Below are 56,623 nucleotides of genomic sequence, written 5' to 3'. Positions count from 1 at the left end.
TCGTAGAAAACGGAATCAGTGTTTTAGGTAAAATTTTCGGCTTCTAATTTGAAATTTTAATTATCATGGACCAGGGCAAGCGCTCTGGTCTTTTTTAATTTATAAATATATTTCTGTTAAAATAGATTTTAGAAAATAAACGTTAAGGATGAAAATATGAAATATAATACAATATTATTAGACTTCGATGATACATTAGTTGATTTTTATGATGCTGAAGATAAAGCTTTTCACAATATGGCCAAACATTATCATCATTACCCAACAGCAGAAGACTTTCAATTTTTTAAACAAATTAATCAGGCACATTGGGAGGCTTTTCAAAAGAATAAACTAACTAAAGAAGAAGTTCTTTCACACAGATTCATTGAATATTTTAATCATTATGGGATTGAAGTGGATGGTAAACAAGCAGATGTTACTTTTAGGGATGAATTAGCTAAAGCACCCATTAAGCATTTTGATTCCACTCTAGAAACGATAGATCGATTAGCTCAAAACAATGAGCTTTATATTGTTACTAATGGTGTTACAGATACTCAAAAAAGACGTATCGCACAATTACAATTTAAAGACACATTTGATGATGTATTTATATCAGAGGAAACGGGTTATCAAAAGCCAATGATTGAGTTTTTTGATTATGTGTTTGAAAAAATTGGTGAGGACAAACGAAAATCTACCATTATTGTTGGTGATTCATTAACTTCAGATGTATTAGGTGGAAAAAATGCGGGAATAGCTACATGCTGGTTTAATGTAAGAAATAAAAAGAATAATTCTGATATAAATCCAGATTACGAAATTAAATCATTGAGTGAATTAGTTGATTTAATTGAAAATGAGTAAAAACATTTTATGCAAAAAAGTTGGAGTGGTAAAGATTCTGATAGAACTTTTATCACTCCGTAGTTTTTCCATATTATAATTAATTATTTAGGAGACCATACGAGTACATCATGACCTTCAGGATTTTTAGCGTGTACATCCTCAAAATCTTGATTCATTAAAAAATCTTTAGAATTTTGACGTGCAATGGCTTTGATAGGCATATGATAAGATTTTGCATAATCAATGAGTGACTGACCATACCCTTTATTTTTATAGTTATTTAAAACTTCTAATTTCCAAAGTAGTAAATAATCATCGAATTCTGGAAAGTAAATTTCCTCAACGTCACCCTTTTTTAGTAAAGCCATTCGGGCAACAAGGTTTTCACCGTGAAAGATGCCATAGAATGGTGATTCAGAACTGGCATCGATCATTTGGCCTTGTAGTTCTTCAACCATGTATAAATCTTTGTTACCGAATTCTCTAAAAGCCTCAAACAATTCGTCTGTTTTATAATTAATTTCAAGATGTTTTACTTCACTCATTTGCGTTATCCCCCTTATTTCTTTTGTTATATTATAACTTAAATAATATGTAAATTTCATTCAATTGTATTTTCAGGACGAAAGGGTAAATTTCACTTCAAAAATTATAAATTTTTAAGCCGTTAAATTGTCATATAATGCTATAATCTTTATACTATATGAGTAATAGCTATGTTGAAGGAGTATAGATATGGATTGTCGAGTAACTCATTTTAAAGAAAAAGATTCATTTATTTCAAAATTAAAAGAAAGTGATAAAAGTTTATTAGAATTTTATCAATATAACCCAGTTGAGACAGCTAGTTTCACGACTAGAATGAAACGTGCTAATAATGGTAGAGAAAAACAATTAGCACAAATCATTAAAGACTATATGGCGGATTTGAAATTAACTACTTCTCAGCTAGAGCATATTGAGGCGCTTGAACAAGGAGCTAAAGTAGTTATTGGAGGTCAACAATCAGGATTGTTTGGGGGACCTTTATACACTTTCCATAAAATTCTTTCGATAGTAACGTTAAGTAGTCAACTAACTAAAGAATACGGTGAAACGGTTGTTCCTGTGTTTTGGATTGCTGGAGAGGATCATGATTTTGATGAAGTGAATCATACGTATGTTTATAATGTGAAAGAGGCGCAATTAAAGAAAGTGAAGTACCATACAATGACGCCTCCAGAAACAAATATTTCAAGATATACTCCTGATAAGGAAGCTATGCTTAATGCATTAAATCTTTTCTTCGAAGAATTAAAAGAAACTAAACATTCTAAACCCTTATATAGATTATGCGTGGATATTATTAATGAGTTTGATACTTGGACTGATATATTTAAGGCTTTATTGCATACGGTCTTTAAAGAACACGGTGTGCTACTCATCGATGCACAGAACGATAAGCTTAGACAACTTGAAAAACCATTACTCAAAGAAATAGTAAATAATCATTCTAAAATTAATCAAGTATTCAGACAAACACAAGAGCAAACCATTGCATCGGGATTAACACAAATGATACAGACAGATACTAATGTACATTTGTTCCTTCATGAGGATGGTATGCGTCAATTAATATCAAAAGAAGATAATCATTTTAAATTAAGTAAATCTGATATTACCTACTCTGAAGATGAATTAATTGAATTAATAGAGACAGAGCCGGAGCGTTTCTCAAACAACGTCGTTACGAGACCAGTCATGGAAGAATGGCTATTTAATACAGTAGCATTCATAGGTGGTCCAAGTGAAATTAAATATTGGGCAGAACTAAATAATGTATTCAAATTACTTAATGTAGAAATGCCAATAGTTCTTCCACGTATGAAGATGACATATATGATGGAAAGAACACAAAAACTACTTAAACAATATAGCCTTAATGTTGAAAAAGTTATTCAAGATGGTATCGATGATGACAAAAATGAATTTGTACGTGAAAAAGCTTCCGATATGTTTATACAACAAGTAGAAGAATTGAAAGCAAAACATGAAAATGTGTATCAACAATTATTAAATGAAGTTAAGGAAAATCAAGATAATTACAATTTAGTAATTAAAAATGAAGAAATTCATAATAAACAATTTGATTATTTACTGAAACGCTATTTGTTAAATATTGAACGTGAGAATGATATTAGTATGAGACAATTTAGAGAATTGGATTTAGTATTACATCCTCACCACGGATTACAAGAAAGAATCTGGAATCCACTACAAATTATGAATGATTTTGGGATTGATGTGTTTAGTCCCTCCACTTTCCCACCACTTGAATACACATTTGATCAAATCATCATTAAACCTTAATAAATCAAGCTTTAAACCTATTTTATCGAAATGATAAAATAGGTTTTTTTGTATAAAAAAAGAATTTTAAGATATTTTACAGAATTAGTGGAGGATAGTGGGGATATGTGGTAAATTATAAATAAGGTGAGGTGATAATAATGTTCATGGGAGAATACGAACATCAACTTGATGCTAAAGGACGTATGATAATTCCATCTAAGTTTAGATATGACTTAAACGAACGTTTTATTATCACGCGAGGCCTTGATAAATGTTTATTCGGTTACACACTTGAAGAGTGGCAACAAATAGAAGAAAAAATGAAAACCTTACCTATGACAAAGAAAGACGCACGTAAGTTTATGCGTATGTTCTTCTCAGGTGCCATCGAAGTGGAATTGGATAAGCAAGGGCGTATTAACATTCCTCAAAATTTGAGAAAGTACGCTAGTTTAACTAAAGAATGTACAGTAATAGGTGTTTCAAATCGAATTGAAATTTGGGATAGAGAAACTTGGAATGATTTTTATGATGAATCTGAAGAGAGTTTCGAAGATATTGCTGAAGATTTAATAGATTTTGATTTTTAATGGAGGAATAAGTCGTGTTTCATCATATTAGCGTCATGCTTAACGAAACAATTGATTATTTAGACATCAAAGAAGATGGTATTTATGTAGACTGTACGCTTGGTGGCGCGGGTCATGCACTCTATTTATTAAATCAATTAAACGATGACGGTAGATTAATTGCGATTGATCAAGACACTACAGCATTAGATAATGCTAAAGAGGTATTGAAAGATCATCTACATAAAGTCACGTTCGTACATAGTAACTTTAGAGAATTAACTGACATTTTAAAAAACTTAAACATTGAAAAGGTAGACGGAATTTATTATGACTTAGGCGTTTCTAGCCCACAGTTGGATGTTCCAGAGCGAGGATTTAGTTATCATCATGATGCTAAACTTGATATGAGAATGGATCAAACGCAGCAACTTAGCGCATACGAAGTAGTCAATCAATGGCCATATGAAGCACTTGTTAAGATTTTTTATCGCTATGGTGAAGAGAAATTTTCTAAACAAATAGCGAGACGAATTGAAGCACATCGTGAACATCAGCCTATCGAAACTACATTAGAGCTAGTTGACATCATTAAAGAAGGCATTCCTGCTAAAGCTCGAAGAAAAGGTGGTCATCCTGCAAAACGTGTATTTCAAGCTATACGTATTGCCGTTAATGACGAATTATCTGCATTCGAAGATTCGATTGAGCAGGCAATCGAGCTTGTAAAAATTGGAGGCAGAATTTCAGTAATCACTTTCCACTCTTTAGAAGACAGATTATGCAAACAAATGTTTCAAGAGTATGAAAAGGGTCCTGATGTGCCTAGAGGGTTACCAATTATTCCTGAAGCTTACACACCTAAACTCAAGAGAGTAAATCGCAAACCAATTACCGCAACGGATACAGATTTGGATGAAAATAACAGAGCGCGCAGTGCTAAATTACGTGTTGCAGAAATTTTAAAATAAGGAGTAATTGACGATGGCTGTAGAAGAAATATATGAACCATATGAAGACGTCCAGCACAATAGTATACCGAAACAACAACCTCAATCGGAACCACAAACAAGAACAGTTACTAAGAAGGTTGTAGTTCAACTCACAAGATTTGAGAAATACTTATACATAACACTTGTTACTGCAATTGCAGTTATTGCTATTTATATGCTATCTTTAAAAATGGATGCGTATGATACGAATGGAAAGATTGCAGATTTAGACTCCAAAATTGAACAACAATCAAGTGAAAATAGCGCAATTCAATCTGAAATTAAAAAAAGTTCTTCTTACCAACGCATATACGACAAGGCTAAAGCACAAGGTATGAGCCTAAATAACGACAATGTAAAGGTAGTGCGTACAAATGGCGAAGCGAAAAATTAGAAAAAATAAATTAGGAGCAGTCCTCCTTGTTGGTATATTCGGACTGCTCTTTTTTATATTGGTTTTAAGATATTCATATATTATGATCACAGGGCATTCTGATGGACAAGATTTAGTAATGCGAGCGAATGAAAAATATTTAGTTCAAAACAATGAACAAGCTGAACGAGGCAAGATTTATGATAGAAATGGTAAAATTCTTGCCGAAGATGTCGAAAGATATAAAGTTGTAGCGGTAGTCGATAAGAGCGCAGGTAAAAGTGGAGACAAACCTCGCTATGTAGAGGATAAAAAGAAGACAGCTAAAGAACTTTCTAAAATTATAGACATGAAACCGGAAGAAATTGAAAAACGACTTAATCAGAAAAAAGCATTCCAAGTGGAATTTGGTCAAAAAGGAACTAATTTAACTTATCAAGATAAACAGAAACTGGAAAAAATGGACTTACCAGGTATTACATTATATCCAGAAACTGAACGTTTTTATCCAAATGGTAATTTTGCGTCTCACTTAATAGGAATGGCACAAAAAAATCCAGATACAGGCGAATTAAAAGGTGCACTTGGTGTTGAAAAAATCTTTGATAGTTATTTAAGTGGAACTAAAGGTGCATTATCTTATATACAAGATATTTGGGGATATATTGCTCCAAATACTAAAAATGAAAAATCACCTAAACGTGGTGATGATGTCCATTTAACAATTGATTCAAATATACAAGTATTCGTTGAGGAAGCATTGGATGATATGGTTAAGAGATATCAACCAAAAGATTTATTTGCTGTTGTCATGGATGCTAAAACAGGTGAAATCTTAGCATTCAGTCAACGTCCTACGTTTAATCCTGAGACAGGTGAAGATTTCGGGAAAAAATGGGCGAATGATTTATATCAAAATACGTATGAACCAGGTTCTACTTTTAAATCATTTGGTTTAGCGGCAGCTATACAGGAAGGTAAGTTTGATCCTAAGAAAAAATATGAGTCTGGACATCGGGATATCATGGGTTCTAGAATCTCCGACTGGAATAAAACTGGTTGGGGCGAAATTCCAATGTCATTAGGCTTTACTTATTCTTCAAATACACTGATGATGCACTTACAAGACTTAGTAGGTGCTGACAAAATGAAATCATGGTACGAAAGATTTGGTTTTAGCAAACCAACTGGTGGTCTGTTTGATGGTGAAGCAGAGGGTAATATTGCTTGGTCGAATGAATTACAACAAAAAACGTCAGCATTCGGGCAATCTACAACTGTTACGCCGGTACAAATGATTCAGGCGCAATCTGCTTTCTTTAATAAAGGGAATATGCTTAAACCATGGTTTGTGGATAGTATTAAAAATCCAATTTCCCAAAAGACATTATATCAAGGCAAAAAAGAAATTGCTGGCAAACCAATTACTGCTTCTACCGCAAGTAAAGTGGAAACAGAATTAGATAAAGTAGTTAATAGTAAGAAGAGTCATGCGATGAATTATAGAGTAGATGGTTATGATATTGAAGGTAAGACAGGTACTGCCCAAGTGGCGGATGAAAAGAACGGCGGATATGTTAAGGGTGAAAATCCATACTTTGTAAGTTTCATTGGTGATGCGCCTAAGAAAAATCCCAAAGTTATTGTTTATGCCGGTATGAGCTTAGCTCAAAAGAATGATCAAGAAGCTTATGAAATGGGTGTAAGTAAGGCTTTCAAACCAATTATGGAAAATACACTTAAATATTTAAATGTAGGTTCTAAAAAAGATGAAACTAAATCTGCACAATATTCAAAAGTACCAAATGTAACTGGACAATCTACTGATAAAGCAAAAGAAAGTTTGAAATCTGAAGATTTACAAGCAACCGTTATTGGTAATGGAGATTACGTCAAATCTCAATCAATTAAAACCAATAAAAAATTATTGCCTAATAGTAAGGTGCTCTTGTTAACTGATGGTGATATTACAATGCCAAATATGAAAGGTTGGACAAAAGATGATGTACTTGCCTTTCAAGAATTAACTGGCATTAACGTTACAACTAAAGGTAGTGGCTATGTAACAAAACAATCGGTTAACAATGGAACCACATTAAAAGACAATAGTAAGGTTGAAATTGAATTATCTCCAGAAGATCCTGACGATACATCGACGAATACAAATGACAATGAGACAGCATCAAATGACTCTTCTAATAAAGATAAAGCTAGTTCTTCAGAGGATAAGGGAAAAAACAATAAGAATGATACTTCGAGCTCTTCTGAACAAGAACAACAGACAAACAATAGTAAAGATTCTAACGATTGATTATAATTTGACTTGAAAAAGTATATGATAAGTTATGAGAATTGAATGAACGTCTAAAAGTTGTGACAAGCATATTGAGCATAGGTTACAAAATAGAATTTTAGTAGCAAATATAAGTGAGGGGGGTGGTTATATCATTCCCTTCTCAGCTCGTGTTACTTCAAAGGGCGTCATACGATTTCATACAAATTTTAAATGAATTTACTTTAAAATATTGATAAAATGAACGAGATATTATCAATTAATAAACTCAGAAGACAAAACTAAAAATTAAATATATAAAGGAGACAATTATGCTTTTTATACTTGCGGTTATCGCACTATTAATTACTTTTATCTTAGTACCTATTTTAATTCCAACGCTTAAGCGAATGAAATTTGGACAAAGCATTCGTGAAGAAGGTCCACAAAGCCATATGAAAAAAACAGGCACACCGACAATGGGTGGTTTGACTTTTCTAATTAGTATTATCATTACCTCAATTATTGCAATTTTCTTTGTAGATAATTCAAATCCAATCATTTTATTATTATTTGTGACAATTGGTTTTGGCTTAATAGGTTTTATTGATGATTACATCATCGTAGTTAAGAAAAACAACCAAGGTTTAACAAGTAAGCAGAAATTTTTAGCACAAATTGCAATTGCAGTAGTATTCTTTTTACTAAGTGATGTCTTCCATCTTGTAGAATTTTCAACTAATCTAAACATACCTTTTACAAATATTAGTATTCCATTATCTTTTGCATATGTGATTTTTATTGTTTTTTGGCAAGTTGGGTTCTCAAATGCTGTGAATTTAACAGATGGTTTAGATGGCTTAGCAACAGGATTATCAATCATTGGTTTTACAATGTATGCCATTATGAGCTTTGTTTTAGATTCACCAGCAATTGGAGCATTTTGTATTATAATGATTTTTGCATTATTAGGATTTCTACCGTATAACCTCAATCCCGCAAAGGTATTTATGGGAGACACTGGTAGCTTGGCTTTAGGTGGAATTTTCGCAACAATTTCAATTATGTTAAATCAAGAATTATCATTGTTACTAATCGGGCTAGTATTTGTAATTGAAACTGCTTCAGTTATGTTACAAGTAGCTTCATATAAACTTACAAAAAAACGTATCTTTAAGATGAGCCCGATCCATCATCACTTTGAATTAAGTGGTTGGGGAGAATGGAAAGTAGTGACAGTGTTCTGGACAGCAGGTTTAATTTCAGGATTAATCGGATTATGGATAGGAGTGCATTAGCATGCTCAATTATACAGGATTAGAAAATAAAGATGTTCTTGTAGTAGGACTAGCCAAAAGCGGATATGAAGCAGCTAAGTTATTAATCAAATTAGGTGCCAATGTGACTGTAAATGATGGTAAAGACTTGTCACAAGATCCTCATGCCAAGGATTTAGAGGCGCTAGGAGTTAAAATAGTTGATGGTGGACATCCTTTATCACTATTAGATAATGAGCCAATTATAGTAAAAAATCCTGGTATTCCTTATACAGTTTCTATAATTCAAGAAGCATATCAGCGACATTTAAAAATATTAACTGAAGTAGAATTAAGTTATTTAATATCAGAAGCACCGATTATAGCTGTAACTGGAACTAATGGTAAAACAACTACGACTTCTTTAATTGGCGATATGTTTAAGAAAAGTAGATTGACTGGTAGACTCTCTGGAAATATAGGCTATGTAGCATCTAAAGTAGCACAAGAAACATCACCTAATGAATATCTAATAACTGAATTATCTTCATTCCAATTATTAGGTGTAGAGCAATATCGTCCGCATATTGCGATTATCACAAATATATATTCTGCTCATCTAGATTATCACGAAACGCTTGAAAACTATCAAAACGCCAAGAAACAGATTTACAAAAATCAAACAGAAAATGATTACCTAATATGTAATTATCATCAAAGACATTTAATTGAGTCTGAAAATTTGAAAGCTAAAACATTATATTTCTCTACTCAACAAGAAGTAGACGGTATATATATTAAAGATGGGTTTATTGTTTACAAAGGAATAAGAATTATTAATATAGATGATTTAGTATTACCTGGGGAACATAATTTAGAAAATATTCTAGCTGCAGTGTTAGCTTCAATCTTAGCTGGTGTACCAATAAAAGCAATTATAGATAGTTTAACAACATTTTCTGGTATAGACCACAGATTACAATATATAGGTACAAATCGCACTAACAAGTATTACAATGACTCTAAAGCTACAAACACACTTGCTACACAATTTGCATTAAATTCATTCAAGCAACCAATCGTTTGGTTATGTGGTGGTTTAGATCGTGGTAATGATTTCGATGAATTAATACCTTATATGAACAATGTACGTGTCATGGTTGTTTTTGGTCAAACTCAAGAAAAATTTGCAAAGCTTGGCAATAGTCAAGGTAAGTTAGTGGTGAAAGCTACTGATATTGAAGACGCTGTTAAAAAGGTACAAGATGTAGTCGAACCGAATGACGTTGTCTTACTATCACCTGCATGTGCAAGTTGGGATCAATATAAAACATTTGAAGAACGTGGAGAAAGATTTATAGAAAGTTTCCGTGCCCACTTACCATCTTATTAAAGGTTGTGAAATCAAGTGAAAGATAAACGACGTAAAGATAATAAGGTGAGCTCGATTCAAAGTCTTATTGAAAAAAGAAATCGAGAATTAAACAATGAAGAACACCTTTCAAATCAAGATGCTAATCATAAGGATAAGAATAAAATTTCCACAGATGACGCTCAATTGTATAAAATTAATAAACTTAATGAGACTTCTAAACAACAAGATCAAAATCAATCAATAGATGAAGATAACTTTAATAATCAATCCAATGAATCCGAACAATTGGAACAAAATGAAGCAATTGAACAATTTAACGAAACATCTGATGAAAATGCTCAAAGCGTTGAAAGTACCAAAACGAATGATAGTCACAGACTCTCCACTAATTCTAGTGAAAACACATATAAGCTATCTATTAGAGATAGAGTTAAAGAGTTCAATGACAATCGTAAAAGAAAAAAACGTGCCAAGAGTACACAATTTGATCATTTATCACCACAAGAGAGAAAAGAACAATTAAGAATTCAGCGAAGGAAGCGTCAAAAAAGAATTCAGTACATTATCATTACATTTTTAGTATTATTAATAATTTTATTTTTACTCTACATGTTTACACCACTAAGTAGAATTTCTAATATTAAAATTAGTGGAAATAACAATGTGAGTAACAGTCAAGTTGAAAAAGCTTTGGATGTGAAAGGTAATTCAAGAATGTATACCTATAGTAAACGTAAAGGTGTTCAAAATCTGAAGAAGAATGATTTAATAAAAGACGTAAAAATTAAAAAGCAATTACCGAATACGTTAAAAGTGCAAATAACTGAAAATCAAGTTGTAGGTGTTGTTAAAGAAAAGAATAAATATGTGCCAATTATAGAAGGAAATCAAGAATTGAAAAACTTTGATGGTAATATTGCCGGAAGTGGACCTATTTTAGAAGAATTTAAAGGTGAAGAAAAAAGCAACATGATTAAATCTTTATCTAAGATGTCTCCAGACATTAGAGATATGATTTCAGAAATTAAGTACGCACCTAAGCAAAATAGCCAAAATAGAATTCTTTTATATATGCAAGATGATATGCAAGTAGTTGGCAACATAAAAACGATTGCTAATAAAATTAAATATTATCCTCAAATGTCACAATCTTTATCAAAAGACGACTCTGGTAACTTGAAAACCCAAGGTTATATAGATTTATCTGTAGGTGCATCATTTATACCGTATAATGAAAACAGTAGCGGAGATTCAAAATCCGATCAAAATGTTCGTCAAAAATCACAACAAGAAACTGATGCAAAAGATGAGTTACAAAGCGCTTTAAATAAAATTAACGAACAATCAGATTCAAATAATTAAAAAATTTCGATATTAATATGTGTTTATAGTTCACAAGCCTTACGACGTATTGTAAACTAAACATAGTGTATTTTAATAGTAATTTGTCAGGAGGTGCCTATCTATGGAGGAACATTACTATGTAAGCATAGATATTGGTTCATCAAGTGTAAAAACAATAGTAGGCGAAAAATTTCACAATGGAATAAATGTGATAGGTACAGGACAAACCTACACTAGCGGTATCAAGAACGGATTAATTGATGATTTCGACATTGCTAAACAAGCAGTTAAAGATACAATTAAAAAAGCTTCTATCGCATCAGGTGTAGACATTAAAGAAGTTTTCTTAAAATTACCTATCATAGGTACTGAAGTATATGATGAAGCAAATGAAATTGATTTTTATGAAGATACTGAAATAAACGGCACACACATTGAAGAAGTGCTAGAAGGTATTCGTCAAAAAAATGATGTAGCGGATACTGATGTAATTGATGTATTCCCTATTCGTTTTATTGTGGATGGGGATAATGAAGTATCAGACCCTAAAGAATTGATTGCTAGACACTCATTAAGAGTTGAAGCAGGAGTTATTGCAATTCATAAATCTATCTTAATCAACATGATTAAATGTGTAGAATCATGTGGCGTAGATGTTTTAGATGTTTATTCAGATGCTTATAATTATGGATCAATTCTTACAGCTACTGAAAAAGAATTAGGAGCATGTGTAATAGATATTGGTGAAGATTTAACTCAAATTGCCTTTTATGAGCGTGGAGAATTAGTAGACGCTGATTCAATTGAATTAGCGGGACGCGATATTACAGATGATATTGCTGAAGAACTAAATACTACATATGAAACGGCTGAAAAGATTAAACATCAATATGGTCATGCTTATGCTAATTCTGCATCAGATCAAGATGTATTTAGTGTAGATCAAGTAGACAGTGATGAATTAGTTGAATATACTCAAAAAGATTTAAGTGCTGTAATTGAGAGAACAATGCAAGATATCTTTGATGAGGTGTTTGATGTATTAGTTGACTTAGGGTTAACTAGAGTGAACGGTGGTTTCATTGTAACTGGCGGTTCTTCAAACTTATTAGGAGTTAAAGAATTACTTAATACGATGGTAAATGAAAAGATTAGAGTTCATACACCGTCACAAATGGGTATCAGAAAGCCAGAATTCACATCAGCTATTTCTACTATATCTAGTAGCATCACTTTTGATGAGTTGCTCGATTATGTTACAATGAGTTATCAAGATAATGATGAGTTTGAAGAAGAAGTTATTGAAGATAACGAGAGAGAACATACTTCTAAATCAGGTGGATTTGACTGGTTTAAACGTAAGTCAAATAGACATGAAGATACTTATGAAGAAGACTACAACGAACCACATGAAAGAACAGATAAAGTAGACGACTATGATAAGTATGATAGCAATGAAAGTCATCGCGATACGACAGAACATTATGATGATCAAGAGCAACCTCAAAAAGAAGAGGGCAAATTAAAAAAACTTATGAAATCTTTATTTGAATGATGGGCCAAAAAGACTAGGAGGAAATATAAATGTTAGAATTTGAACAAGGATTTAATCATTTAGCGACATTAAAAGTCATCGGTGTAGGTGGCGGTGGTAACAACGCTGTTAACCGTATGATTGACCATGGCATGAACAATGTAGAATTTATTGCAATTAATACAGACGGACAAGCTTTAAACTTATCTAAAGCAGAATCTAAAATCCAAATTGGTGAGAAATTAACACGCGGACTTGGTGCTGGTGCAAATCCAGAAATTGGTAAAAAAGCAGCTGAAGAGTCACGTGAACAAATTGAAGATGCAATCCAAGGTGCAGATATGGTATTCGTAACTGCTGGTATGGGTGGCGGCACTGGTACAGGTGCTGCACCAGTAGTAGCTAAGATTGCTAAAGAAATGGGAGCATTAACTGTTGGTGTAGTTACACGTCCATTCGGTTTTGAAGGACGTAAACGTTCAACTCAAGCAGCAGCTGGTGTTGAATCTATGAAAGCAGCAGTTGATACACTAATTGTTATCCCTAACGATCGCTTATTAGATATCGTTGATAAATCAACTCCAATGATGGAAGCATTTAAAGAAGCAGATAATGTATTACGTCAAGGTGTTCAAGGTATCTCTGACTTAATCGCTGTATCAGGTGAAGTAAACTTAGACTTTGCTGACGTTAAAACAATTATGTCTAACCAAGGTTCTGCTTTAATGGGTATTGGTGTCTCTTCTGGAGAGAACAGAGCAGTTGAAGCAGCTAAAAAAGCAATTTCATCACCATTACTTGAAACTTCAATCGTTGGTGCTCAAGGTGTGTTAATGAACATCACTGGTGGGGAATCACTTTCATTATTTGAAGCTCAAGAAGCGGCTGACATCGTGCAAGATGCTGCAGATGAAGATGTAAATATGATTTTTGGTACAGTTATCAATCCTGAACTACAAGATGAAATTGTAGTAACTGTAATTGCTACTGGTTTTGAAGATAAACCAACTTCACAAGGACGTAAAGCTTCAAGTACTGGTTTCGGAACAAGTGCAACTTCAAGCACTTCAACACAAGCAAGTACGCCAAGAGAAGAATCATTCTCACAAAGCTCATCAAGCTCTCGTTCTTCTGAAAGTGTATCAGAAAGAAATCATACTACTAAAGATGACGATATTCCTAGCTTTATCAGAAATAGAGAAGAAAGACGTTCTAGAAGAACTAGACGTTAATTGAAAATAAGTTTTGTCTATATTTCGTTGTATGGTTAAGTGTATATATCGTCTTAATCATTCCTATATTGGGAGTAGAACGGCGAATTCACTTGTGGATTCATGTTCGCTCCCTTTTTATTTACTTTCAAGCAAAGTGAAGATTGTTATATAATATATCTATATTCAATTTTAGAGTAAGCTTTTTAGAAATCGACAAAAATAAAACTTTTAATTAAGGTGGTTTGATCTCGTGTCAGAGAAATTTGTAAAGTATCCCCATCACTTGAAATATGAATCTCAAGACTTGAAGTATGTCAAATTAGGATTTACTACAAGAGAAGGTGGCTATAGTCTATATCCAGAATCATCATTCAATATGGCAAGATATGTGGATGATAATCCTGAAAATATTACTAAACACCAAGAAATGTTGGCGGACGCGATTGGGTTTGAAAGAGCACAATGGGTATTTCCAATTCAAACTCATGAAAATCGAGTAATGGAAATTTCGCAAAGTCATCGTGGAACTAACATCGATACATTAACAGATGATATGTATGGTATTGATGGGATTTATACATATGAACCTGATACGTTATTAACGATGTGCTACGCTGATTGTGTACCAGTTTATTTCTATAGTGAAAAACATCACTATGTAGGATTAGCACATGCTGGCTGGCGAGGTACATATGGTCAAATTGTTAGTGAAATGTTAAAGCAAATTGATTTTGATTATAATGATTTAAAGATTGTAATTGGACCATCTACATCAACTACATATGAAATTAATGATGATATTAAAGCGAAGTTTGAAACATTACCGATTAATGTAAAAGATTATATTGAAACTCGTGGAGAGAATCGACATGGTATTGATTTAAAACGTGCTAATGCACTATTACTTAATCATTATGGTGTACCATTCGACAATATATATATAACTGATTATGCTACATCAGAGGATTTATCCCTTTTCTTTTCATATCGAGTTGAAAAAGGTCAAACAGGTAGAATGTTGGCTTTTATAGGCCAAAAATAATCTCATTAGATTAGTTATATAAATAATAAATATTTAAATACATATGTATTTATTAGTGATAACTAAACTTAACAAATGGTGAAGAGGTTGAGTAGAAAATGGATGTAAAACAAAATTTAAGAAATATTGAAAGTGAAATACAATCACACTTTAAAAATAGTGAAGCGTCTACCTTGCCAAACGTGATTGCAGTAACAAAATATGTTACAATAGACCGTGCTAAAGAAGCTTATGATGCTGGACTTAGACATTTTGGTGAAAATAGATTAGAAGGCTTTTTAGAGAAGAAATCTGCTTTGCCTAACGATGTTACTATGCACTTTATAGGTTCTTTACAATCTAGAAAAGTAAAAGAAGTCATAAACGAAATTGATTACCTACATGCACTAGATAGACTTAGTTTAGCTAAGGAAATTAATAAAAGAGCGGATCATGAGATTGCCTGCTTCATACAAGTCAATGTCTCAGGAGAAGAATCTAAACATGGTATTGCTTTGAATGAAGTTAATCACTTTATAGAACAAATTGAACAATATGATAAAATAAAAATTGTCGGATTAATGACAATGGCACCTTATACAGAAGACACTACATATATTCGACAGTTATTTAAACAATTACGAGTAAAACGAGATGAAATCAAAAACCTTAATTTAGATTATGCACCGTGTAACTATTTATCTATGGGAATGAGTAATGATTATGCAATTGCTGTAGAAGAAGGTGCTTCATTTATAAGAATTGGGAGTAAACTTGTAGGAGAATAGGAGTGAGCCCCGTGGCTATTAAAGATTTATTTAATAATTTTTTTCTAATGGATGATGAAGAAGAAGTTGAAAGCCCTGAAGAGCGACAACGTCGTGTGGTTCAGAATGAAGATAATGAAACAAACAATGTTCAACAGAATCAACCGCAACAATCAGAACGTTCATATAATAATCAAAGTAAATTGAAAACAGTACCACAAAAGAAATCAACAAGAAATTATAACTCAGAAGAAAGGAATGTGCGTATGAATCAACCGCCATCAAAGTCAAACGGCAAAAATGTTGTTACAATGAATCAAACGTCGCAAAGTTATAGTGGTTATGAAAGTTCAAAAATGTGCTTATTCGAACCACGAGTATTTTCAGATACACAAGATATCGCGGATGAATTAAAAAACCGCCGTGCTACTTTAGTGAATTTACAACGTATTGATAAAATTTCAGCTAAACGCATTATTGATTTTTTAAGTGGAACAGTTTATGCAATTGGTGGAGATATTCAACGTGTAGGTACTGACATATTCCTTTGTACACCTGATAATGTAGAAGTTGCGGGAAGTATTACAGATCATATTGAACAAATGGAATCGCAACACTACGAATAAGGAGAACGTTATATGGATGTAGGTTTACTAGCTACCATTTTTGATTTTATAATTTTTCTAGTTCAAATATATTACTTTGGAATGATTATTTATTTCTTTACATCTTGGGTACCTAATATTAGAGAATCTAAGTTCGGTGAAATACTAGGTAAATTATATGAACCATTTTTAGAACCATTTAGAAAGATTATTCCACCAATAGGAATGATTGATATTTCTTCACTTGTAGCTTTGTTTGTACTTGTATTATTCCAAGCTGGGTTAAGAAGTATCTTTAATATGGTAATAGTTCATTTAATGTAATAATATATGGCTTTTAAGAGGCTGAGACAATACATGAGGTTGTTTCAACCTCTTTTATCATTTAATTTAGAATCAGAGAGGTGTAAGATAATCGATATTTATCAGCATTTTAGAGACGAAGAGCAAGGGTTAATAGATCAATTAATAGATAAGTGTGATCAAGTTGAACAGCAGTATGCGCCAATTTTGACAAACTTTCTCGATCCGAGAGGACAATATATACTTGAAGTCATAACAGTCAGTTATGAAGATATGGAAGTGACTTTTTTTGGTGGAGATAACGCAGAGAGAAAAAGAGGTATCATTGCTCCTAATTATTTTGAACCTGGGGAAGCTGACTTTGAAGAAGTATTAATTCAAATCAACTATCCAGAGAAGTTTGTTAATATACAACATCAACATGTCCTAGGAACACTTATGTCATTAGGAATAGAAAGGGAACAAGTTGGTGATATTATTGTCGGTGACAGTATTCAATTTGTTTTGACAAAGCAATTAGAATCGTATATTATGTTGGAATTAACAAAGATAAAAGGTGCTACAGTTAAACTTAATTCTATTCCATTTAAAGATATGATACAATCAGTAGAGAATTGGAAAATTCAAGGTAGTACTGTAAGTGCATTGAGATTAGACGTCGTTTTAAAAGAAATGATTCATAAATCTCGAACAATAGCGAAACAATTAATTGAAAAGAAGCGCGTGAAAGTTAATCACACAATTATTGATTCACCAGATTTTCAAGTTCAAACTAATGATTTATTATCTATTCAAGGATTTGGAAGAGCTCAAATCATTGATATAGGTGGTAGGACTAAAAAAGACAAAATACACATAAATTATCGAACGCTATTTAAGTAATAAATATAAGTCAATTTAATGTTGATTTAAGGAGGATGTAGGATGCCTTTTACACCTAGTGAAATTAAAAATAAAGAATTTACAAAAGTGAAAAATGGTTTAGAACCAGCTGAAGTAAGTGATTATTTAAATCAATTAAGTAATGAAATTGAACGTTTAAAAGAAGAAAAAAAACAGCTTGAAAAAGTAATTGAAGAGAGAGATACTAATATTAAATCTTATCAACAAGTTCATCAATCAGTAAGTGATGCCCTTGTTCAAGCTCAACAAGCTGGAGAAGAGACTAAATTGGCTGCTAATAAAGAAGCTGAAGCTGTTATCAGTAAAGCTCAAGCACAAGCAGATTTAATTGTTAATGACGCTATCGAAAAAGCACGTCATTTATCATTCCAAACTGAAGATATGAAACGTCAATCTAAAATATTCAGATCACGTTTCCGCATGCTAGTTGAAGCTCAATTAGATTTACTTAAAAATGATGATTGGGATTATTTATTAAACTATGATATCGATGCAGAAAAAGTCACACAAGAAAATTTCCAACATTTAAATAGCCAAGATATTACACCTGAAGAGCAACTTAGCGCTCAATCTCAACAATCTGAAAGTGTGCTTGCAAGCGAAAGTAATAACAGTACAACAGATTCACTAAGTACAAGTGACGCAACTAGTACAAGTGAGAACGTTACTTCACAATCAAGCATGAGTCAAAGTGAATCAACATCAAATAAATAATTGTTATAAAATAAGTCAGACAAGTAGGAGATAATAAACTTTTTACAGCGAATTAGGGTTGGTGAAAGCCTAATAAAAGTCTATCTCTTATATCACTGATTTTTACAAAGTTATATTATATATGAGAGAACTCTAAGTTGAGTTAACAAGGGTGGTACCGCGGTAATTCCGTCCCTTTTTAATTGAACTTAGAGTTCTTTTTACATTTAAGGAGTGAAATCAATTATGAACTATAAAGATACTTTATTAATGCCAAAGACTGACTTTCCGATGCGTGGTGGATTGCCAAATAAAGAACCACAAATCCAAGAACAATGGGAAGCTAACAATCAATACCAAAAAGCATTAGAAAAAAATAGAGGTAACCAATCTTACATCTTACATGATGGACCACCGTATGCTAATGGTAATTTGCATATGGGGCATGCGTTAAACAAAATTATTAAGGATATTATTGTACGTTATAAAACGATGCAAGGTTTTTACGCACCATACGTTCCAGGTTGGGATACACATGGCTTACCAATTGAACAAGCTTTGACTAAAAAGGGCGTAGATCGCAAAAAAATGTCAATTGCTGAATTTAGAGAAAAATGTAAGGAATTTGCGTTAGAACAAATCGAATTACAAAAGAAAGATTTCAAACGTCTTGGTGTACGAGGAGACTTTAATGATCCTTATATCACGCTTAAACCTGAATATGAAGCTGCTCAAATTCGTTTGTTTGGTGAGATGGCGGATAAAGGATTAATTTATAAAGGTAAGAAACCAGTTTATTGGTCACCGTCAAGTGAATCATCTTTAGCTGAAGCTGAAATTGAATATCATGATAAGCGTTCAGCATCTATCTATGTAGCATTTAACGTGAAAGATACTAAAGGTGTAGTAGATGAGGATGCTCAATTCATTATTTGGACAACTACTCCATGGACTATTCCATCTAACGTAGCGATTACAGTTCATCCTGATTTAAAATATGGTCAATATAATGTGAATGGCAAGAAATATATTATCGCACAAGCATTATCTGAAGATGTAGCAGAAGCTTTAGAATGGGATAAAGATGCCATTCAATTAGAAAAAGAATTTACAGGTAAAGAGTTAGAGTATGTTGAAGCACAACATCCTTTCTTAGATAGAATCTCACTTGTAATTAATGGTAATCATGTTACAACTGATGCTGGTACAGGTTGTGTTCATACCGCTCCTGGTCATGGTGAAGATGACTATATCGTTGGTCAAAAATATGATTTACCAGTTGTTAGTCCTTTAGATGATAAAGGTGTGTTTACTGAAGAAGGTGGACAATTTGAAGGTATGTTTTATGATAAAGCTAACAAAGCAGTTACTGATTTATTAACTGAAAAAGACGCTTTATTAAAACTAAACTTTATTACACATAGTTACCCTCATGATTGGCGTACTAAGAAACCAGTTATCTTCCGTGCTACACCACAATGGTTTGCCTCTATTAATAAAGTAAGACAAGATATTCTAGATGCTATTGAAGAAACAGATTTCAAAGTGGATTGGGGTAAAACACGTATTTACAATATGATCCGTGATCGTGGAGAATGGGTTATTTCTCGTCAACGTGTTTGGGGAGTTCCATTACCTGTATTCTATGCCGAGAATGGCGATATCATTATGACGAAAGAAACAGTTAACCACGTAGCTGATTTGTTTGAAGAGTATGGTTCAAATATTTGGTTTGAAAGAGAAGCAAAAGACTTATTACCTGAAGGATTTACACACCCTGGTAGTCCAAATGGTACCTTTACAAAAGAAATGGACATTATGGATGTTTGGTTTGACTCTGGTTCATCACATCGTGGTGTATTAGAAAATCGTCCAGAATTAAGTTTCCCAGCTGATCTATACTTTGAAGGTAGTGACCAATATCGTGGTTGGTTTAATTCTTCAATTACAACTGCTGTAGCAACTAGAGGTCAAGCGCCTTATAAATTCTTATTATCACACGGCTTTGTAATGGACGGTGAAGGTAAGAAAATGAGTAAATCACTAGGTAATGTTATTGTTCCTGACCAAGTTGTAAAACAAAAAGGTGCTGACATTGCACGTTTATGGGTAAGCAGTACTGATTATTTAGCAGACGTTCGTATTTCGGATGAAATCTTAAAACAAACTTCTGATGTATATCGTAAAATTAGAAATACTTTAAGATTTATGCTTGGTAATATTAACGATTTTAATCCTGATACTGATGCAATTCCTGAAACAGAATTACTTGAAGTCGATCGTTATTTACTAAATCGTTTACGTGAGTTTACTGCTAGCACAATTGAACATTATGATAACTTTGATTATTTAAATATTTATCAAGAAGTACAAAACTTTATTAATGTTGAATTGAGTAATTTCTACTTAGATTACGGTAAAGATATTCTTTATATTGAAGAGAAAAATGCGCATAAACGTCGTAGTATGCAAACTGTTCTATACCAAATCTTAGTTGATATGACTAAATTATTAGCACCTATTTTAGTTCACACAGCTGAAGAAGTTTGGACACACACACCACATGTAAAAGAAGAAAGTGTTCATTTAGCTGACATGCCTAAGGTAGTTGAAGTTGATCAAGCATTGCTTGACAAGTGGAATCAATTCATGGCATTACGTGATGATGTAAACCGTGCGTTAGAAGTTGCACGTAATAATAAAGTTATTGGTAAGTCTCTTGAAGCTAAAGTTGTAATTGGTAATAACGACAACTTTAAAGCTGCAGAGTTCTTACAACAATTTGAAGATTTACAACAATTATTCATTGTTTCACAAGTTGAAGTTTCAGATTCTGTAGACAATGCAGAGGCTTATCAACATGGTGATATTAGAATTGACCATGCAGTGGGTGAAAAATGTGAAAGATGTTGGAACTATACTGAAGAATTAGGTTCAGTAGGTGAATTAGAACACTTATGTCCACGATGCCAAGAAGTAGTTAAAACTTTAGTTTAATAAATATATTATTGAAAACACATAGGACATAAATAATATAATAATCCTATTTTGCAATTTATTGTAGCTGACTGAACAGACAAGACGCTTAAATCAAAATTTTCTCAGTTCTAGTCATCCTTGAGGGCAGGCCCCTACAAAGAAAATTTCATAAAGAAATTCTACAAGCAAAGCAAGTTGGGAGTTGGACAACGAATTTGAGAAGAATTCAGTCCGACTCCCTTTTTGTATTTACATTTATAATTTATAAGTAAAAATAATGACGATATGTAATGTTTCACTTTTTAATAAAAGGCTATTTAAATAGATATATTTATTAAATCAAGATTATTCGACTATTTAATAATTAGGGGTGAAATCATTAGTAAAATCTTATTAACAGGTGCATCTGGTTATATTGGTGGACAATTAAAAGATCAATTAAAAATGCATCATGATATTATAGCAATTTCAAGAAATACTAGTAACAAAGAAAATGAAGAGAATGTTACATGGAAAGCTGCTGATTTATTTGATTTAGATGAGATAACAGAAGTAATGGAAGGGGTAGATACTGCAATTTACCTTGTCCATTCTATGATGCCAAACGCCAAGTTAACGCAAGCAAACTTTGAAGATATGGGTGCTTTATTAGCAGATAATTTTGCGAGAGCTGCAAAGAAACAAGGCGTTAAACATATTGTATTTATGAGTGGTTTAATTCCAAATGAAGATAAACTATCTGCTCATTTACGTAGTCGTTTGGAATGTGAAAAAATTCTAGGTTCTTATGGTATACCTGTAAGTATATTAAGAGCTGGATTAATTATAGGGGCTAAGGGAAGTTCTTATCCTATTTTAAAACGTTTAGTTGAACGATTGCCTGGTATGGTATTACCTAGTTGGGCATACAATATGATAGCACCAGTTTCAATTAATGATATAATTAATAAACTGGCATTACTAGTAGAGCGAACACCACAACATAATGAGGTATTTGACATTACAGGACCTGAAATTATGAATTATAAAGAATTAATACAACGTACTGCAGTAGTGCTAAATAAGCGTTTACCAATCGTTGATTTACCAATTATACCTATTTGGGTAAGTAGATATTGGGTACAACTCATTTCACAAGTACCTAAACAAATGGTCTACCCACTTATGAATAGTTTAGTTCATGATATGATTCCACAACCAGAGCGCACGCATCCTGATATTTCTATTGGAGAGATGACTTATGAAGAAAGTGTGCAACAAGCGCTAGATGAAGAAAATGAAATGAATGAAAATCAAAACAAATCAAAAAAATCATCTAGTTCTAATAGTAAAGAACAAATTAAAGATGTTAGAGCAATATCACGCTTTAGAATTCCAGAAAATTATTCAATGGAAGATGTCTCAAAAACATATGCGAAGTTTATAAATAATATTACGTTACATTTAATTAATGGAACTATAAATGAAACTGAATTTAATATTAGTTTGCCATTTACTAATCAATTTATTTTAAAAATGGAACGTGACATGCAAGATTCTTCAAAAGATATGATTGTTTATAAAATCATAGGTGGTAATTTAGCATTATCTAATAATGGTGGTAATGCTAGATTTGAATTTAGACGCATCTTGGATTCAAATGAAGCTATTATTGCACTACAAGAATATGAACCGACGTTACCTTGGTCTGTTTATAAGTTTACACAGGCTAATATCCATAAATCTGTAATGGAATTATTTGTTAATCATATGAATAATCTTGCAGATAAAGATAAAGAAGCGACAACACAAAGTGAACAACTGTTTAGTACAATAGCGATGACTGCTGGAACAGTTATAGGTGCATATGTTGGATCAAAAATTTATCATTTGATTAAAGCCTAAATGACGAAAAATTAGTATTAATTTTAAGCTGAATATAATCCACGATTAATAACTTCATAAATAGTGAGAGAAAGACAATTTCTATGAATATATTATAGAAATTGCCTTTTCTTTTTTTGTTTGAATTTAGATGTATAGTTTTATTAAAATTAAGTGCAACTGCACTTGTGTAAGGCGTTCTAAAATAAATAACAAAACATAGTTGTGAAAATTTTAAGAAAGCATCTCGACTTAAGTGAAATAATGAACCCAATTTCTAAGACATTGCTTTAAAGCACTACTTTAGAAGTTAATAAATTGCAATATACATACAAAGACTGATAAAATTTTATATATTTTAAGATAAAATAGTAGGTATTATTTTCATTGAATTGTATTTTTCATCTAGTAAAAGAAGTAAGTTATATTTAGTAATGCAGTTTTAGGAGGCCATAATGTTTCATTCAAAACATTCACATTTTGTAAATGGTATAACTATAAATGTTAGAAATTTAGCAGACTTAAGACCATTTTATGAAACTATATTGGGATTTGAAGTTATTACAGAAACAAATCATTCTGTTCAGTACGAGATAGGTCAGTCAAATCATTTTTTAACATTAAATGAAGTTATAAATGGTAGGGAACCACTTTTATCTGAAGCAGGATTATTTTATGTAGGTATAATGCTTCCTAATATTACAGATTTAGCCGATTTACTTGTACAAATGACAGACTTTGAAATTCCGGTAAATGGTGGAGAACAAAGTGTTTGTACGTCCCTATTTTTTGAAGATCCAGAGGGGAATGCATACAAGTTTTATGTCGACCATGGTATGGATTACTGGGGCTACGATAATGAAAATGTAAAGTTAGATATTGAAGCAATCAATGTTCCACGTTTACTAACAAATGTATCAAAACAAACTTGGCAAGGGATTCCTAAAGGCACTAAAATAGGAAATTTATCACTTAAAACGATACGTATGTCAGAGGTTGAATCTTATTATTTAAGATATTTTGGACTTGAACCATCTGCGTATTTAGATCAGTTTTCACTCTATATGTCTTCAAATCAATACTATCATCATTTAGCTGTTAATCAATGGTTATCAAGTACTAAACGTGTGATGAATAACGTAACATATGGTCTTGCTTTAATTGATTATTATTATCCCGAAACAACGCATATTAATGTTAAAGGTCCAGACGGACTTTATTTTAGATTTAATTTTATAGAAGTAGTGTGATTTAATGAAGAAATTTATACTTATAATGGTTTTAGGAAGTGTACTTTTCACTGGTGGAGCGATATATGATGGAATTGATAATCAAGATATGACGCAACCTACAATTCATTTTTGGGAAAAGAACCCAATGAAATTAAACTTATATGCTAAAGGCCAATGTACGTATTATGTGTTTGATAGAATTAGACAAGATGGCAATATGATTAGTAATAGATGGGGAGATGCCAAATATTGGGCTAATGAAGCAAGCAAAGAAGGATATAAAGTTAATGATAATCCAAGTGTTGGTTCAATCCTTCAATATCCAAAAGGTCAACATGGTCATGTTGCATATGTAGACAAAGTTAATCATGATGGCTCGTTAACCGTTTTTGATATGAATTATCGTAAACCATATGAAGTTACTAAGCGCACAGTTTACGAATACCAACTAGATGAATTTAATTATATTCATCCTAAGAAAAATCAAAGTGAAAACGCATAATGAACTACAGTTACTAATATCATCATCTATTTGTAACTGTAGCTTTTTTTATATAGAGGAGTAAGCTATAATGTAGAGTGTTGTCAAAGTGTAGTGTGTGAATGGAGGCACGTGAATGAAAAAGAAATATTATATAACCATATCTTTAATAGTAGCAATCGCTATATTAATTATTGACCAAGTCACAAAACGGATTATTGCTACAACAATGAATATTGGTGATTCATATGAAGTTATTCCTAATTTTTTAAACATAACATCACATAGAAACAATGGTGCGGCATGGGGAATTCTTAGTGGTAAAATGGGATTCTTTTATATTATTACGATATTTATTCTCATCGTACTTGTACTATTTTATATTAAAGAAGCGAAGTATAATCTATTTATGCAAGTTGCAATAAGTTTACTATTTGCAGGTGCATTAGGTAACTTTATTGATCGATTAGTTAATGGTGAAGTAGTTGATTTTGTTGATACTAATATTTTTGGATATGATTTCCCAATATTTAATGTTGCGGATTCAAGTTTAACAATAGGTGTATTGTTCATAATCATTGCCTTACTTAAAGATTCGAATTCAAAAGAATAGGAGACTATAATTTGAAAACACATGAATTTAAAATTGAAAACCAAGAGCTTGTTGGACAGCGTATTGATAAATTATTACCTGAATTCAATAATGAATGGTCTAGAAGTCAAATTCAAGATTTGATTAAAGAAGATTTAGTTACAGTTAACGAAAAAGTGATTAAGTCTAATTATAAAGTTAAATTAAATGATCTTATTATTGTTACAGAGAAGGAAGTTGTCGAAGCCGATATTCAGCCAGAGAACCTAAATTTAGATATTTATTATGAAGATGAAGATGTAGCGATAGTTTATAAACCCAAAGGTATGGTAGTACATCCATCCCCAGGTCATTATTCTGGTACATTAGTTAATGGCTTAATGTACCAAATTAAAGATTTATCTGGAATTAATGGTGAAATTCGCCCAGGTATAGTTCATCGTATTGATAAAGATACTTCAGGGTTATTAATGGTTGCCAAAAATGATATTGCTCATAGAGGGTTAGTGGAACAATTAATGGATAAATCCGTTAAAAGAAAATATACCGCTTTAGTACATGGAAATATTCCACATGATTATGGCACGATTGATGCGCCTATCGGACGTAACGAGAAAGATCGACAATCAATGGATGTCGTTGATAACGGTAAAGAAGCGGTTACACACTTTAATGTTTTAGAACATTTTAATGATTACACATTAATTGAATGTCAATTAGAGACGGGGCGTACACACCAAATTCGTGTACATATGAAATATATTGGTTACCCTCTTGTTGGAGATCCAAAGTACGGTCCACGAAAAACACTTGATATTGGTGGACAAGCATTACATGCAGGTGTTATAGGATTTGAACACCCTGTTACTCATGAATACATTGAACGTCAAGCAGAATTACCTAAAGAATTTGAAACACTTTTAGAAGATATTCGCTTAAGAGATGCATAAGAAAAGAATAGTTTGGTAGCCCGCAAAGTTTCAACGCTTTGTGGGTATTTTTTCTAATTTCACATTTAATCAATGATTCTTTAATATGTATTTTTGAAAAAGTTTGTCTAATTTTTTAGTATTTCACAAATTCGATTAACTACAGTAAAAGTATTATTTATTTACAATTGATAATTTTAAAAAATTACATTGACTTATAGCTCAAAAAGTTTTAAGCTAGTAACAGTTCAAAAAAGAAATCGGTGTCTTTAAAAGAGAGTCCAGAGAGGCTTCAAAGACAATGAGTATAATTCTATATACTTTCTTAAAATAATTCAGCGAAATATATGAATTGTTTTATTAGAATGGCTTTATCATGTAATGTCTAACATTACATGTGCGTATATATTAATTTGCCCTCATGTCTTTGAAAAAGGCATGAGGGTTTTTAATTTTAAGAGGTGAGATAATGTCTGAGCGAATCATCATGGATGAAGCTGCAATACAACGTACTGTAACGCGTATGGCACATGAAATTCTTGAATATAACAAAGGTACAGAAAATCTTGTGTTACTCGGAATTAAAACGAGAGGCGAATTTTTAGCAAGACGTATACAAGACAAAATCAATCAAATTGAACAAAAAATAGTTCCAACAGGTACAATTGATATTACACATTTTCGAGATGATATTGAAATTGCTAACAAGCAAATCACTCAAGATGCAATAGAAATTGATGCTGATATTAATGATAAGGTAGTCATCATCATTGATGATGTACTTTATACAGGAAGAACTGTTAGAGCTTCACTAGATGCAATCTTGCTTCATTCTCGACCGATTAAAATTGGCTTAGCAGCACTTGTAGATCGAGGACATCGAGAATTACCAATAAGAGCAGATTTTGTAGGGAAAAACATACCAACTTCTAAAGAAGAATCTGTTTTAGTGTATTTAAACGAAAAAGATTCACAGAATGCAGTAATAATTGAATAAAGACCTTTTAAATCAGTACGAGAGACTGAAAAAGGTAAAGTATTCAAAAGTGAGTGTGGATTACAATGATAGAATGGTCAGTATTAATAACCATCTCACTATAATTGAATGCTTTGTCACGTAGATACGGATAACGATAAGTATGAGTGCTTATCTGTATGTTTACTACGATTTTTTAGTCTCTTTACATTTAAATGTAAAAGAGACTTTTTTTATGAAAGGAAGAAAAAAGATGGAAAATGAACAAATGTTTGAACGAACCGTCAAACCGGTGTTAGACGTACAAGACAAACCTAAACCAACACAATGGGCGCTACTGAGTTTGCAACATTTATTTGCAATGTTTGGTTCTACAGTATTAGTGCCATTCCTAACTGGCTTGCCAATATCAGCTGCTTTACTTGCATCCGGGATAGGAACATTGCTTTATATATTAATTACTAAGGCAAAGATTCCAGCATATTTAGGATCAAGTTTCGCATTTATCACACCAATTATTACTGGATTAAGCACACATAGCTTAGGAGACATGTTAGTAGCACTATTCGCAAGTGGAGTAATGTATGTCATCATCGGTATCCTAATCAAAATCAGTGGTACAGGATGGTTAATGCATTTACTTCCACCGGTAGTTGTAGGACCAGTAATCATGGTAATTGGATTAAGTTTAGCACCAACAGCAGTTAATATGGCAATGTACGAGAACTCAGGAGATATGAAAGGGTACAATTTAAGCTATCTGGTTGTCGCGCTTATTACATTACTTGTAACAATAATTGTGCAAGGGTTCTTCAAAGGTTTCTTATCACTTATACCGGTACTTATTGGTATCATTGTTGGCTATATTGTTTCAATCTTTATGGGGTTAGTTAACTTTTCGAATATTGCTAAAGCAAACTGGATTGACTTCCCACATATCTATTTACCATTTAAAGATTATGTGCCATCGATTCACCTTGGTTTAATACTCGTTATGTTACCAATCGTTTTCGTAACCGTAAGTGAGCATATCGGTCACCAAATGGTTATCAACAAAATCGTAGGTAGAAACTTCTTCGAGGATCCAGGTTTACATCGCTCAATAATCGGAGATGGTGTTTCAACAATGTTCGCTAGTATTATTGGTGGTCCACCAAGCACAACATACGGCGAAAACATCGGTGTACTAGCAATAACAAAGATTTACAGTATCTATGTTATTGGCGGTGCAGCGGTTATAGCGATTGTCTTATCATTTATTGGTAAGTTCTCAGCGTTGATTTCTTCAATACCGACACCGGTAATGGGCGGCGTGTCAATCTTATTGTTCGGTATTATAGCAGCAAGTGGACTAAGAATGTTAGTTGAAAGTAACATTGATTTTGCAAGCAACCGCAACCTAGTAATCGCATCAGTCATCTTAGTTGTAGGTATAGGTAACTTACTCATCAATTTAAAAGGTTTAGGTGTAAACCTTCAAATCGAAGGTATGGCACTAGCAGCACTTTCAGGTATTATCTTAAATTTAATTTTGCCAAAAGAAAAACAGGATTCAAAAAACTAATTTAACAAGGATTATTTATCAGGAGGCGCTTTATGAATAACTTATTATCTATGGAACATTTATCTAACGAGGACATTTACGATTTAATTCAAACAGCTTGTGATTACAAATCAGGAAAGCAAACCTTACCACAATTCGAAGGGAAGTTTGTTTCTAATTTATTCTTTGAAAATTCAACTCGAACTAAGTGTAGCTTTGAAGTAGCAGAACAAAAATTAGGTCTGAAAGAGGTAAATTTTGAAACAAGTACATCATCAGTACAAAAAGGTGAATCACTATATGATACCTGTAAAACACTTGAAAGCATTGGTGTTGATTTACTAGTAATCAGACATTCTCAAAATGCATACTATGAAGAATTAGAAAATCTTAATATTCCAATTGCTAATGCTGGAGATGGTAGTGGCCAACACCCTACACAAAGTCTTTTAGATATTATGACAATCTATGAGGAATACGGTTCATTTGAAGGATTAAACATTTTAATATGTGGTGATATTAAAAATTCACGTGTAGCTCGAAGTAATTTCATAAGTCTAACTTTATTAGGCGCAAATGTAATGTTCTCAAGTCCAGATGAATGGGTGGACGACTCATTAGATGCACCATATGTTCAAATTGATGATGTCATCGACCAAGTAGATATTGTTATGTTATTACGTGTTCAACATGAACGTCATGGTATTACTGGAGAAGCTAATTTCGAGGCAAATGAATACCATGAACAATATGGTTTAACAATGAATAGATACAATAAGTTAAAAGATAAAGCAATCGTAATGCACCCTGCACCAGTTAACAGAGGAGTAGAAATCGATAGTGAATTAGTTGAAGCACCAAAGGCACGAATTTTTAAACAAATGACTAATGGCATGTATTTAAGAATGTCAGTAATCAATAAACTATTATCAGGAAAAGAGGCGTAAACATTGAAATTAATTAAAAATGCTCAAATTTTAGATAACGGTGAACTTAAACAAGCATCCATTTTAATAGATGGTCAGCACATCAAAGAAATTAACAATAACATTGAAGTAGATGAAAATGTTGAAGTAATTGATGCACAAGGTCATTTTGTAGCACCAGGTTTAATCGATGTTCATGTACATTTACGTGAGCCTGGTGGGGAACATAAGGAGACAATTGAAACAGGTACAAAAGCTGCAGCACGTGGAGGATTCACAACTGTATGTCCAATGCCTAATACACGCCCAGTACCAGACTCAGTTGAACATATGGATCGATTACAACAATTAATTCAAGATAATGCGCAAGTCCGTGTATTACCATATGCTTCAATAACTGTGCGTCAAGCTGGAAAAGAACATGTTGACTTTGATGCATTAGCAAAGCAAGGTGCGTTTGCTTTCACTGACGACGGTGTTGGTGTGCAGGAATCAGCAATGATGTATGAAGCAATGCAACAAGCTGCAAAGGTCAACAAAGCAGTTGTAGCACATTGTGAAGATAATAGTTTAATTTATGGCGGTGCTATGCACCAAGGTAAACGCAGTGAAGAACTTGGTATACCTGGTATTCCAAATATTTGTGAAGCGGTACAAATAGCGAGAGATGTATTATTAGCTGAAGCAGCTAACTGTCATTATCATGTATGTCACGTATCGACAAAAGAGAGTGTCAGAGCTATTCGTGATGCTAAAGCAGCAGGTATTCATGTGACGGCTGAAGTTACACCACATCATTTACTGTTAACTGAAGATGATGTTCCAGGGGATAATGCAATCTATAAAATGAATCCTCCTTTAAGAAGTAAAGAAGATAGAGACTCATTATTAGAAGGGTTATTAGATGGCACAATTGATTGTATCGCAACAGACCATGCACCACATGCTAAAGAAGAGAAAGCACAGCCAATGACTAAAGCACCATTTGGCATAGTAGGAAGTGAAACAGCTTTCCCATTACTTTACACGCATTTTGTAAAAAATGGTGACTGGTCATTACAACAATTAGTTGACTACCTAACAATTAAACCAGCACAAACATTTGATTTACCTTATGGCAAATTGGAAGAAGGTTGCTTTGCTGACTTAACGATTATCAATTTAGATGAAGAACGTGAAATCAAAGGTGAAGATTTCTTATCTAAAGCAGACAACACACCATTCATTGGTTACAAAGTTTATGGTAATCCAATTTTAACAATGGTAGAAGGCGAAGTAAAATTTAAGGAGGATAAATAAATGCTTGAGCGACGTTATCTTGTATTAGAGGATGGGACTTATTATGAAGGGTATCAATTAGGATCTAATGATTTATCTGTGGGAGAAATCGTATTTAACACAGCGATGACTGGATATCAAGAGACGATATCAGACCCTTCATATACTGGTCAAATCATTACATTCACATACCCATTAATCGGTAATTACGGTATCAATAGAGATGACTTCGAAGCACTAACACCAACTTTGAATGGTGTAGTAGTGAAAGAAGCAAGCACACATCCTAGTAATTTTAGAAACCAAAAGACGTTACATGATGTGCTTGTTCAATACAAGATACCTGGCATTTCAGGTGTAGATACACGTAGCATCACACGTAAAATTAGACAACACGGTGTTTTAAAAGCTGGGTTTACTGATAATCGAGATGGCATTGATTCATTAATTAACACATTAAAAAGTACTGAATTACCTCGTGATGAAGTAGAAACAGTATCTACTAAAACACCTTATGTTTCAACAGGTTCAGATTTGAGTGTGGTCTTATTAGACTTTGGTAAAAAACAAAATATTGTTAGAGAATTAAATATGCGTGGCTGTAACGTAACTGTAGTACCATATAACACCACTGCTGAAGAAATATTAGCCATGTCACCAGATGGTGTTATGTTATCAAATGGTCCTGGTGATCCAGATGTTGTAGAGGTTGCAATAGAAATGATTAAAGGTATTTTAGGTAAAATTCCATTCTTTGGAATTTGCTTAGGACACCAATTATTTGCATTATCACAAGGTGCAACATCATTTAAAATGAAATTCGGTCATCGTGGCGCTAATCATCCCGTAAAAGACTTACGTAGTGGGAAAGTAGATATTACAAGTCAAAACCATGGTTATGCTATCGATAAAAATTCATTGGTAAATACTGACTTAGAAGTAACTCATATTGCACTTAATGATGGTACAGTTGAAGGATTAAGACATAAAACCTTGCCAGCATTCTCTGTACAATACCATCCTGAAGCAAGACCAGGTCCAAGTGACTCAAATTATTTATTCGATGAATTTATGACTATGATGAAAGAATTTAAAGAAAAGGAGCAAACAGCAAATGCCTAAACGTGACGATATACAAACGATTCTAGTGATTGGATCAGGTCCAATTATCATCGGACAAGCTGCAGAATTTGATTACGCAGGTACACAAGCGTGTCTTGCCTTAAAAGAAGAAGGCTACCGTGTCATATTAGTAAATTCTAATCCAGCAACAATTATGACGGATAAAGAAATTGCAGATAAAGTTTATATCGAACCGTTAACACACGACTTTATTGCACGTATCATACGTAAAGAACAACCTGATGCATTGCTACCAACTTTAGGTGGTCAAACAGGATTAAATATGGCTATTCAATTACATGATAGTGGTGTATTAGAGGCTAATAATGTGAAATTACTTGGTACAGAATTAAAGTCAATTCAACAAGCAGAAGATAGAGAACTATTTAGATCACTAATGAATGATTTGAATGTACCTGTTCCTGAAAGTGATATTGTGAATACTGTTGAACAAGCATTTGCATTCAAAGATGAAGTAGGTTATCCACTCATCGTTCGTCCAGCATTTACTATGGGCGGTACAGGTGGTGGCATATGCTACAATGATGAAGAATTAAAAGAAGTAGTGAGTAATGGATTGCATTACAGCCCGGCTACACAATGCTTAATTGAAAAGTCAATTGCTGGTTTCAAAGAAATCGAGTATGAAGTAATGCGCGATAAAAATGACAATGCTATTGTGGTTTGTAATATGGAGAATATAGATCCTGTAGGTATTCATACAGGTGACTCTATCGTAGTTGCACCAAGTCAAACATTATCAGATGTTGAATATCAAATGTTACGTGATGTATCTTTAAAAGTTATTAGAGCATTAGGTATTGAAGGAGGATGTAATGTTCAACTTGCATTAGATCCACATTCATTTAATTACTACATTATTGAAGTGAATCCACGTGTATCTCGTTCATCAGCGCTTGCATCTAAAGCAACTGGATATCCGATAGCGAAATTAGCAGCGAAGATTGCAGTGGGCTTAACGTTGGATGAAATGCTAAACCCAGTTACAGGTACATCATATGCAGCCTTTGAACCAACACTAGATTATGTTATTTCCAAAATTCCAAGATTCCCATTTGATAAATTTGAAAAAGGTGAACGTGAATTAGGTACTCAAATGAAAGCCACTGGTGAAGTAATGGCTATAGGACGTACATATGAAGAATCTTTATTAAAAGCGATACGTTCACTTGAATACGGTGTACATCATTTAGGTTTACCAAATGGAGAGAGTTTTGACTTAGATTATATTAAAGAACGCATCAGTCATCAAGATGATGAAAGACTCTTCTTTATAGGTGAAGCAATTAGACGTGGTACAACACTTGAAGAGATACACAATATGACGCAAATCGATTATTTCTTCTTAAATAAATTTCAAAATATCATTAATATTGAACATGAATTAAAAAATCACCCAGGAGATTTGGAATATCTTAAATATGCTAAAGATTATGGATTTAGTGATAGAGTAATTGCACATCGATTCGGCATGACAGAATCAGAAGTATATCAATTACGCCAAGATAATAATATTAAACCAGTATACAAAATGGTTGACACTTGTGCTGCAGAGTTTGAATCAACAACGCCATACTACTATGGCACATATGAAACTGAAAATGAGTCAATTGTAACTGATAAAGAGAAAATATTAGTGCTTGGTTCAGGTCCTATTCGTATTGGACAAGGGGTAGAATTTGACTATGCTACTGTACACGCTGTATGGGCAATTCAAAATGCTGGATATGAGGCAATTATCGTGAATAATAACCCTGAAACAGTATCTACTGACTTTTCAATTTCAGATAAGTTATACTTTGAACCGCTAACTGAAGAAGATGTGATGAACATTATTAATTTAGAACAACCTAAAGGTGTTGTAGTTCAATTTGGTGGTCAAACAGCAATTAACTTAGCAGATAAACTAGCTAAACATGGTGTCAAAATATTAGGTACGTCTTTAGAAGATTTAAATCGTGCTGAGGATAGAAAAGAATTCGAAGCGCTATTGCATACGATTGATGTACCTCAACCTAAAGGTAAGACTGCAACTTCTCCAAGGGAGGCACTAACGAATGCACGTGAAATTGGTTATCCTGTAGTTGTAAGACCATCTTATGTGCTCGGTGGTCGCGCAATGGAAATTGTAAGTAGCGATGCAGAATTAGAAAATTATATGGAGCAAGCTGTTAAAGCTAGCCCTGAGCACCCAGTGTTAGTTGATAGATACTTAACAGGTAAAGAGATAGAAGTCGATGCAATTTCAGATGGAGAAACAGTTATCATTCCAGGTATTATGGAACATATAGAACGTGCTGGTGTGCATAGTGGTGACTCAATAGCTGTATATCCGCCTCAAACGTTAAGTCAAGAAGATATCGATACGCTAGAGGAATATACTATCAAATTAGCAAAAGGGTTAAACATCGTTGGTCTAATTAATATTCAGTTTGTTATTGCACATGACGGTGTTTACGTATTAGAAGTAAACCCTCGTGCAAGTCGTACCGTACCGTTCTTAAGTAAAATTACCGATAATCAAATGGCACAACTAGCTATGCAAGCTATTATGGGTACTCGTTTTAAAGACTTAGGCTATAAACAAGGTGTACAACCTTATTCAGAGGGTGTGTTCGTTAAAGCACCAGTATTTAGTTTTAATAAACTAAAAAATGTTGATGTGACATTGGGACCAGAAATGAAATCTACCGGTGAAGTTATGGGTAAAGATTTAACTTTAGAAAAAGCACTTTACAAAGGATTAACAGGTAGTGGTGTAGAAGTTAAAGATCACGGTACTGTTCTTATGACAGTAAGTGATAAAGATAAAGATGAAATTGTTAAAATAGCACACCGTTTAAATGAAGTAGGCTATAAAATTTTAGCAACTCAAGGTACTGCAGAAAAATTAAAAGAAGACAACATTCCAGTTGAAGTTGTAGGCAAAATTGGTGGCGACGATGATTTATTAACACGTATACAAAATGGCGAAGTACAAATTGTCATTAATACGATGACTAAGGGTAAAGAAGTAGAAAGAGACGGGTTCCAAATTCGTCGTACAACAGTTGAGAATGGTGTGCCATGTCTAACTTCATTAGATACGGCTAATGCTTTAACTAATGTAATTGAAAGTATGACGTTTTCAATGAGAACTATGTAGATTTACAACTTGAGAACGACAAGGGCGTTATATGTCAGTGAATATTTTTAAACTGATTATGACGACCAAGTCGTTCGTTTTCAAAGGAGCTATAATATGAAAGATTTACCTATCATAGCATTGGATTTCGAATCAGCAAATAAAGTTAATACATTCTTGGACCAATTTGATGAACCACTTTTCGTGAAAATTGGAATGGAACTATTCTATCAAGCGGGACCAGATTTGATTAAATCGATTAAATCTCGTGGCCATGACATATTCTTAGATTTGAAGCTACATGATATTCCAAACACAGTTGAAAAAGCAATGGAAGGCTTAGGAAAGTTAGATGTAGACTTAGTTAATGTGCATGCAGCTGGAGGTACAGACATGATGAAAGCTGCAGTAAGGGGTTTGCATAAATATAGTAATGATACAAAGATCATTGCTGTGACGCAATTAACATCTACAACAGAAGAAATGCTACGTAATGAACAAAACATTCAGACGACGATTAAAGAAGCAGTGTTAAACTATGCTACTTTAACACAACAAGCTGGTTTAGATGGTGTGGTTTGTTCTCCACTTGAAGCAGAATTGCTAACAAACAAATTAGGTTCTAATTTCTTAAAAGTCACACCAGGTATTAGACCACAAGGGGCAGCTGTAGATGATCAAAAACGTATTACTACACCTGAAGATGCTAAACAATTAGGGGCAACACATATCGTAGTTGGGCGACCAATAACCCAAAGCGAGAATCCTGTGGAAAGTTATCATACTATTAAAGAAAGTTGGTTAGGTTAATATGGCTAAAGAAATAGCAAAATCTTTATTAGATATTGAAGCGGTAACATTATCTCCGAATGACTTATATACGTGGAGTTCAGGTATCAAATCTCCTATCTACTGTGATAACCGTGTAACATTAGGTTATCCTGAAGTGCGACGTGCCATTCGTGATGGATTAAGTCAAATGATTATTGAACAATTTGGTGATGTAGATATTGTTTCTGGTACAGCCACAGCAGGTATTCCTCATGCCGCTTACATCTCTGAAAAGTTAAATTTACCTATGAATTATGTTCGCTCTAAAAGTAAAAGTCATGGTAAACAAAATCAAATTGAAGGAGCAGTAAGTAAAGGGAAGAAAGTGGTAGTAGTAGAAGATTTAATTTCTACAGGTGGATCTTCAATTACAGCAGTTGAAGCTTTAAAGGATGCTGGTGCTGATGTTTTAGGTGTCGTTGCCATTTTCACTTATGGTTTAAAGAAAGCGGATGACATGTTTAATGAAATTGATGTTCCGTTTTATACACTAAGTAATTATAATGAGTTAATTGAAGTGGCTCGTGAAGAAGGAAAAATTTCTGAGAATGATATACAGACTTTAGTTGAATGGAGAGATAACTTGTAATATGCTATGTTAAAAGGGGGATTGATTATGATGACCGATGGTGAGGCTAATCGTTTCTATAACAATATGAAACATGTTAACGAATTCTTATATAAAGAAGAAGATTTTAAATCCCCGGATAACATAATGTCGATTGACAATAGTATTAGAGAAATGAGTGGAACTCAGTCAAAAGTGAGTATGGATTCATTTATCCATACGAGTGATTTCTTTAAAAAAGCTAAAGAAGCGTTAAGGCAAAAAGGTATAATAGATTAAAAACGTGGTATATATGACTAACTCTTTTTCACATATAGTTAAAAAGTAGTCATATATACCATGTTTTTATTTTAATAAAGAAAATATAAAACAATAAATTAGCGAATAAAAATTTTAATTAGTACCCATCCGATAAGTAAGACAATAAGCATAGATAAAATCGGTATAATAAGATGCATCATATTAGAAAGCCTCCAATTGAACTTTAGTTTAATTTTAACTTGAAAATAGTATAAGTCAAAAATTTAGATTAAAAGAATCAAATATTCAAATTTTTTCAAAATAATTAAAATTAGTCTAAAATAAGTATTAAAAATATAGAGAGGGGAATTATTGTGGAAATACCGAAAATAACAACATTTCTAATGTTTAATAATCAAGCAGAAGAAGCTGTAAATTTATATACGAGTCTATTTGAAAACAGTGAAATTTTAACTATGGTGAAGTATGGTGAAGAGGGACCAGGCGTTCCTGGAACAGTACAACATTCTATATTTACGTTGAATGGACAAGTATTTATGGCAATCGATGCTGATAATGGAGAAGATTTACCGATGAATCCATCCATTTCTTTATATATAACTGTTGATAATGCCATGGAAATGGAACGACTATTTAATGGTTTGAAGAAAGAAGGCGCTATATTGATGCCTAAAACTGCAATGCCACCATTCCGCGAATTCGCATGGGTTCAAGATAAATTTGGAGTTAGTTTTCAACTCGCGTTACCTGAAAAATAAAAAATAGGATTAGAACCGAATGTATAAATGTATTTGGTTCTAATCCTATTCTTTATTATAGAGTTATTTTGTCGTTCTTATTTGACTTTCATACTTTGGATTTTGTCATAATCTGGAGTTGCAAATAATGTTTTTTGATTGTCATAAGTTACAAACCCAGGTTTAGCGCCTGAAGGTTTATGAACATTTCTTATTTCCGTGTAGTCTACGGGAATTTGACCAGAATTACCCGCTTTTGAGAAATAACCAGCTAACATAGCTGCCTCTTTAATCGTTTCTTCACTTGGTGCATCATTCAAAATGACAACGTGTGAACCTGGAATATCTTTTGTATGGAACCATATATGGGACTTTTGAGCTTTACGATTAGTTAAATAATCATTTTGTTTATTATTTTTACCTACTAATATAGTATCGCCATCCGTAGAGATATATGTTTGAAGTTGAATTTTATCATTCTTTTTCTTTTTGATGTTTTTACGTTGCTTCATAAATCCCTGTTCTGCTAATTCATCGCGAATATCATCAATTTCATCAACTGTAATATGATCTAATTGTTGTTCAATATTTGCAAAATAATCTATGTTTTCACGTGTTAAATGAATTTGATGATCTAATTCACGTTCACGTGTTTTCATACGATTATATTGCTTGTAGTAATATTGCGCATTAACTGATGGTGATTTAGTAGGATTCAAAGGTATCGTTATTTCCTCATTGGTGTAGTAATTTAATACACTTACAGCGTCATCACCTTGATTAATACGATAAATATTAGCGGTAATTAATTCACCGTAAAGTTGTTGTTTATCTTTATCTTTAGCACTTTCATATTCATCAATTAGTTTACTTAATTTATGCTGATATTTTTGAGATTGTTGTTGCACAAATCGAACTAAATCATTTGCGCGTTGTTTAACGCGTTCTCTTTCACCACGTGCATCATAGTAGCGATCTAATAATTCATGTAAGGACTCATATTCAACCATGTCATCATGAAATTGCATTAATTTCATAAAATAAAAATCTTCTTTTCCAGTTTCATGATTTTTATGGAAAATAGGGACGGGTGTTTTCAATGTCTGGTTGATAACTTCGTCATATGCTTTAGGTAGTGTTTCCGTTGTCATAAATTGATAGCGATTAACAATTTCATTAGTAATGAGTGGGCTAAAGCCTTCGAAAGTGTTTAATAATTGTTTCGCAATTTTACCACTATTGAAATCTATATATTTTAAAGCTTCTTCGCCTGTTATATTAAAAGGGTTCAATTTGTTTTGAGTAGGTGGCGCTTCATATTTGAATCCTGGCATAACAGTACGATATTGATTGGTATTAGGGGTTAAATGTTTAAACCCTTCAATTATTTTGTAATTGTCATCAACAAGTAACAAGTTACTATGTTTACCCATGATTTCTAAGATAACCGTGCGGTAAATGGTATCACCAATTTCATCTTTACTTTCAATATCGATTTCAATACGTCGGTCATTGCCAATCTGACGTATAGCTTTAATAATGCCACCTTCTAGATGCTTTCTAAAAACACGAGCAAACATTGGTGGGTCAAATGGATTATCATATTTTTTAGTCGTAATATGCATTCTTGAAAAACTAGGGTGTATGGATAGTAATAGTTGATGATTTTTGCGATTTTGACGTATAACTATTAGGATAGTGTCATTTTCAGGTTGGTTGATTTTATGAATTCGTCCTGATACTAAAAACTGTATTGATTCAACCATTTTTTTAGTGAATAAGCCATCATATGCCATAAATAATTTCCACCTTCAATTTAATCATTCAGTATATTGTAACATGGTAGAATGATAGCGTCATGATTTAAGTTTATGTTGCATACTCTATACAATTTTAACTACAATATGATATTATATTTAAATAATAGAAGAATAGCTTAGAGAGGTCGTAAGGCATGGATAATGAAAAAGGATTACTAATTGTTCTTTCAGGTCCTTCAGGAGTAGGCAAAGGAACTGTTCGCAAAGAGATATTTGATGATCCAACTACATCATATAAGTACTCTATTTCAATGACGACACGAAATATGCGTGAAGGTGAAGTTGATGGTGTAGATTACTTTTTTAAGACGAAAGAAGAATTTGAAGCTTTAATTCAGGAAGATCAATTTATTGAATATGCTGAATACGTTGGAAATTACTATGGTACACCTGTTCAATATGTTAAGGATACGATGGCTGCTGGACATGATGTGTTCTTAGAAATTGAAGTAGAGGGTGCCAAACAAGTAAGAAAGAAATTTCCAGATGCATTATTTATCTTCCTTGCACCACCTAGCTTAGATCATTTGAAAGAGCGTTTAGTTGGACGTGGCACTGAATCAGACGAGAAGATACAATCCAGAGTAAATGAAGCACGTAAAGAAGTAGAGATGATGAATCTTTATGACTATGTTGTGGTAAACGATGAAGTCCATTTAGCGAAAAAACGTATTCAATCAATTGTTGAAGCAGAACACTTAAAACGCGAACGTGTTGAAGCTATATATAGAAAAATGTTATTGGAGGCCAAAAAATAATGTTAAACCCACCATTAAACCAGTTACAATCTAAAATTAATTCTAAATATTTAATTGCTACGACTGCAGCTAAGCGTGCACGTGAATTAGATGAAAGACCTGAAACTGCTTTATTAAGTGGATATCATTCAGCTAAACCTGTTGGTGAAGCGTTAGAAGAGATTGCTGGCGGTAAAATTACACCAGTAGTTTCTGATGAATTCACAATGTAAAAAAACGAATTAAATATAATTTTTCATATGCACATCTTATTGATTTAAGTATAACCACTTTTCAATAAGATGTGTCTTTTTAATTAAACGTTTAATTTGTGTATAATAAATTTAATATAAATAATGATTAATAATCGAGATAGTAAAAGGGAGAAATACGATTATGAAACACATTTTACTAGCTGTTACAGGTGGTATTGCAGCATATAAAGCAATAGATTTAACGAGCAAATTAACACAAGCCGGTTATGATGTACGCGTGATGTTATCAGAACATGCTCAAGAATTTGTTACTCCACTAGCTTTCCAAGCTATTAGTAGAAATCCAGTATATACTAATACGTTTAAGGAAGAGAATCCACAAGAAATTCAACATATCGCACTAGGCGATTGGGCAGATGCGATTGTAGTTGCCCCAGCTACTGCCAATGTGATAGCTAAATTAAGTGTGGGAATAGCAGATGATATTTTGACATCAACCTTGATAGCTACTGAGACGCCAAAGTTTATTGCCCCAGCAATGAATGTACATATGTATGAAAACAACCGCACGCAACATAATATTAACGTTTTAATGCAAGATGGATATCACTTTATTGAACCTGGGGATGGTTATTTAGCATGTGGTTATGTTGCTAAAGGACGAATGGAAGAACCTTTGCAGATTGTCAAAGTCCTGAATGATTTTTTTAATTCTCAAAAGGTAAAAGAAGAGAGTTCATTTAAAGGTAAACATGCGTTAGTGACAGCTGGACCAACTGTCGAGGTGATTGACCCAGTTCGTTTTGTATCAAATCGTTCTTCTGGAAAAATGGGTTACGCTTTAGCTGAGGCGTTAAGAAATAGAGGTGCCCACGTTACATTAGTAACTGGACCAACACAACTAACTGATCCGATTGATATAGATGTTGTTCATATTGAAAGTGCAGAGGAAATGTTTGAAGCGGTGACGACACGTTTTGATAAACAAGATATGGTTATTAAAGCAGCAGCTGTTTCAGATTATACGCCAATGGAAGTATTAGATCATAAAATGAAAAAGCAAGATGGCGCTTTAGCTGTGACGTTTAAACGTACTAAAGATATTCTTAAATATTTAGGTGAACATAAAGGACAACAATACTTAGTTGGGTTCGCTGCTGAAACGCAAAATATAGAAGCATATGCACAAGATAAGTTAAAACGAAAAAATGCAGATGTCATTATTTCAAATAATGTAGGTGACAAGACGATTGGTTTTAAATCAGATGATAATGAATTGACAATGCATTTTAAAAATAAAGAAATGATTAATATTAAGAGAGGCAAAAAAGTTCAATTAGCTGAACAAATTTTAGATGAATTAGAAACTAGGTGGCAATAATGATTGCAAAGGTAATAGTAGATATTCCTTCTAAGAGCGTTGACTTCAAATTTGATTATCTTATACCCAAAAATTTAGAAGTGTTTATTCAAGTTGGCGTCAGAGTTGTAGTTCCATTCGGTCCTCGTACAATTCAAGGATACGTAATGAATATTGAAACCGAACCAAGTGATGATATTAATCTTGAAAAACTTAAAGAAATCAGAGTAGTTCAAGATATAAAGCCTGAATTAACTTCTGAATTAATTCAATTAAGTGAATGGATTAGCCATTATCATGTATCAAAAAGTATTTCTGTATTAGAGGTCATGTTACCGAGTGCTATCAAAGCTAAATATACTAAAGTCTTTGAAGTTGTGAAACATAATGATATGGATGAGCAGTTGCTAAAATTTTTTGATTCCGACGGTCAATATAAGTATAAAGATGCTCAAAAAAATGACCATCTTCCTATTTTAAATAAACTCTTAAAGGCTGGGACTGTAAAAGAAGTAACCCTATTATCTCAAAATATTAAAAAGAAAACACAGAAAGCTGTACGTATTATAGATGGATATCATCCAGATGAAGTCCTTGCTGAACTTGAGAAAAAAATCAAACAATATGATGTATATGCTTACCTTCTAGATGAGCGCCATAAAACTGTCTTTTTAAAAGATATGGAAGAAATGGGTTTTTCTAAATCAAGTATTGACGGATTAGTTAAAAAAGGTTTTATCGAAAAATATAATGCTGAAGTAGAGCGTGATCCTTTTGCTAATCGAGTGTTTGAACAAGAAGAGAAACGAGAACTGACTTCAGAACAACGTATTGCTTATGAAAATATTAAAGAGAAAATTAATAATAGTGAACAACGAACATTCTTACTACATGGCGTGACAGGTTCAGGTAAAACTGAAGTTTACTTGCAAACTATTGAAGAAGTACTTAATAAAGGTAAAGAAGCAATGATGTTAGTCCCTGAAATTGCATTAACACCTCAAATGGTTTTACGATTTAAGCGTCGTTTTGGTGATGATGTAGCAGTATTACATTCTGGCTTATCTAATGGTGAACGGTATGATGAATGGCAAAAGATTAGAGATGGTAGAGCCCGTGTTAGTGTTGGAGCTCGTTCAAGTATTTTTGCCCCTTTTAAAAATTTAGGAATTATCATTATAGATGAAGAGCATGAATCAACGTATAAACAAGAGGATTATCCCCGTTATCACGCGAGAGATATTGCTGAATGGAGAAGTCAATTTCATCAATGTCCTCTAGTCTTAGGAAGTGCAACACCAAGTTTAGAATCATATGCGCGCGCTGAAAAAGGTGTGTATCAGCTACTAACGTTACCTACAAGGGTTAATCAACAGGCTTTACCTTCAATAGATATTGTTGACATGCGAGAAGAATTAAGCGCTGGCAATCGTTCGATGTTTTCTATTGAATTACGAGAGGCTATTGAAGAACGATTACGTAAAAATGAGCAAATCGTATTATTTCTTAATCGTCGAGGATATGCATCATTTATGTTATGTCGAGATTGTGGTTATGTACCACAATGTCCACACTGTGATATCTCATTAACCTATCATAAGTCTACGGACCAATTAAAATGTCATTATTGTGGTTATCATGAGATGGCTCCGAATAAGTGTCCTAATTGTGAGAGTTCGCATATACGTCAAGTAGGGACTGGTACACAACGCGTAGAAGAAATCTTGCAACAAGAATTTGAAGAAGCGCGTATTATACGAATGGATGTTGACACAACTTCTAGAAAAGGTGCTCACGAGAAATTACTTACTGAATTTGAAGAAGGTAAGGGCGATATTTTATTAGGCACACAAATGATTGCAAAAGGGTTGGACTATCCCAATATTACACTAGTAGGTGTTTTGAACGCAGATACAATGTTAAATCTACCTGATTTCCGTGCTAGTGAACGAACGTATCAACTATTAACGCAGGTAGCTGGAAGAGCGGGTCGTCATGATAAACCGGGTAGAGTTATTATTCAAACATACAATCCAGAACACTATGCTATTGAAGATGTTCAAAAGAACGATTATCTAACCTTTTATCAAAAAGAGATGGAATTCAGAAAGATAGGTAAATACCCACCATACTATTTCTTAATTAATTTTACGATATCTCATAAAAATATGAAAAAAGTGATGGAGGCCTCTAAACATATTCATCAAATTTTATTACAACATCTAACGGATCGCGCGTTAGTTTTAGGGCCATCTCCAGCAGCCATCGCACGAATTAACAATGAACATCGTTTTCAAATTTTAGTTAAATATAAGAGCGAACCAGAATTACTGAAAGCACTTCAATTTTTAGATGATTATTATCATGAAGCTTATTTAAAGGATAAGCTAGCATTAAAAATAGACATTAATCCGCAAATATTAATGTAAAAAATAAGAGTTACGCAATTATTAAGGATGGATTACTAAATTGCGTAACTCTTTTACTTTAATTACATTACAACATTTCCGTTTTCATCAGCTGGTCTTAATAAAGTTAAGACGCCACTTATAATTGCAATAATGTGTGGAATTCCTGTCCAGAAAAAGGCCAAGTGTAAAAGTCCTGACATTGTTTTACCTGCATAAAATTTATGAACGCCGAAACCGCCTAAAAAGAATGCGAGCACAATGTATATAATTTTATTTACTTCCATATTCACACCTCCACTGTTAAATATTGTATTTATTGGTATCTTTAATATATATTTTAAAGGTATAGAAAATAAAAGCAATTAAAACAGATTGAAGTGCCTAAATTTAAGACTAAGGTCGCATTTCAAAGTGAATTAAGTTATAATAATATGATGAATTTTTCAAGAGGAGCATATTTAATGGCGATACAAAAATTAGTCCAGTCAACGCATCCTGTATTAACTAAACAAGCACAACCTATTAAAGCGTATGATGCTACATTAAAAGATTTATTATTAGATTTGGAAGACACATTATATGCAAAAGAGGCCTCAGCTTTATGTGCGCCTCAAATCGGCATAAGTAAACAAGTAGCTATCATTGATATGGAATTTGAAGGATTATTGCAACTAATCAATCCTAAAATTAAATCAGAATCTAATGATAAAATAATCGATCTTGAAGGATCTGTAAATTTACCGGGTATATATGGAGAAGTCGAACGTAGTAAAATGATTACAATTGAAGCGAATGATTTAGAAGGTAATACGATTGAACTAACTGCATATGACGATGTAGCTAGAATGATACTGCATATAATCGATCAAATGAATGGTATACCATTTACAAAACGTGCACAGCATTTATTAACTGATGAAGAAGTGGAGGCGTATTTTGAAAATGACTAAAGTGATATTTATGGGGACACCTGATTTTTCAACTAAAGTATTGGAAATGTTAATCGAAGAGCATGACGTCATAGCAGTCGTGACTCAACCCGACAGACCAGTTGGGCGTAAACGGGTATTAACGCCACCACCTGTTAAACAAGTGGCTGAAGAACACAATTTACTTGTGCTTCAACCAGAAAAATTAATTCAATCTGATGAATTGGAGCAACTATTACAGTTAGAGCCCGATTTAATCGTTACTGCAGCTTTCGGACAGTTATTGCCTGAACAGTTATTACAATTACCTAAGTTAGGTGCAATTAATGTTCATGCATCATTATTACCAAAGTATCGCGGTGGCGCACCAATACATCAAGCGATAATAGATGGTGAAGCTCAAACAGGAATCACAATCATGTATATGGTTAAAAAGCTAGATGCAGGAAATATTATTTCACAAAAAGCTATTAATATTGAAGATAATGACGATGTAGGTACGATGCATGATAAGCTTAGTGTACTCGGTGCTAAACTACTAAAAGAAACGCTACCTTCAATTGTAAATCGCACGAATGATAGTATTGCACAAGATGATGCACAAGCAACATTCGCTTCAAATATTAGCAGAGAAGATGAAAGAATTGATTGGACTATGAATGCAAAAGATATTCATAATCATATTCGTGGCTTATCACCATGGCCAGTTGGCTATACAACTATGGATGATACAAATTTAAAATTATATGCAGCACATATCGTCAGTAATAAAAATGGTCAACCTGGTGAGATCATAGAGACGACTAAAAAGTCAATTGTTGTTGCTACAGGATCAGATGATGCAATTGCTTTAACAGATATTCAATTAGCTGGCAAGAAACGTATGCTGGCATCAAATTATTTAAGCGGTGTACAAGAATCGCTAGTTGGGAAAATATTAAAATGACACAATCAGTGAGAGAATTAGCGTTTCAAACAATTCAAGAAATATTTAATGACTATGCATACAGTAATCTGAGAATCAATGAAGTTTTATCTGCTGGTAATGTTTCTAATATCGATAAACCTTTATATACTGAACTCGTATATGGGACAGTAAAGAGAAAATTGACATTGGATTTCTATCTTAGACCTTTTGTGAAGACTAAAATAAAAAGTTGGGTCAGACAACTGTTATGGATGAGTTTATATCAATATATTTATCTAGATAAAGTACCGAATCATGCCATTATCAACGAAGCAGTAAATATTGCAAAGCATCGTGGGGGGCCTCATAACGGTAATGTTGTAAACGCAATATTGAGAACAATCTTTAGAAGTGAATTGCCAAGTTTAGAATCTATTAAGAATGATAAGCAGCGTATGGCCATTGAATATAGTATTCCAAAGTGGATTATTGAACATTGGATTACGCACTATGGTGTTGAAACGACACGAAAGATTGCATCATCATTTTTTGATCAAACTGCGGGTACAGTACGTGTTAATACAAGTAAAAATAAAGTTGAAGACGTTGTGTCAAGTTTGCAAGGTGAAGGATATGAAGTTAAAGTCGATGAATTGATTCCATATTGTTTACATCTAAAAGGGCTTCCAATTATTGAATCTTTAAACTTTAAGAATGGTAATATTTCTATTCAAGATAAAAGCTCAATGTTTGTAGGATATTTGATGGATGTTAAAGAAAATGATGTTATTTTAGATGCTTGTAGTGCACCTGGAGGTAAAGCGTGTCACATAGCTGAGTTATTGGCGCCAAGTGGTCACGTGGATGCTACAGATATCCATAAGCATAAAATTGGTTTAATAAAAGAAAATGTTGTAAAGTTACAACTTAATAACATTAAAGCTTTTGATCATGATGCAACAAAACCTTACAAAGATGTATATGACAAAATTCTCGTCGATGCACCGTGTAGTGGTTTAGGTGTGCTTAGACACAAGCCAGAAATTAAATATGTTCAAACGCAACAAGATATTCAAGACTTAGTTGAATTACAGTTAGAGATATTAGACAATGTGAAAGATAACTTGAAACCTGGTGGTACACTAGTTTATTCAACATGCACTATTGAACAACTTGAAAATGAAAATGTTATTTATACATTTTTAAAAAATAATAAAGACTTCGAATTTGAACTTATGACTCACCCAGTTACCGGTGAACAAGTGAAGACAATACAAATTCTACCCCAAGATTTTAATTCGGATGGCTTTTTCATCACTAAAATAAAAAGAAAGGAAAGTTAAGATGATAACTACTGAAAAAAAGAAGAAAAATAAATTCTTGCCTGATTTTGAAAAACAGTCGATTTACTCATTAAGATATGATGAAATGCAAGAATGGTTAGTAGAACACGGCCAACAAAAATTTAGAGCCAAACAAATATTTGAATGGTTATATCAAAAGCGCGTAGATAGCATTGATGACATGACAAATTTATCCAAAGATTTGCGTCAAGTTTTAAAAGATAATTTTGCAATGACAACTTTAACTACTGTTGTTAAACAAGAAAGTAAAGATGGAACAATTAAATTCCTATTTGAACTACAAGATGGCTATACTATTGAAACCGTATTAATGCGACATGACTATGGAAATTCAGTTTGTGTGACAACTCAAGTTGGTTGTCGTATCGGTTGTACATTCTGTGCCTCAACATTAGGAGGCTTAAAACGTAATTTAGAAGCAGGAGAAATTGTTTCACAAGTCTTAACAGTTCAAAAAGCATTAGATGCAACTGATGAACGTGTATCCCAAATTGTTATAATGGGTATTGGTGAACCTTTTGAGAATTATGATGAAATGATGGATTTCTTACGTATTGTTAATGATGACAACAGTTTAAACATCGGTGCACGCCATATTACAGTTTCAACATCAGGTATTATTCCACGTATTTATGATTTTGCCGAAGAAGACATTCAAATTAACTTTGCCGTAAGTTTGCATGCAGCTAAAGATGAAATTCGATCTAAATTAATGCCGATTAACAGAGCATATCATGTAGATAAATTAATGGAAGCAATCAAATATTATCAAGAAAAAACAAATCGCCGTGTGACATTTGAATATGGATTGTTCGGTGGCGTAAATGATCAACTAGAGCACGCACGTGATTTAGCACATCTTATTAAAGATTTGAATTGTCATGTTAACTTAATCCCAGTTAATCATGTTCCAGAACGAAATTACGTCAAAACACCTAAAGACGATATTTTTAAATTTGAAAAAGAACTAAAACGATTAGGTATTAATGCTACAATTAGAAGAGAACAAGGATCAGATATTGACGCAGCATGTGGACAATTAAGAGCGAAGGAACGACAAGTAGAAACGAGGTAATCACAATGCTAAACGCACAATTTTTCACAGATACTGGACAACATAGAAATAAAAATGAAGATGCAGGAGGTATTTTTTATAACCAAACCCAACAACAGTTATTAGTATTATGTGATGGTATGGGTGGTCATAAAGCGGGGGAAATTGCAAGTCAGTTTGTTACTTATGAACTTCAAAAACGTTTTGAAGATGAGAATTTTATAGAGTATGAACAAGCCGAAACTTGGTTGCGTTTTAATTTAAAAGAGATTAATCGTGAACTATTTGAATATGCTCAAACTAATGAAGAATACAAAGGTATGGGTACAACATGCGTTTGTGCCCTTGTATTTGATAAACAATTGGTAGTGGCCAATATAGGGGATTCTAGAGCCTATCTAATTAACTCTAGAGAAATTGAACAAATTACTTATGATCATTCGTTTGTAAATCATTTAGTAATGACAGGTCAAATAACTGAAGAAGAAGCTTTTACACACCCGCAACGTAATATTATTACTAAAGTAATGGGGACAGATAAACGAGTGAGTCCAGATATATTTACAAAACGTTTTAATCATTATGACTTTATAATGTTAAATTCTGATGGCTTAACGGACTATGTTAGAGGTGAAATTATTCATGAGTCTTTCAATGAATCATTATCATTAGAAGAACATGGGGAGCAACTAATTCAATTAGCATTAAATCATGATTCAAAAGATAACATCAGTGTCTTAATAGCAGCTATTGAAGGTGATCATCTATGATTGGAAAGATAGTTAGTGAACGTTACAAAATAGTAGATAAGCTTGGTGGCGGGGGTATGAGTACCGTTTACTTAGCAGAAGATACCATTTTAAATCGTGAAGTAGCGATTAAAGCAATCTCTATTCCTCAGAATGAAAAAGAAGAAACGATGAAGCGTTTCGAACGTGAAGTTAACAATGCGACACAACTTTCACATGAAAATATTGTTGAAGTATATGATGTTCAAGAAGATGAAGAGTTCTTCTTTCTAATTATGGAATATATAGATGGACCTACCTTATCAGAATACATACATAGCCATGGACCTTTAAGTGTAGATACAGCTATTGATTTCACGAATCAGATTTTAAAAGGTGTGGCTCAAGCACATGAAAAACTTATCATACATAGAGATATAAAACCTCAGAACATTTTAATTGATAAGAATAAAACATTAAAAATTTTTGACTTTGGAATTGCAAAAGCGTTAAGTGAAACATCTATGACACAGACGAATCATGTATTAGGTACAGTTCAGTATCTCTCACCAGAACAAGCTAAAGGTGAAACTACGAATGAAGCAACTGATATCTATTCCATTGGTATTGTTCTTTACGAAATGTTAGTTGGTGAACCGCCTTTTAATGGTGAGACAGCCGTTAGTATCGCAATAAAACATATTCAAGATTCAATTCCAAATGTAACGGAGTTAAGATCTGAAATACCTCAATCACTTAGTAATGTCGTACTTAAAGCAACGGAGAAGAAAACCTCTGATCGCTATCAAAGTGTTAAAGATATGAAAGAAGATTTAAGTAGTGTGCTTGTCTCTAGTCGTGCTAATGAAAAGAAGCATTCTATTGAAGAAGATGAGACAAATACAGTATCGATTGATAGACAAGATATTAAAAGTAAAATAAAAGAAGAAAGTGAACAAAAACAAATTGCACAAACGATGCAAATACCGATTGTTAATGAGCATCATTTTCAAACTAGCGAAGCACAAATCTATGAACCACCTAAGAAAAAACGTTCAAAAAAGAAGAAATTCGCTATTGTGCTTATTTTACTTTTATTAGTCGCAAGTTTATTTGGTTTTATAGCGATGGGCATGTTTGGTAGTAAATATGCGGAAATGCCTAATCTTAAAGGTAAAACTGAAAAAGAAGCGGAAAAAATTCTGCGACAATCTCATTTAGAAATTGGTAATATCTCTAGAGATTACAGTGATGATTATCCGGAAAATAAAATAATAAAGACTAAACCAAAACAAGGTGAAAGAGTTAATCAGCATGAAAAAGTAGATATTGTGCTTTCAAAAGGGCCCGAACGTGCTAAAATGCCTAATGTTATGGGCATGAAAAAAGCAGATGCATTAGATAAATTGAAACAATCTAAACTTGATCATGTGACAGTCAATCAAGAATATAATAATCAGGTACCTAAAGGTGCTATAGCTAAGCAAAGTGTTAATCCTGATAGTTATGTTCGCATAAACGATCATCAAATTACTTTAACCGAATCATTAGGTGTTAAAAAGGTATATGTTAAAAATTATGAAAATAAAAATTATCAAACTGCAAAGAAAGAACTTGAAAAAAGTGGTCTGAAAGTACAAATGACAACAGAATCAAGTAATAATGTTAAAAAGGATAATATTATTTCACAAAGCCCTAAAAATACAGAGGTTGAAGAGGGAAGTACAGTACAATTCATTGTTTCAAAAGGAAAAGCATCTTCAAAAGATGAAGACAAAGATTCAGAGAAATCTAAATCTTCTAGTGAAGACAAGTCTGATGATAAACAAAAAGTTAAGAATTATACAGAAACATATCACATCCCATATACGGGAGATGACGAAAGTCAAAAAGTTCAAGTTTACATTAGAGATAAGGACAATAGTGGCACATCTGCTAGCCAAACGTTTAGTATAAAAGATGACAAAACGATAACGATTCCGTTTAAAATTGAGCAAGGCTCAGACGCGGGCTATACGATCAGAGTTGATGGCGATGTAATTGCAGATAAAGATATAGAATATTAAATTTAACCCTTTTAGTGAATGGAATAATGCACATTCGCTAAAAGGGTTTCTTCATGAAAAATATATCGTAAAATTATTATGTAAACTAAAAAATAAATATATTATGATAAATCATCTCTTCAATTCACTTCTGAATATAATAATCTTCAAGCATTTGCTATAATAATTTAATATAAATAATGATTAAGAGGTGTCATTTTGGAAACTGGACGAATTATCAAACTAATTAGTGGTGTCTATCAAGTCGATGTTGATGGAACTTTATATGATACTAAACCACGCGGTCTTTTCAGAAAGAAGAAATTTTCACCAATTGTGGGGGATATCGTTGATTTTGAAATTCAAAACACAAGTGAGGGCTATATTCATCACGTTCACGAGCGTCATAATGAATTGAAACGACCACCAGTTAGTAATATTGATGGCTTAATCATCGTGATGAGCGCTGTAGAACCAGATTTTTCAACGCAATTGTTAGATCGCTTCTTGGTTATAGCGCATTCGTATAATTTAGAGCCGAGTATTCTAGTGACTAAAAAGGATTTAGCCTCTGAAAATGAAATTGAACAAATTAATGCGTGGTTAAAAATTTATAAAGAAATTGGTTACAATACGCAATTTGTAGGTAAGCATACGAATCAACAAGAAGTTGTGGCTACATGGCCTAAAGGGCTCATTGTATTAAGTGGTCAATCAGGTGTAGGTAAATCAACGTTTATCAATGCGTTTAAACCAGAACTAAATTTAGAAACTAATCATATCTCTAAGTCGCTTAATCGTGGTAAACATACAACTAGACATGTAGAGTTGTATGAAAGAGAATCTGGTTTTATCGCAGATACACCTGGATTTAGTGCGCTAGATTTCGATCATATTGATAAAGATGAATTGAAGCATTATTTTATAGAAATGAATCGCTTTGGTGAGGAATGTAAATTTCGAAATTGCAACCACATTAAGGAACCAAAGTGTCATGTCAAACAGCAATTAGAAAATGGTTATTTAGCACAATTTCGCTATGATCACTATATTCAATTATATAATGAAATTTCAAATAGAAAGGTCAGATATTAATGAAGAAAATCTACCCATCACTTTTATCAGCCGATTTTTTAAATTTAGAGAATGAAATTAAAGCTTTAGAAGAAGCACAAATTGATGGTCTGCACTTTGATGTAATGGATGGTCAATTTGTACCTAATATTTCTATTGGTATTCCTATTCTTGATTCAGTTAGAGCAATTACTCAATTACCGATTGATGTTCACTTAATGATCGAACAACCTGAACAATATATTAATACCTTTGCTGAACACGGTGCTGACATGATATCAATACATGTAGAGGCTACACAGCATATTCATAGAGCATTACAAATGATAAAAAATGCCGGAAAGAAGGCTGGCGTTGTAATTAATCCTGGTACACCAGTTGAGTCATTATTGCCAGTACTTGAAATTGTTGATTTTGTACTTGTTATGACTGTAAATCCAGGATTTGGTGGTCAATCATTTATAGAAGCATGTGCAGCAAAAGTGAAAATCTTAAGAGATTTAAGACAATCATTAAATTTAAATTTTAATATCGAAGTTGATGGTGGTATCAACAATGAAACTATTAAAATATGTGCTGATAATGGGGCAGATATGTTTGTTACCGGTTCTTATTTCTTTAAACAGAAAGATTATGGTAAGGTAACACAATTATTGAAAGGCTGATATTGATATGCGAATCAATTTATTATGTAGTGACCGTCATTTGCCATCAGATGTATTAACCGCATTGAAGAAGGACCGCTGGGGCGGGATTGATAGAGGTGCACTTATTCTAATAAATCATTCTATTATTCCAGTTTTCTCAGTTGGAGATTTTGATTCTGTTTCAGAAGAAGAACGTCATCAATTGAAACACGAATTAAATATCAAACCAGTTAAGGCTGAAAAAGATGATACTGATTTGGCATTAGGTGTAGAGGAAGCTGTTAATAGAGGATTTACAGAAATACATATTTATGGCGCAACAGGTGGTAGATTAGATCATTTTATGGGTGTTTTACAAATACTACAAAAGCCAAAATATGTAGAACAAAACATCGTAATTATTGTTGAAGATCTACAAAATGAAATTAAGTTATTGAAGAAAGGTAGTCATGAAATTCATAAATTACAAAATTATCCATATGTTTCATTTATTCCAGTTAGTGATATGGTTGCTTTGTCATTAGTTGGATTTAAATACAATTTGAATCATCAACCTCTTGAAAAAGGATCTACACTTACATTATCGAATGAGGTTAAAGAGAAAATTGCACAAATCGAAGTACATGATGGACAAGTCTTACAAATTAGAAGTAGAGATGCAAATTAAAATTAAGCATAAAAAAATGCCTTCACCACATATGAAGGCATTTTTTAGTGCATTATATTTATTAAACTCTAGTAACTTTACCAGATTTTAAAGCACGAGCAGAAACCCAAACTTTTTTAGGTTTTCCGTCAACTAAAATTCTAACTTTTTGAAGGTTAGCATTAAATCTGCGTTTATTCGCATTTAAAGCGTGTGAACGATTATTACCAGTCGATGCTTTACGACCTGTTACGTAACATTGTTTACCCATCAAAGTACCTCCTTTAATAAATATAAATACACTTGACTACTTATATACTTCAATAAGATACCATATATAAAATTTTAAAGCAACGAAATTAAAGGCGTTTTCTTTAAAAATGTTTTGAAATTTATAATTTATGGTATAATTGTAAGCTGAGGAGTTATGTAATATATTTAAGTAAGTTATTAAGACTTATTTATGGAAGAATCGGTTATTTTCAATTATGAATTTAATTGTAAGTCATTTTTAAACAAATTTCAGGAGGAATATAAAGATGACAATAGAAATCTCAAATGATTATGGTAAAATCGATATCTCAAATGAAGTCATTGCTTCTGTAGTAGGCAGCAAAGCTGTTGAAAGCTATGGTATTGTAGGTATGGCATCAAGACAACAAGTTAGAGATGGCATTGCCGAAATTTTAGGACATGAAAATTATGCTAGAGGCATTGAAGTAAAAGAAAACAATGGTGTCATTGATATAGATATGTATATTATTGTAAGCTATGGTGTAAAAATTTCAGAAGTAGCAAACAACGTACAATCATCAGTAAAATATACACTTGAAAACTCACTAAATGTTAAAGTGAATTCAATTAATATATTTGTACAAGGTGTAAGACTTAATAATAAGGGCAAGTAGGTATAGGAGGACTTAGCAGGATGATTAGCAAAATTAATGGTAAATTATTTGCCGATATGATAATACAAGGGGCACAAAATTTATCTAATAATGCAGATTTAGTGGATTCTTTAAATGTATACCCTGTGCCAGATGGCGACACAGGAACGAATATGAATCTTACAATTACTTCTGGACGTGAAGAAGTTGAAAATAATTTATCTCAAAGCATTGGTGAATTAGGGAAGACATTCTCTAAAGGATTACTTATGGGTGCTCGTGGCAACTCAGGTGTTATTCTATCTCAATTATTTAGAGGTTTCTGTAAAAATATCGAAACTGAAAATGAAATAAATGCGCAACAACTTGCAAGTAGTTTTCAAGCGGGAGTTGATACAGCTTATAAAGCAGTGATGAAACCGGTTGAAGGTACGATCTTAACTGTTGCTAAAGATGCTGCAAAAGCTGCGGTTAATAAAGCCGAAGAAACAGATGATTGCGTTGAAGTTATGGAATATACAATTGCGGAAGCTGAAAAATCATTAAATAATACGCCAAATCTACTTGCCGTATTAAAAGAAGTTGGTGTAGTAGATAGTGGCGGTAAAGGATTACTATGTGTGTATGAAGGCTTCTTAAAAGGATTGACAGGTCAAACTATTGAAGCTAAAAAAGAAAAGTTAAACACAGAAGAATTAGTACATGAAGAACATGATTTCCACGGTGTGATAAATACTGAAGATATTAAATACGGCTATTGTACTGAAATGATGGTTCGCTTTGGAAAAGATAAAAGAGCATTTGATGAACAAACATTTAGAACAGATATGAGTCAATTCGGTGATTCTTTACTTGTGATTAATGATGATGAAATTGTTAAAGTGCACGTACATACTGAAACGCCTGGTGAAGTGTTCAACTATGGTCAAGAGTATGGTGAACTTATTAAATTAAAAGTTGAAAATATGCGTGAACAACATCGTGAAGTGATTAGAAAAGAGAAACTAAATCATCATTCTGAACAGCAAGAAGAATCAAAAACAGTTGAGACTGCGATTATCGCGATTTCAATGGGTGATGGTATTTCTGAATTGTTTACATCTATGGGTGCGACACATATCATAAGTGGTGGGCAAACAATGAATCCTTCAACAGAAGATATTGTGAAAGTAATTGAGCAATCGCAATGCAAACGCGCTATTATTCTACCGAATAATAAAAATATTAGAATGTCGAGTGATCAAGCTGCAACTTTAGTTGAAGCGGATACAGTTGTTATACCTACAACATCAATTCCACAAGGTATTGCGGCATTGTTCCAATACGATCCTTCATCATCACTTGAAGATAATCACTCTCATATGACAACAGCATTAGAATCAGTGAAATCTGGTTCAGTAACATTTGCTGTTCGTGACACTAAAATTGATGGTGTAGAAATTAAAAAAGGCGAATTCATGGGATTGTCAGAAAGCAAAATTGTTACAAGCAATGATGATGAATTTGCTACAGTCACTGGTTTGCTTAAAGCTATGCTTAACGAAGATAGTGAAATTTTAACTATCATTGCTGGTGAGGATGCAAATGATGAAATCTCTGACAAATTAGTAGAATGGGTTGAAAGTGAATACCCAGATGTTGAAGTAGAAGAACATAATGGTGGGCAACCGATTTATCAATATTTATTCTCAGTTGAATAACTAATTACTAAAATAGCTATGAAGTAATCTATGACTATAGAATGCTTCATAGCTATTTTTTATGTTTGAATACAAAAATGGCGCAATTACCTCTATAATTATTAGCTACCAAACAAAATAAAAAAGAAAGGTAATGCGCCTATGTGTAAGTCTATATTAAATACATTAAGAATTAAAGATAAAAATCTAAAATTTTCAGATGAAGTGATTGAGAAAAAAACAAAGGACGAATGAGCTTGTTTTACTATGCCGA

Annotated in this window: 52 protein-coding genes; 48 read left to right on the top strand and 4 right to left on the bottom strand. The window is 32.9% G+C overall.

Annotated elements, in window-relative coordinates; genetic code table 11:
- The first annotated feature begins 156 nt into the window (after nucleotides 1-156).
- On the top strand, nucleotides 157-849 hold the full coding sequence (locus HMPREF3265_RS03140) for a YjjG family noncanonical pyrimidine nucleotidase (protein ID WP_070440618.1): 693 nt from the start codon (nucleotides 157-159) through the stop codon (nucleotides 847-849).
- Nucleotides 850-932: 83 nt separating this feature from the next.
- Here the strand turns inward: HMPREF3265_RS03140 and HMPREF3265_RS03135 are convergent, their stop codons facing one another.
- The gene (locus tag HMPREF3265_RS03135) at nucleotides 933-1,376 is read right to left on the bottom strand and encodes an N-acetyltransferase (RefSeq protein WP_070440621.1); all 444 of its coding nucleotides are present in this window, start codon (nucleotides 1,374-1,376) and stop codon (nucleotides 933-935) included.
- 190 nt (nucleotides 1,377-1,566) lie between these two features.
- Between HMPREF3265_RS03135 and bshC the strand changes: the two genes are divergently transcribed.
- The 32 genes from bshC to HMPREF3265_RS02975 all read left to right on the top strand — a co-directional run bounded on the left by bshC (nucleotide 1,567) and on the right by HMPREF3265_RS02975 (nucleotide 37,867).
- Nucleotides 1,567-3,180, top strand: a complete 1,614-nt coding sequence (gene bshC, locus HMPREF3265_RS03130) for a bacillithiol biosynthesis cysteine-adding enzyme BshC (RefSeq protein WP_070440624.1) — start codon at nucleotides 1,567-1,569, stop codon at nucleotides 3,178-3,180.
- A 140-nt stretch (nucleotides 3,181-3,320) separates the two neighbouring features.
- Nucleotides 3,321-3,752: a division/cell wall cluster transcriptional repressor MraZ gene (mraZ, locus tag HMPREF3265_RS03125; protein WP_011276022.1), complete on the top strand. Its 432-nt coding sequence runs from the start codon at nucleotides 3,321-3,323 to the stop codon at nucleotides 3,750-3,752.
- Between the two features lie 14 nt (nucleotides 3,753-3,766).
- The gene (rsmH, locus tag HMPREF3265_RS03120) at nucleotides 3,767-4,702 is read left to right on the top strand and encodes a 16S rRNA (cytosine(1402)-N(4))-methyltransferase RsmH (protein ID WP_070440627.1); all 936 of its coding nucleotides are present in this window, start codon (nucleotides 3,767-3,769) and stop codon (nucleotides 4,700-4,702) included.
- 13 nt (nucleotides 4,703-4,715) lie between these two features.
- Entirely contained in the window at nucleotides 4,716-5,117 is a 402-nt protein-coding gene (gene ftsL / locus HMPREF3265_RS03115; RefSeq protein ID WP_016930703.1) for a cell division protein FtsL, read from the top strand.
- Nucleotides 5,098-7,407 (top strand): penicillin-binding protein, encoded by a 2,310-nt coding sequence (locus tag HMPREF3265_RS03110; protein WP_070440630.1) that lies wholly within the window; start codon nucleotides 5,098-5,100, stop codon nucleotides 7,405-7,407. The genes ftsL and HMPREF3265_RS03110 overlap by 20 nt, the downstream gene beginning before the upstream one ends.
- A 293-nt stretch (nucleotides 7,408-7,700) precedes the next feature.
- On the top strand, nucleotides 7,701-8,666 hold the full coding sequence (gene mraY, locus HMPREF3265_RS03105) for a phospho-N-acetylmuramoyl-pentapeptide-transferase (protein ID WP_011276018.1): 966 nt from the start codon (nucleotides 7,701-7,703) through the stop codon (nucleotides 8,664-8,666).
- A 1-nt stretch (nucleotide 8,667) separates the two neighbouring features.
- Nucleotides 8,668-10,017: a UDP-N-acetylmuramoyl-L-alanine--D-glutamate ligase gene (gene murD / locus HMPREF3265_RS03100; protein ID WP_070440632.1), complete on the top strand. Its 1,350-nt coding sequence runs from the start codon at nucleotides 8,668-8,670 to the stop codon at nucleotides 10,015-10,017.
- A gap of 15 nt (nucleotides 10,018-10,032) precedes the next feature.
- Entirely contained in the window at nucleotides 10,033-11,361 is a 1,329-nt protein-coding gene (locus HMPREF3265_RS03095; protein ID WP_070440635.1) for a cell division protein FtsQ/DivIB, read from the top strand.
- Between the two features lie 103 nt (nucleotides 11,362-11,464).
- Nucleotides 11,465-12,898 carry a cell division protein FtsA gene (gene ftsA, locus HMPREF3265_RS03090; RefSeq protein ID WP_070440638.1) on the top strand — a complete coding sequence of 478 codons (1,434 nt, stop codon included), beginning with the start codon at nucleotides 11,465-11,467 and terminating at the stop codon, nucleotides 12,896-12,898.
- A gap of 29 nt (nucleotides 12,899-12,927) precedes the next feature.
- On the top strand, nucleotides 12,928-14,109 hold the full coding sequence (ftsZ, locus tag HMPREF3265_RS03085) for a cell division protein FtsZ (protein WP_070440641.1): 1,182 nt from the start codon (nucleotides 12,928-12,930) through the stop codon (nucleotides 14,107-14,109).
- Nucleotides 14,110-14,341: 232 nt separating this feature from the next.
- Nucleotides 14,342-15,133: a peptidoglycan editing factor PgeF gene (gene pgeF / locus HMPREF3265_RS03080; protein WP_053024658.1), complete on the top strand. Its 792-nt coding sequence runs from the start codon at nucleotides 14,342-14,344 to the stop codon at nucleotides 15,131-15,133.
- A 98-nt stretch (nucleotides 15,134-15,231) separates the two neighbouring features.
- A complete protein-coding gene (locus HMPREF3265_RS03075; protein WP_070440644.1) occupies nucleotides 15,232-15,900 on the top strand; it encodes a YggS family pyridoxal phosphate-dependent enzyme in 669 nt (222 codons plus the stop codon).
- 11 nt (nucleotides 15,901-15,911) lie between these two features.
- The gene (locus HMPREF3265_RS03070) at nucleotides 15,912-16,505 is read left to right on the top strand and encodes a cell division protein SepF (RefSeq protein ID WP_070440647.1); all 594 of its coding nucleotides are present in this window, start codon (nucleotides 15,912-15,914) and stop codon (nucleotides 16,503-16,505) included.
- Nucleotides 16,506-16,517: 12 nt separating this feature from the next.
- On the top strand, nucleotides 16,518-16,808 hold the full coding sequence (locus HMPREF3265_RS03065; RefSeq protein ID WP_037552372.1) for a YggT family protein: 291 nt from the start codon (nucleotides 16,518-16,520) through the stop codon (nucleotides 16,806-16,808).
- Between the two features lie 33 nt (nucleotides 16,809-16,841).
- Nucleotides 16,842-17,669 carry a YlmH family RNA-binding protein gene (locus HMPREF3265_RS03060; protein ID WP_070485040.1) on the top strand — a complete coding sequence of 276 codons (828 nt, stop codon included), beginning with the start codon at nucleotides 16,842-16,844 and terminating at the stop codon, nucleotides 17,667-17,669.
- Nucleotides 17,670-17,711: 42 nt separating this feature from the next.
- Nucleotides 17,712-18,404, top strand: coding sequence for a DivIVA domain-containing protein (locus HMPREF3265_RS03055; protein WP_070440652.1), 693 nt, complete (start codon nucleotides 17,712-17,714; stop codon nucleotides 18,402-18,404).
- Nucleotides 18,405-18,629: 225 nt separating this feature from the next.
- Nucleotides 18,630-21,380: an isoleucine--tRNA ligase gene (gene ileS / locus HMPREF3265_RS03050; protein ID WP_070440655.1), complete on the top strand. Its 2,751-nt coding sequence runs from the start codon at nucleotides 18,630-18,632 to the stop codon at nucleotides 21,378-21,380.
- Between the two features lie 360 nt (nucleotides 21,381-21,740).
- The gene (locus HMPREF3265_RS03045; RefSeq protein WP_070440658.1) at nucleotides 21,741-23,246 is read left to right on the top strand and encodes an NAD(P)H-binding protein; all 1,506 of its coding nucleotides are present in this window, start codon (nucleotides 21,741-21,743) and stop codon (nucleotides 23,244-23,246) included.
- A 434-nt stretch (nucleotides 23,247-23,680) separates the two neighbouring features.
- On the top strand, nucleotides 23,681-24,475 hold the full coding sequence (locus tag HMPREF3265_RS03040) for a VOC family protein (protein WP_070440661.1): 795 nt from the start codon (nucleotides 23,681-23,683) through the stop codon (nucleotides 24,473-24,475).
- A 4-nt stretch (nucleotides 24,476-24,479) separates the two neighbouring features.
- Nucleotides 24,480-24,959: a CHAP domain-containing protein gene (locus HMPREF3265_RS03035; RefSeq protein WP_070440664.1), complete on the top strand. Its 480-nt coding sequence runs from the start codon at nucleotides 24,480-24,482 to the stop codon at nucleotides 24,957-24,959.
- A 115-nt stretch (nucleotides 24,960-25,074) separates the two neighbouring features.
- The gene (gene lspA, locus HMPREF3265_RS03030) at nucleotides 25,075-25,551 is read left to right on the top strand and encodes a signal peptidase II (RefSeq protein WP_070440667.1); all 477 of its coding nucleotides are present in this window, start codon (nucleotides 25,075-25,077) and stop codon (nucleotides 25,549-25,551) included.
- A gap of 11 nt (nucleotides 25,552-25,562) precedes the next feature.
- On the top strand, nucleotides 25,563-26,480 hold the full coding sequence (locus HMPREF3265_RS03025; RefSeq protein WP_037552361.1) for an RluA family pseudouridine synthase: 918 nt from the start codon (nucleotides 25,563-25,565) through the stop codon (nucleotides 26,478-26,480).
- Between the two features lie 448 nt (nucleotides 26,481-26,928).
- A complete protein-coding gene (gene pyrR, locus HMPREF3265_RS03020; protein ID WP_053024663.1) occupies nucleotides 26,929-27,456 on the top strand; it encodes a bifunctional pyr operon transcriptional regulator/uracil phosphoribosyltransferase PyrR in 528 nt (175 codons plus the stop codon).
- 232 nt (nucleotides 27,457-27,688) lie between these two features.
- Nucleotides 27,689-28,999, top strand: coding sequence for a uracil-xanthine permease family protein (locus HMPREF3265_RS03015; RefSeq protein WP_037552357.1), 1,311 nt, complete (start codon nucleotides 27,689-27,691; stop codon nucleotides 28,997-28,999).
- 32 nt (nucleotides 29,000-29,031) lie between these two features.
- Complete coding sequence (locus HMPREF3265_RS03010) at nucleotides 29,032-29,925, top strand: aspartate carbamoyltransferase catalytic subunit (protein WP_070860998.1); 894 nt, start codon at nucleotides 29,032-29,034, stop codon at nucleotides 29,923-29,925.
- Between the two features lie 3 nt (nucleotides 29,926-29,928).
- Entirely contained in the window at nucleotides 29,929-31,203 is a 1,275-nt protein-coding gene (locus HMPREF3265_RS03005; protein WP_070440678.1) for a dihydroorotase, read from the top strand.
- On the top strand, nucleotides 31,204-32,304 hold the full coding sequence (locus tag HMPREF3265_RS03000) for a carbamoyl phosphate synthase small subunit (protein WP_037552349.1): 1,101 nt from the start codon (nucleotides 31,204-31,206) through the stop codon (nucleotides 32,302-32,304).
- Nucleotides 32,297-35,470, top strand: a complete 3,174-nt coding sequence (gene carB / locus HMPREF3265_RS02995; RefSeq protein WP_070440681.1) for a carbamoyl-phosphate synthase large subunit — start codon at nucleotides 32,297-32,299, stop codon at nucleotides 35,468-35,470. Before HMPREF3265_RS03000 ends, carB begins: the two co-directional genes overlap by 8 nt.
- A gap of 96 nt (nucleotides 35,471-35,566) precedes the next feature.
- Nucleotides 35,567-36,259, top strand: a complete 693-nt coding sequence (pyrF, locus tag HMPREF3265_RS02990) for an orotidine-5'-phosphate decarboxylase (RefSeq protein WP_070440683.1) — start codon at nucleotides 35,567-35,569, stop codon at nucleotides 36,257-36,259.
- Nucleotide 36,260: 1 nt separating this feature from the next.
- On the top strand, nucleotides 36,261-36,869 hold the full coding sequence (pyrE, locus tag HMPREF3265_RS02985; protein ID WP_053024667.1) for an orotate phosphoribosyltransferase: 609 nt from the start codon (nucleotides 36,261-36,263) through the stop codon (nucleotides 36,867-36,869).
- Between the two features lie 27 nt (nucleotides 36,870-36,896).
- Nucleotides 36,897-37,127 (top strand): hypothetical protein, encoded by a 231-nt coding sequence (locus HMPREF3265_RS02980; RefSeq protein WP_070440686.1) that lies wholly within the window; start codon nucleotides 36,897-36,899, stop codon nucleotides 37,125-37,127.
- 335 nt (nucleotides 37,128-37,462) lie between these two features.
- Nucleotides 37,463-37,867, top strand: a complete 405-nt coding sequence (locus HMPREF3265_RS02975; RefSeq protein WP_037552339.1) for a VOC family protein — start codon at nucleotides 37,463-37,465, stop codon at nucleotides 37,865-37,867.
- Nucleotides 37,868-37,944: 77 nt separating this feature from the next.
- Here the strand turns inward: HMPREF3265_RS02975 and HMPREF3265_RS02970 are convergent, their stop codons facing one another.
- Nucleotides 37,945-39,642 (bottom strand): Rqc2 family fibronectin-binding protein, encoded by a 1,698-nt coding sequence (locus HMPREF3265_RS02970; protein ID WP_070440689.1) that lies wholly within the window; start codon nucleotides 39,640-39,642, stop codon nucleotides 37,945-37,947.
- Between the two features lie 158 nt (nucleotides 39,643-39,800).
- On the opposite strand from HMPREF3265_RS02970, the gene gmk reads away from it, so the two are divergent.
- The 4 genes from gmk (at nucleotide 39,801) to priA (ending at nucleotide 44,407) form a co-directional block, all read left to right on the top strand.
- Entirely contained in the window at nucleotides 39,801-40,424 is a 624-nt protein-coding gene (gene gmk, locus HMPREF3265_RS02965; protein WP_037552335.1) for a guanylate kinase, read from the top strand.
- Nucleotides 40,424-40,636: a DNA-directed RNA polymerase subunit omega gene (rpoZ, locus tag HMPREF3265_RS02960; protein ID WP_037552333.1), complete on the top strand. Its 213-nt coding sequence runs from the start codon at nucleotides 40,424-40,426 to the stop codon at nucleotides 40,634-40,636. Before gmk ends, rpoZ begins: the two co-directional genes overlap by 1 nt.
- Nucleotides 40,637-40,799: 163 nt before the next feature.
- On the top strand, nucleotides 40,800-41,999 hold the full coding sequence (gene coaBC, locus HMPREF3265_RS02955) for a bifunctional phosphopantothenoylcysteine decarboxylase/phosphopantothenate--cysteine ligase CoaBC (RefSeq protein WP_070440692.1): 1,200 nt from the start codon (nucleotides 40,800-40,802) through the stop codon (nucleotides 41,997-41,999).
- Nucleotides 41,999-44,407, top strand: a complete 2,409-nt coding sequence (priA, locus tag HMPREF3265_RS02950; protein ID WP_070485043.1) for a primosomal protein N' — start codon at nucleotides 41,999-42,001, stop codon at nucleotides 44,405-44,407. The genes coaBC and priA overlap by 1 nt, the downstream gene beginning before the upstream one ends.
- Nucleotides 44,408-44,469: 62 nt before the next feature.
- On the opposite strand, the gene HMPREF3265_RS02945 is transcribed toward priA, so the two are convergent.
- Nucleotides 44,470-44,673: a TM2 domain-containing protein gene (locus HMPREF3265_RS02945; RefSeq protein ID WP_037537906.1), complete on the bottom strand. Its 204-nt coding sequence runs from the start codon at nucleotides 44,671-44,673 to the stop codon at nucleotides 44,470-44,472.
- A gap of 177 nt (nucleotides 44,674-44,850) precedes the next feature.
- Between HMPREF3265_RS02945 and HMPREF3265_RS02940 the strand changes: the two genes are divergently transcribed.
- The 9 genes from HMPREF3265_RS02940 (at nucleotide 44,851) to HMPREF3265_RS02900 (ending at nucleotide 53,804) form a co-directional block, all read left to right on the top strand.
- The gene (locus HMPREF3265_RS02940; RefSeq protein WP_070440698.1) at nucleotides 44,851-45,339 is read left to right on the top strand and encodes a peptide deformylase; all 489 of its coding nucleotides are present in this window, start codon (nucleotides 44,851-44,853) and stop codon (nucleotides 45,337-45,339) included.
- Nucleotides 45,332-46,264, top strand: a complete 933-nt coding sequence (gene fmt / locus HMPREF3265_RS02935; protein ID WP_070485044.1) for a methionyl-tRNA formyltransferase — start codon at nucleotides 45,332-45,334, stop codon at nucleotides 46,262-46,264. The genes HMPREF3265_RS02940 and fmt overlap by 8 nt, the downstream gene beginning before the upstream one ends.
- Nucleotides 46,261-47,568 (top strand): 16S rRNA (cytosine(967)-C(5))-methyltransferase RsmB, encoded by a 1,308-nt coding sequence (gene rsmB, locus HMPREF3265_RS02930; protein ID WP_070440701.1) that lies wholly within the window; start codon nucleotides 46,261-46,263, stop codon nucleotides 47,566-47,568. Before fmt ends, rsmB begins: the two co-directional genes overlap by 4 nt.
- A 1-nt stretch (nucleotide 47,569) precedes the next feature.
- The gene (rlmN, locus tag HMPREF3265_RS02925; protein ID WP_011275982.1) at nucleotides 47,570-48,664 is read left to right on the top strand and encodes a dual-specificity RNA methyltransferase RlmN; all 1,095 of its coding nucleotides are present in this window, start codon (nucleotides 47,570-47,572) and stop codon (nucleotides 48,662-48,664) included.
- A 5-nt stretch (nucleotides 48,665-48,669) separates the two neighbouring features.
- Entirely contained in the window at nucleotides 48,670-49,413 is a 744-nt protein-coding gene (locus tag HMPREF3265_RS02920) for a Stp1/IreP family PP2C-type Ser/Thr phosphatase (protein WP_070440704.1), read from the top strand.
- On the top strand, nucleotides 49,410-51,437 hold the full coding sequence (gene pknB, locus HMPREF3265_RS02915) for a Stk1 family PASTA domain-containing Ser/Thr kinase (protein WP_070860997.1): 2,028 nt from the start codon (nucleotides 49,410-49,412) through the stop codon (nucleotides 51,435-51,437). Before HMPREF3265_RS02920 ends, pknB begins: the two co-directional genes overlap by 4 nt.
- A gap of 198 nt (nucleotides 51,438-51,635) precedes the next feature.
- Nucleotides 51,636-52,511 carry a ribosome small subunit-dependent GTPase A gene (rsgA, locus tag HMPREF3265_RS02910; protein ID WP_070440710.1) on the top strand — a complete coding sequence of 292 codons (876 nt, stop codon included), beginning with the start codon at nucleotides 51,636-51,638 and terminating at the stop codon, nucleotides 52,509-52,511.
- The gene (gene rpe / locus HMPREF3265_RS02905) at nucleotides 52,511-53,155 is read left to right on the top strand and encodes a ribulose-phosphate 3-epimerase (protein WP_037552315.1); all 645 of its coding nucleotides are present in this window, start codon (nucleotides 52,511-52,513) and stop codon (nucleotides 53,153-53,155) included. The genes rsgA and rpe overlap by 1 nt, the downstream gene beginning before the upstream one ends.
- Before the next feature lie 7 nt (nucleotides 53,156-53,162).
- A complete protein-coding gene (locus HMPREF3265_RS02900) occupies nucleotides 53,163-53,804 on the top strand; it encodes a thiamine diphosphokinase (protein WP_070440714.1) in 642 nt (213 codons plus the stop codon).
- Between the two features lie 61 nt (nucleotides 53,805-53,865).
- Here HMPREF3265_RS02900 and rpmB read toward each other — a convergent pair whose 3' ends face one another.
- On the bottom strand, nucleotides 53,866-54,054 hold the full coding sequence (rpmB, locus tag HMPREF3265_RS02895; RefSeq protein ID WP_011275976.1) for a 50S ribosomal protein L28: 189 nt from the start codon (nucleotides 54,052-54,054) through the stop codon (nucleotides 53,866-53,868).
- Between the two features lie 268 nt (nucleotides 54,055-54,322).
- On the opposite strand from rpmB, the gene HMPREF3265_RS02890 reads away from it, so the two are divergent.
- Together HMPREF3265_RS02890 and fakA are read left to right on the top strand one after the other, a co-directional pair.
- Nucleotides 54,323-54,691, top strand: coding sequence for an Asp23/Gls24 family envelope stress response protein (locus tag HMPREF3265_RS02890; RefSeq protein WP_011275975.1), 369 nt, complete (start codon nucleotides 54,323-54,325; stop codon nucleotides 54,689-54,691).
- 20 nt (nucleotides 54,692-54,711) lie between these two features.
- On the top strand, nucleotides 54,712-56,370 hold the full coding sequence (gene fakA, locus HMPREF3265_RS02885; protein ID WP_070440716.1) for a fatty acid kinase catalytic subunit FakA: 1,659 nt from the start codon (nucleotides 54,712-54,714) through the stop codon (nucleotides 56,368-56,370).
- The last annotated feature ends 253 nt before the right edge of the window (nucleotides 56,371-56,623 follow it).

The organism is Staphylococcus sp. HMSC62B09 (assembly GCF_001839115.1).
Classification (GTDB): Bacteria; Bacillota; Bacilli; order Staphylococcales; family Staphylococcaceae; genus Staphylococcus; species Staphylococcus haemolyticus.
The sequence above is the reverse complement of the archived record's forward strand: the minus strand, read 5'-3'. Positions and strand labels throughout refer to the sequence as shown.

What these genes read in the sequence shown, in the direction of transcription:
- pyrF (WP_070440683.1), top strand. Translation starts at nt 35,567, where the DNA reads ATGAAAGATTTACCTATCATAGCATTGGATTTCGAATCAGCAAATAAA.
- HMPREF3265_RS03000 (WP_037552349.1), top strand. Translation starts at nt 31,204, where the DNA reads ATGCTTGAGCGACGTTATCTTGTATTAGAGGATGGGACTTATTATGAA.
- coaBC (WP_070440692.1), top strand. Translation starts at nt 40,800, where the DNA reads ATGAAACACATTTTACTAGCTGTTACAGGTGGTATTGCAGCATATAAA.
- rpe (WP_037552315.1), top strand. Translation starts at nt 52,511, where the DNA reads ATGAAGAAAATCTACCCATCACTTTTATCAGCCGATTTTTTAAATTTA.
- HMPREF3265_RS03040 (WP_070440661.1), top strand. Translation starts at nt 23,681, where the DNA reads ATGTTTCATTCAAAACATTCACATTTTGTAAATGGTATAACTATAAAT.
- ftsA (WP_070440638.1), top strand. Translation starts at nt 11,465, where the DNA reads ATGGAGGAACATTACTATGTAAGCATAGATATTGGTTCATCAAGTGTA.
- HMPREF3265_RS02970 (WP_070440689.1), bottom strand. Translation starts at nt 39,642, where the DNA reads ATGGCATATGATGGCTTATTCACTAAAAAAATGGTTGAATCAATACAG.
- rsmB (WP_070440701.1), top strand. Translation starts at nt 46,261, where the DNA reads ATGACACAATCAGTGAGAGAATTAGCGTTTCAAACAATTCAAGAAATA.
- HMPREF3265_RS03110 (WP_070440630.1), top strand. Translation starts at nt 5,098, where the DNA reads ATGGCGAAGCGAAAAATTAGAAAAAATAAATTAGGAGCAGTCCTCCTT.
- HMPREF3265_RS03015 (WP_037552357.1), top strand. Translation starts at nt 27,689, where the DNA reads ATGGAAAATGAACAAATGTTTGAACGAACCGTCAAACCGGTGTTAGAC.
- HMPREF3265_RS02980 (WP_070440686.1), top strand. Translation starts at nt 36,897, where the DNA reads ATGATGACCGATGGTGAGGCTAATCGTTTCTATAACAATATGAAACAT.
- gmk (WP_037552335.1), top strand. Translation starts at nt 39,801, where the DNA reads ATGGATAATGAAAAAGGATTACTAATTGTTCTTTCAGGTCCTTCAGGA.
- ftsZ (WP_070440641.1), top strand. Translation starts at nt 12,928, where the DNA reads ATGTTAGAATTTGAACAAGGATTTAATCATTTAGCGACATTAAAAGTC.
- HMPREF3265_RS03140 (WP_070440618.1), top strand. Translation starts at nt 157, where the DNA reads ATGAAATATAATACAATATTATTAGACTTCGATGATACATTAGTTGAT.
- rpmB (WP_011275976.1), bottom strand. Translation starts at nt 54,054, where the DNA reads ATGGGTAAACAATGTTACGTAACAGGTCGTAAAGCATCGACTGGTAAT.
- pyrE (WP_053024667.1), top strand. Translation starts at nt 36,261, where the DNA reads ATGGCTAAAGAAATAGCAAAATCTTTATTAGATATTGAAGCGGTAACA.
- HMPREF3265_RS03060 (WP_070485040.1), top strand. Translation starts at nt 16,842, where the DNA reads ATGAGGTTGTTTCAACCTCTTTTATCATTTAATTTAGAATCAGAGAGG.
- carB (WP_070440681.1), top strand. Translation starts at nt 32,297, where the DNA reads ATGCCTAAACGTGACGATATACAAACGATTCTAGTGATTGGATCAGGT.
- murD (WP_070440632.1), top strand. Translation starts at nt 8,668, where the DNA reads ATGCTCAATTATACAGGATTAGAAAATAAAGATGTTCTTGTAGTAGGA.
- HMPREF3265_RS03135 (WP_070440621.1), bottom strand. Translation starts at nt 1,376, where the DNA reads ATGAGTGAAGTAAAACATCTTGAAATTAATTATAAAACAGACGAATTG.
- HMPREF3265_RS02890 (WP_011275975.1), top strand. Translation starts at nt 54,323, where the DNA reads ATGACAATAGAAATCTCAAATGATTATGGTAAAATCGATATCTCAAAT.
- HMPREF3265_RS03035 (WP_070440664.1), top strand. Translation starts at nt 24,480, where the DNA reads ATGAAGAAATTTATACTTATAATGGTTTTAGGAAGTGTACTTTTCACT.
- bshC (WP_070440624.1), top strand. Translation starts at nt 1,567, where the DNA reads ATGGATTGTCGAGTAACTCATTTTAAAGAAAAAGATTCATTTATTTCA.
- fmt (WP_070485044.1), top strand. Translation starts at nt 45,332, where the DNA reads ATGACTAAAGTGATATTTATGGGGACACCTGATTTTTCAACTAAAGTA.
- HMPREF3265_RS02900 (WP_070440714.1), top strand. Translation starts at nt 53,163, where the DNA reads ATGCGAATCAATTTATTATGTAGTGACCGTCATTTGCCATCAGATGTA.
- HMPREF3265_RS03075 (WP_070440644.1), top strand. Translation starts at nt 15,232, where the DNA reads ATGGATGTAAAACAAAATTTAAGAAATATTGAAAGTGAAATACAATCA.
- HMPREF3265_RS02940 (WP_070440698.1), top strand. Translation starts at nt 44,851, where the DNA reads ATGGCGATACAAAAATTAGTCCAGTCAACGCATCCTGTATTAACTAAA.
- HMPREF3265_RS03010 (WP_070860998.1), top strand. Translation starts at nt 29,032, where the DNA reads ATGAATAACTTATTATCTATGGAACATTTATCTAACGAGGACATTTAC.
- mraZ (WP_011276022.1), top strand. Translation starts at nt 3,321, where the DNA reads ATGTTCATGGGAGAATACGAACATCAACTTGATGCTAAAGGACGTATG.
- pyrR (WP_053024663.1), top strand. Translation starts at nt 26,929, where the DNA reads ATGTCTGAGCGAATCATCATGGATGAAGCTGCAATACAACGTACTGTA.
- rlmN (WP_011275982.1), top strand. Translation starts at nt 47,570, where the DNA reads ATGATAACTACTGAAAAAAAGAAGAAAAATAAATTCTTGCCTGATTTT.
- fakA (WP_070440716.1), top strand. Translation starts at nt 54,712, where the DNA reads ATGATTAGCAAAATTAATGGTAAATTATTTGCCGATATGATAATACAA.
- HMPREF3265_RS02945 (WP_037537906.1), bottom strand. Translation starts at nt 44,673, where the DNA reads ATGGAAGTAAATAAAATTATATACATTGTGCTCGCATTCTTTTTAGGC.
- mraY (WP_011276018.1), top strand. Translation starts at nt 7,701, where the DNA reads ATGCTTTTTATACTTGCGGTTATCGCACTATTAATTACTTTTATCTTA.
- lspA (WP_070440667.1), top strand. Translation starts at nt 25,075, where the DNA reads ATGAAAAAGAAATATTATATAACCATATCTTTAATAGTAGCAATCGCT.
- rpoZ (WP_037552333.1), top strand. Translation starts at nt 40,424, where the DNA reads ATGTTAAACCCACCATTAAACCAGTTACAATCTAAAATTAATTCTAAA.
- HMPREF3265_RS02920 (WP_070440704.1), top strand. Translation starts at nt 48,670, where the DNA reads ATGCTAAACGCACAATTTTTCACAGATACTGGACAACATAGAAATAAA.
- ftsL (WP_016930703.1), top strand. Translation starts at nt 4,716, where the DNA reads ATGGCTGTAGAAGAAATATATGAACCATATGAAGACGTCCAGCACAAT.
- pknB (WP_070860997.1), top strand. Translation starts at nt 49,410, where the DNA reads ATGATTGGAAAGATAGTTAGTGAACGTTACAAAATAGTAGATAAGCTT.
- priA (WP_070485043.1), top strand. Translation starts at nt 41,999, where the DNA reads ATGATTGCAAAGGTAATAGTAGATATTCCTTCTAAGAGCGTTGACTTC.
- HMPREF3265_RS03055 (WP_070440652.1), top strand. Translation starts at nt 17,712, where the DNA reads ATGCCTTTTACACCTAGTGAAATTAAAAATAAAGAATTTACAAAAGTG.
- ileS (WP_070440655.1), top strand. Translation starts at nt 18,630, where the DNA reads ATGAACTATAAAGATACTTTATTAATGCCAAAGACTGACTTTCCGATG.
- HMPREF3265_RS03065 (WP_037552372.1), top strand. Translation starts at nt 16,518, where the DNA reads ATGGATGTAGGTTTACTAGCTACCATTTTTGATTTTATAATTTTTCTA.